The sequence below is a fragment of the Shewanella sediminis HAW-EB3 genome (assembly GCF_000018025.1).
Taxonomy (GTDB): Bacteria; Pseudomonadota; Gammaproteobacteria; order Enterobacterales; family Shewanellaceae; genus Shewanella; species Shewanella sediminis.
The window spans coordinates 4,210,016-4,267,686 of the sequence record NC_009831.1 but is presented as its reverse complement, the minus strand read 5'-3'; the positions used below and the strand labels follow the sequence as shown (position 1 = coordinate 4,267,686).

General features: G+C 45.3%; 44 protein-coding genes, 10 tRNA genes and 3 rRNA genes (2 of these 57 running past the window's edge). 30 read left to right on the top strand and 27 right to left on the bottom strand.

Features of this window, described 5'->3' with window-relative positions:
• On the top strand, positions 1-847 hold the 3' portion of the coding sequence (locus tag SSED_RS18340) for a sensor domain-containing diguanylate cyclase (RefSeq protein ID WP_012143835.1). The gene continues 734 nt to the left of window position 1, outside the view; 847 of the gene's 1,581 nt are visible here — the last part of the coding sequence; its start codon lies off the left edge, out of view; the stop codon is at positions 845-847.
• 87 nt (positions 848-934) lie between these two features.
• Here SSED_RS18340 and SSED_RS18335 read toward each other — a convergent pair.
• A tRNA-Phe gene (locus SSED_RS18335) sits at positions 935-1,010 on the bottom strand.
• A gap of 319 nt (positions 1,011-1,329) precedes the next feature.
• Positions 1,330-2,091: an outer membrane protein assembly factor BamD gene (locus SSED_RS18330; protein ID WP_083758981.1), complete on the bottom strand. Its 762-nt coding sequence runs from the start codon at positions 2,089-2,091 to the stop codon at positions 1,330-1,332.
• Positions 2,092-2,213: 122 nt separating this feature from the next.
• On the opposite strand from SSED_RS18330, the gene rluD reads away from it, so the two are divergent.
• The 3 genes from rluD to clpB all read left to right on the top strand — a co-directional run bounded on the left by rluD (position 2,214) and on the right by clpB (position 6,649).
• Complete coding sequence (gene rluD / locus SSED_RS18325; protein WP_012143833.1) at positions 2,214-3,185, top strand: 23S rRNA pseudouridine(1911/1915/1917) synthase RluD; 972 nt, start codon at positions 2,214-2,216, stop codon at positions 3,183-3,185.
• 3 nt (positions 3,186-3,188) lie between these two features.
• Positions 3,189-3,971, top strand: coding sequence for a peptidoglycan editing factor PgeF (pgeF, locus tag SSED_RS18320; RefSeq protein WP_012143832.1), 783 nt, complete (start codon positions 3,189-3,191; stop codon positions 3,969-3,971).
• Between the two features lie 104 nt (positions 3,972-4,075).
• A complete protein-coding gene (gene clpB / locus SSED_RS18315; RefSeq protein ID WP_012143831.1) occupies positions 4,076-6,649 on the top strand; it encodes an ATP-dependent chaperone ClpB in 2,574 nt (857 codons plus the stop codon).
• 190 nt (positions 6,650-6,839) lie between these two features.
• Here clpB and SSED_RS18310 read toward each other — a convergent pair whose 3' ends face one another.
• A complete protein-coding gene (locus tag SSED_RS18310) occupies positions 6,840-7,274 on the bottom strand; it encodes a DUF4124 domain-containing protein (protein ID WP_012143830.1) in 435 nt (144 codons plus the stop codon).
• A gap of 137 nt (positions 7,275-7,411) precedes the next feature.
• Between SSED_RS18310 and pssA the strand changes: the two genes are divergently transcribed.
• The 7 genes from pssA to rimI all read left to right on the top strand — a co-directional run bounded on the left by pssA (position 7,412) and on the right by rimI (position 16,647).
• On the top strand, positions 7,412-8,191 hold the full coding sequence (gene pssA / locus SSED_RS18305) for a CDP-diacylglycerol--serine O-phosphatidyltransferase (protein WP_012143829.1): 780 nt from the start codon (positions 7,412-7,414) through the stop codon (positions 8,189-8,191).
• Positions 8,192-9,191: 1,000 nt separating this feature from the next.
• Positions 9,192-10,736, top strand: a 16S ribosomal RNA gene (locus SSED_RS18300).
• Between the two features lie 347 nt (positions 10,737-11,083).
• A 23S ribosomal RNA gene (locus SSED_RS18295) occupies positions 11,084-13,979 on the top strand.
• Between the two features lie 138 nt (positions 13,980-14,117).
• A 5S ribosomal RNA gene (rrf, locus tag SSED_RS18290) occupies positions 14,118-14,233 on the top strand.
• Together the 16S, 23S and 5S rRNA genes form the textbook arrangement of a ribosomal RNA operon.
• 1,288 nt (positions 14,234-15,521) lie before the next feature.
• Positions 15,522-15,598 (top strand) — tRNA-Trp (locus SSED_RS18280).
• A 246-nt stretch (positions 15,599-15,844) separates the two neighbouring features.
• Entirely contained in the window at positions 15,845-16,189 is a 345-nt protein-coding gene (locus SSED_RS18275) for a hypothetical protein (protein ID WP_012143828.1), read from the top strand.
• Complete coding sequence (gene rimI / locus SSED_RS18270; RefSeq protein WP_012143827.1) at positions 16,186-16,647, top strand: ribosomal protein S18-alanine N-acetyltransferase; 462 nt, start codon at positions 16,186-16,188, stop codon at positions 16,645-16,647. The genes SSED_RS18275 and rimI overlap by 4 nt, the downstream gene beginning before the upstream one ends.
• Positions 16,648-16,705: 58 nt before the next feature.
• Here the strand turns inward: rimI and lipA are convergent, their stop codons facing one another.
• The 14 genes from lipA to leuS all read right to left on the bottom strand — a co-directional run bounded on the left by lipA (position 16,706) and on the right by leuS (position 31,332).
• A complete protein-coding gene (gene lipA, locus SSED_RS18265; RefSeq protein WP_012143826.1) occupies positions 16,706-17,671 on the bottom strand; it encodes a lipoyl synthase in 966 nt (321 codons plus the stop codon).
• A complete protein-coding gene (gene lipB / locus SSED_RS18260; RefSeq protein ID WP_012143825.1) occupies positions 17,664-18,323 on the bottom strand; it encodes a lipoyl(octanoyl) transferase LipB in 660 nt (219 codons plus the stop codon). Before lipB ends, lipA begins: the two co-directional genes overlap by 8 nt.
• A gap of 149 nt (positions 18,324-18,472) precedes the next feature.
• A complete protein-coding gene (ybeD, locus tag SSED_RS18255; protein ID WP_012143824.1) occupies positions 18,473-18,739 on the bottom strand; it encodes a DUF493 family protein YbeD in 267 nt (88 codons plus the stop codon).
• Positions 18,740-18,877: 138 nt separating this feature from the next.
• Positions 18,878-20,050: a serine hydrolase gene (locus SSED_RS18250; protein ID WP_041421790.1), complete on the bottom strand. Its 1,173-nt coding sequence runs from the start codon at positions 20,048-20,050 to the stop codon at positions 18,878-18,880.
• Between the two features lie 160 nt (positions 20,051-20,210).
• Entirely contained in the window at positions 20,211-21,008 is a 798-nt protein-coding gene (locus tag SSED_RS18245) for a septal ring lytic transglycosylase RlpA family protein (RefSeq protein ID WP_012143822.1), read from the bottom strand.
• Entirely contained in the window at positions 20,995-22,014 is a 1,020-nt protein-coding gene (mltB, locus tag SSED_RS18240) for a lytic murein transglycosylase B (protein WP_012143821.1), read from the bottom strand. The genes SSED_RS18245 and mltB overlap by 14 nt, the downstream gene beginning before the upstream one ends.
• A 191-nt stretch (positions 22,015-22,205) precedes the next feature.
• On the bottom strand, positions 22,206-23,312 hold the full coding sequence (gene rodA / locus SSED_RS18235; protein WP_012143820.1) for a rod shape-determining protein RodA: 1,107 nt from the start codon (positions 23,310-23,312) through the stop codon (positions 22,206-22,208).
• Positions 23,309-25,165 (bottom strand): penicillin-binding protein 2, encoded by a 1,857-nt coding sequence (gene mrdA, locus SSED_RS18230; protein ID WP_012143819.1) that lies wholly within the window; start codon positions 25,163-25,165, stop codon positions 23,309-23,311. The genes rodA and mrdA overlap by 4 nt, the downstream gene beginning before the upstream one ends.
• Positions 25,166-25,247: 82 nt before the next feature.
• A complete protein-coding gene (rlmH, locus tag SSED_RS18225) occupies positions 25,248-25,718 on the bottom strand; it encodes a 23S rRNA (pseudouridine(1915)-N(3))-methyltransferase RlmH (RefSeq protein ID WP_012143818.1) in 471 nt (156 codons plus the stop codon).
• Complete coding sequence (gene rsfS, locus SSED_RS18220; protein WP_012143817.1) at positions 25,718-26,047, bottom strand: ribosome silencing factor; 330 nt, start codon at positions 26,045-26,047, stop codon at positions 25,718-25,720. The genes rlmH and rsfS overlap by 1 nt, the downstream gene beginning before the upstream one ends.
• 116 nt (positions 26,048-26,163) lie before the next feature.
• The gene (gene nadD / locus SSED_RS18215) at positions 26,164-26,799 is read right to left on the bottom strand and encodes a nicotinate-nucleotide adenylyltransferase (RefSeq protein ID WP_012143816.1); all 636 of its coding nucleotides are present in this window, start codon (positions 26,797-26,799) and stop codon (positions 26,164-26,166) included.
• A 201-nt stretch (positions 26,800-27,000) separates the two neighbouring features.
• Positions 27,001-28,041, bottom strand: a complete 1,041-nt coding sequence (gene holA / locus SSED_RS18210) for a DNA polymerase III subunit delta (RefSeq protein ID WP_012143815.1) — start codon at positions 28,039-28,041, stop codon at positions 27,001-27,003.
• A 67-nt stretch (positions 28,042-28,108) separates the two neighbouring features.
• Positions 28,109-28,603, bottom strand: coding sequence for an LPS-assembly lipoprotein LptE (locus SSED_RS18205; RefSeq protein ID WP_012143814.1), 495 nt, complete (start codon positions 28,601-28,603; stop codon positions 28,109-28,111).
• 137 nt (positions 28,604-28,740) lie between these two features.
• Entirely contained in the window at positions 28,741-31,332 is a 2,592-nt protein-coding gene (gene leuS / locus SSED_RS18200) for a leucine--tRNA ligase (RefSeq protein ID WP_012143813.1), read from the bottom strand.
• 121 nt (positions 31,333-31,453) lie between these two features.
• Between leuS and SSED_RS18195 the strand changes: the two genes are divergently transcribed.
• Both SSED_RS18195 and SSED_RS18190 read left to right on the top strand, forming a co-directional pair.
• The gene (locus tag SSED_RS18195) at positions 31,454-31,954 is read left to right on the top strand and encodes a zinc ribbon-containing protein (RefSeq protein WP_012143812.1); all 501 of its coding nucleotides are present in this window, start codon (positions 31,454-31,456) and stop codon (positions 31,952-31,954) included.
• A 388-nt stretch (positions 31,955-32,342) separates the two neighbouring features.
• Positions 32,343-34,211 (top strand): methyl-accepting chemotaxis protein, encoded by a 1,869-nt coding sequence (locus SSED_RS18190; RefSeq protein WP_012143811.1) that lies wholly within the window; start codon positions 32,343-32,345, stop codon positions 34,209-34,211.
• 155 nt (positions 34,212-34,366) lie between these two features.
• Here SSED_RS18190 and SSED_RS18185 read toward each other — a convergent pair whose 3' ends face one another.
• From SSED_RS18185 to SSED_RS18155, 7 genes are all read right to left on the bottom strand, one after another.
• Positions 34,367-35,263: a GGDEF domain-containing protein gene (locus SSED_RS18185; RefSeq protein ID WP_012143810.1), complete on the bottom strand. Its 897-nt coding sequence runs from the start codon at positions 35,261-35,263 to the stop codon at positions 34,367-34,369.
• A 247-nt stretch (positions 35,264-35,510) separates the two neighbouring features.
• Positions 35,511-37,070, bottom strand: coding sequence for an apolipoprotein N-acyltransferase (lnt, locus tag SSED_RS18180; RefSeq protein ID WP_012143809.1), 1,560 nt, complete (start codon positions 37,068-37,070; stop codon positions 35,511-35,513).
• A gap of 40 nt (positions 37,071-37,110) precedes the next feature.
• Positions 37,111-37,986 (bottom strand): CNNM family magnesium/cobalt transport protein CorC, encoded by an 876-nt coding sequence (corC, locus tag SSED_RS18175; protein WP_012143808.1) that lies wholly within the window; start codon positions 37,984-37,986, stop codon positions 37,111-37,113.
• A gap of 26 nt (positions 37,987-38,012) precedes the next feature.
• Entirely contained in the window at positions 38,013-38,489 is a 477-nt protein-coding gene (ybeY, locus tag SSED_RS18170) for an rRNA maturation RNase YbeY (RefSeq protein WP_012143807.1), read from the bottom strand.
• Positions 38,479-39,522 (bottom strand): PhoH family protein, encoded by a 1,044-nt coding sequence (locus SSED_RS18165; RefSeq protein WP_012143806.1) that lies wholly within the window; start codon positions 39,520-39,522, stop codon positions 38,479-38,481. Before SSED_RS18165 ends, ybeY begins: the two co-directional genes overlap by 11 nt.
• Before the next feature lie 169 nt (positions 39,523-39,691).
• On the bottom strand, positions 39,692-41,116 hold the full coding sequence (miaB, locus tag SSED_RS18160) for a tRNA (N6-isopentenyl adenosine(37)-C2)-methylthiotransferase MiaB (RefSeq protein WP_012143805.1): 1,425 nt from the start codon (positions 41,114-41,116) through the stop codon (positions 39,692-39,694).
• A 95-nt stretch (positions 41,117-41,211) separates the two neighbouring features.
• A complete protein-coding gene (locus tag SSED_RS18155) occupies positions 41,212-41,529 on the bottom strand; it encodes a hypothetical protein (protein ID WP_012143804.1) in 318 nt (105 codons plus the stop codon).
• Between the two features lie 299 nt (positions 41,530-41,828).
• On the opposite strand from SSED_RS18155, the gene SSED_RS18150 reads away from it, so the two are divergent.
• The 14 genes from SSED_RS18150 to SSED_RS18085 all read left to right on the top strand — a co-directional run bounded on the left by SSED_RS18150 (position 41,829) and on the right by SSED_RS18085 (position 52,357).
• Complete coding sequence (locus SSED_RS18150) at positions 41,829-43,037, top strand: FAD-dependent oxidoreductase (RefSeq protein WP_012143803.1); 1,209 nt, start codon at positions 41,829-41,831, stop codon at positions 43,035-43,037.
• 304 nt (positions 43,038-43,341) lie between these two features.
• Entirely contained in the window at positions 43,342-43,926 is a 585-nt protein-coding gene (gene pth, locus SSED_RS18145; protein WP_012143802.1) for an aminoacyl-tRNA hydrolase, read from the top strand.
• A gap of 177 nt (positions 43,927-44,103) precedes the next feature.
• Positions 44,104-45,195, top strand: coding sequence for a redox-regulated ATPase YchF (gene ychF, locus SSED_RS18140; protein WP_012143801.1), 1,092 nt, complete (start codon positions 44,104-44,106; stop codon positions 45,193-45,195).
• Positions 45,196-45,909: 714 nt separating this feature from the next.
• Positions 45,910-45,986 (top strand) — tRNA-Met (locus tag SSED_RS18135).
• A 121-nt stretch (positions 45,987-46,107) separates the two neighbouring features.
• Positions 46,108-46,192, top strand: a tRNA-Leu gene (locus tag SSED_RS18130).
• Between the two features lie 50 nt (positions 46,193-46,242).
• Positions 46,243-46,317, top strand: a tRNA-Gln gene (locus SSED_RS18125).
• Positions 46,318-46,334: 17 nt separating this feature from the next.
• Positions 46,335-46,411: transfer RNA gene (locus SSED_RS18120), tRNA-Met, on the top strand.
• A gap of 93 nt (positions 46,412-46,504) precedes the next feature.
• A tRNA-Leu gene (locus tag SSED_RS18115) sits at positions 46,505-46,589 on the top strand.
• A gap of 50 nt (positions 46,590-46,639) precedes the next feature.
• Positions 46,640-46,714, top strand: a tRNA-Gln gene (locus SSED_RS18110).
• Positions 46,715-46,820: 106 nt separating this feature from the next.
• A tRNA-Leu gene (locus tag SSED_RS18105) sits at positions 46,821-46,905 on the top strand.
• 23 nt (positions 46,906-46,928) lie between these two features.
• A tRNA-Gln gene (locus SSED_RS18100) sits at positions 46,929-47,003 on the top strand.
• A gap of 1,035 nt (positions 47,004-48,038) precedes the next feature.
• A complete protein-coding gene (locus SSED_RS18095; RefSeq protein ID WP_150104361.1) occupies positions 48,039-50,399 on the top strand; it encodes a multiheme c-type cytochrome in 2,361 nt (786 codons plus the stop codon).
• Positions 50,400-50,597: 198 nt separating this feature from the next.
• A complete protein-coding gene (locus SSED_RS18090) occupies positions 50,598-51,911 on the top strand; it encodes a winged helix-turn-helix domain-containing protein (RefSeq protein ID WP_041421788.1) in 1,314 nt (437 codons plus the stop codon).
• Positions 51,912-52,024: 113 nt separating this feature from the next.
• Positions 52,025-52,357 carry a thioredoxin family protein gene (locus SSED_RS18085; RefSeq protein ID WP_012143798.1) on the top strand — a complete coding sequence of 111 codons (333 nt, stop codon included), beginning with the start codon at positions 52,025-52,027 and terminating at the stop codon, positions 52,355-52,357.
• Between the two features lie 104 nt (positions 52,358-52,461).
• On the opposite strand, the gene SSED_RS18080 is transcribed toward SSED_RS18085, so the two are convergent.
• The 3 genes from SSED_RS18080 to lolB all read right to left on the bottom strand — a co-directional run bounded on the left by SSED_RS18080 (position 52,462) and on the right by lolB (position 54,988).
• Positions 52,462-53,409 carry a ribose-phosphate pyrophosphokinase gene (locus SSED_RS18080; RefSeq protein WP_012143797.1) on the bottom strand — a complete coding sequence of 316 codons (948 nt, stop codon included), beginning with the start codon at positions 53,407-53,409 and terminating at the stop codon, positions 52,462-52,464.
• A gap of 78 nt (positions 53,410-53,487) precedes the next feature.
• Positions 53,488-54,342: a 4-(cytidine 5'-diphospho)-2-C-methyl-D-erythritol kinase gene (ispE, locus tag SSED_RS18075; RefSeq protein WP_012143796.1), complete on the bottom strand. Its 855-nt coding sequence runs from the start codon at positions 54,340-54,342 to the stop codon at positions 53,488-53,490.
• Entirely contained in the window at positions 54,332-54,988 is a 657-nt protein-coding gene (gene lolB / locus SSED_RS18070; RefSeq protein WP_012143795.1) for a lipoprotein insertase outer membrane protein LolB, read from the bottom strand. The genes ispE and lolB overlap by 11 nt, the downstream gene beginning before the upstream one ends.
• A 271-nt stretch (positions 54,989-55,259) precedes the next feature.
• On the opposite strand from lolB, the gene hemA reads away from it, so the two are divergent.
• The 3 genes in view from hemA to prmC are tightly spaced (at most 55 nt apart) and all read left to right on the top strand, a layout consistent with a single transcriptional unit that may run on beyond the window.
• Positions 55,260-56,510 carry a glutamyl-tRNA reductase gene (gene hemA / locus SSED_RS18065; RefSeq protein WP_041421787.1) on the top strand — a complete coding sequence of 417 codons (1,251 nt, stop codon included), beginning with the start codon at positions 55,260-55,262 and terminating at the stop codon, positions 56,508-56,510.
• Positions 56,511-56,523: 13 nt separating this feature from the next.
• Positions 56,524-57,609, top strand: coding sequence for a peptide chain release factor 1 (prfA, locus tag SSED_RS18060; RefSeq protein WP_012143793.1), 1,086 nt, complete (start codon positions 56,524-56,526; stop codon positions 57,607-57,609).
• A gap of 55 nt (positions 57,610-57,664) precedes the next feature.
• Positions 57,665-57,671: the 5' portion of a peptide chain release factor N(5)-glutamine methyltransferase gene (gene prmC, locus SSED_RS18055; RefSeq protein ID WP_012143792.1), read on the top strand. Its footprint extends 836 nt past the window's final position; the window shows 7 of its 843 coding nt (coding positions 1-7); it begins with the start codon at positions 57,665-57,667; its stop codon lies beyond the right edge, outside the window.

The following is a 57,671-nucleotide window of genomic DNA, read 5'->3' as shown; positions in this document are numbered from 1 at the left end:
GCCGACATTGAAGATATCGGTCGTCCATGATGAAAAAATCTCGCCCTCGATCCTTACACCTCAGTCTATCCTACTCTTTATTACCTTGATTATTGCGTCAGCATGTTCTGTTATTCCTGTGTCGGTCATGATTTTAAGGCCAATACGCAGTGCCAGCTTAGTCTTAGATAGAATGGCTGAGCGTGGAGTCTTGTACAAGATGAGGACCACATGGCACATCGATGAAATAGTCCGTTTAACCAGTTCCTTCAACCTGATGGTTGATAAATTAGAGCGGCATCAAAATTATCTCGAGTCTCTTTCCTATAAAGATCCCTTAACGGGGATCGCCAATCGGCGCAGCCTGGAGGTTTTCGCGCAACGAGCCTTCACGCAGTGGAAAGAGGGGAAAGGTGTTATCGGTTTCTTGATGATAGATATCGATCTGTTTAAGGAGTACAACGACACCTTAGGGCATCAGGCCGGAGACAAGGCTATTCTCTCTATCGCTCAAACTTTATTGCTTGAATGCAGGCGAAGGGGGGAGTTAGTCACACGTTATGGCGGGGAGGAGTTTTGTGTCGTCATTCAGGGGGATAACTTTGCTCAAATGGAGTTGTTATCGAAAAGGATGCTGGAAAAAGTGAGAGAGCTAAATATCTATCACCCTAAATCTTGTTTCGATGGCAGGGTCACCGTGAGCATAGGCGGAGTGTTCTATGAACGTTTTCATCCATCATTTTCTGATGTTAGCTGGGAAGGTATGATCGCCCAAGCTGATGAGCAACTTTATAAGGCAAAGTTATCGGGGCGTAATAAACTGATGCTTGAGTACAAGAGAGTGGAGCCGCTAAAGCTTGTGGAATAAATCACTGAAAACAGTTGATAAAAATTGATGAAATAATTGTAAGTTATCGAGGGGGGGAGTCAGGTTTACATCTAAAGAAGAGAAAATTGGTGCCCGAACCCGGAATCGAACCAGGGACACGAGGATTTTCAATCCTCTGCTCTACCGACTGAGCTATTCGGGCAACGGGCGCTATTAAAAGGCTTTTAGACTTTTGAGTCAATAACTTTTTTCAATTTAATCGCATTCCTCGTTTGTTTGGGTGACTTTTGTTCTAATTTGGCAGGTAGACTGTTTTATTGAATGAAAAATCAACTCAGTAGGAAGTTGAGGCAATTTGTTATTTCTTAGGGGCACAATTGAGGAATTGATATTTTATGGATGAATGGTCTTGGGTAAATTAGGTTATCGGTTAATGCTGAATGCTAGAGAGGAGCTATTTTTGTTCATAAAAAAGCTCCGTTACCGGAGCTTTTTTATAATTTCGCCAGACTAACAGTTGATTAGCGAGACAACATCTTATTATTTGGGAAGTTAATTTTCATTACCGACAAGACATTTTCTCTGAGTTTTTCTTGGCCTAATTCACCATAAGCCTCAGCCATAATCTCTAATGCTCGCTCTGTCGATGTTGTGCCCGGATACGTTTCCATGACCGATTGTGCTCTCGTTGAAGCCGCACTCCAAGCATTCATTTTTATATAGTATTCAGCTACGTTGATAGAGTATTTTGCTAAACGGTTTTTCAAGTAAAGCATGCGTTTAGCTGCATCTGGTGCGTATTTACTCTTTGGGTATGACTTGATTAGACGGTCGAAATCATTAAAGGCATCTTGTGCTACTTTGGGATCTCTGTCTGTTCTGTCGATATCTAACATATCGTGGAACATATAGTTATCAGATTGCATATTGACGAGTCCACGCATGTAGTAAACATAGTCAATATCTTTATGAGTTGGGTTCAGCCTGATAAAACGATCGATATTAGCGATACCCGATGCTGCGTCATCTAGTTTATAATAGGCAAAGATGAGGTCGAGTTGTACTTGAGTTTTATGCGGACCAAAAGGATAGCGAGAGTCTAATGCTTCTAATGAGCGTACCGCTTTACTGAAGTTTCCAAGCTCCATGGACGTTCTTGCTTGAGAGTAAAGTATATCTGGTGAGGATTTCTTTACCTTTAGATCTTCTTCTGGGCTACTACTACAGGCCGCTATGGCCAGTGAAAATAGGCCGACTACGGCACCTTTAGCGAATTTATGCATACTTAAGTTCGATTCTTTTAAAGTTATGGTTAAGAATTTTTCCATTTCAATATAAAATAGAAACAATTCGATTGTAACAGATAGCACACATTTTTGGACCCCGAAACGCGGGTACGGTTCCTATGACACAAGAGATTAATCTAAAAAGTGAGATAACAGCAACACAAACAGGTCAAAGATTGGATCAAACTTTGGCCGATCTGTTCCCTGATTACTCACGCACGCGCATCAAAGAGTGGATCCAAGCTGGTTGGGTTTACATTGATGGCACCGTTTCTATCAAGCCGAGAGAGAAGGTGCTTGAAGGGCAAGTAATACAAGTCGAAGCGACATTAGTCGAAGAGACAAAAGCAAAAGCACAAGCGATAGATTTAGATATCGTTTATGAAGATGATCACATTCTTGTGATCAATAAACAGGCTGGACTCGTTGTTCATCCCGGTGCAGGTAATAGTGATGGCACTTTGATGAATGCTTTGTTGCATCATTGTCCAAATATCGAACTTGTTCCGCGTGCGGGTATCGTGCACCGTCTGGATAAGGATACAACCGGACTTATGGTTGTTGCTAAAACCGTTGAGGCTCAAACTCATCTGGTTGCCGCTCTTCAAGCTCGAGAGATCACTCGTGAATATGAAGCCATAGTACAAGGCTCTCTCATCTCCGGTGGTACCGTCGATGAGCCCATCGATCGTCATCCAACCAAGCGTACGCATATGGCTGTGGTGCATAATGGTAAGCCTGCGATGACTCATTACCGTGTCGCTGAAAAATTTAGGGCTCACACTCGATTGAGGTTGCGCCTCGAGTCAGGCAGAACCCATCAAATCCGCGTGCATATGTCTCATATCGGGCATACCTTGGTCGGTGACCCTGTGTACGGTGGCCGTCCCAGACCACCAAAAGGCGTTTCGCCTGAGTTCTTTGAAATTTATATGGGCTTTAAGCGCCAGGCTTTACATGCAATCAGGCTCGAACTTGCACATCCTTATACGTGCGAGATTATGAGCTGGCAGGCACCCGTGCCTGAAGATATGGTGATATTGACTAAGGCGTTACGCCAAGACACGCTTGAAAATCCATCGATTGTTTAATCGATGGCACCATTCTTAATTAATAGAGATTGGCATATTCCTCAAGGAGTGAGGATTGCTTTTTCTACTCGCCGAGACGGCGTAAGTGAATTTCCGTATAAGAGTCTTAATTTGGGACTACATGTCGGGGATTGCGAAGAAAAAGTACTGAAAAACAGAGCGCTCATTTACGAGCGCTTTGATCTTCCCGATTTCCCTGCATGGTTAGAGCAAACTCATAGCACCAGAGTCATCGAAGCTGATAATAAAACGGTTCATAATGCCGATGGTAGCTATTCTGAACGGTCAAAACAGGTCTGTGTAGTGATGACCGCAGATTGTTTGCCTGTGTTACTCTGTGACCGGAATGGCTCTGAGGTTGCCGCTGTTCACGCAGGCTGGAAAGGACTAAGTGATGGAATTATTGAGGTGGCACTCGATAAGTTCAAGTCTGATAAAGCACAGCTTATCGCTTATCTTGGGCCGGCAATTAGTGCCGATGCCTTCGAAGTCGGCGAAGAGGTTAGGAGGATGTTTATCTCTCAGCATCCGACCAGCGACATTTTTTTCATAAAAAAAGAGCCCTTAGCTCTTATCTCTACCCCAGGAACTGAAAACTCCTTAGTTTCAACTGAGCAGAAATACTTTGCAGACCTTCAAGGGTTGGCAAAGTTTCGGCTGAATTTAGCTGGTGTCTCTGAGGTTTATCTGGCCGATACCTGTACTTTTAAAAACGCTGATGATTACTTCTCATACCGCAGAGATCAAATCACTGGTCGCATGGCTTCATTTATTTGGTTGGCATAGAGGTAACTCGCTTTTACAGATAAAGAGTTACCCACCTTGAAAAATCACCCTATGTCCCCATATTTTTATTATTGAATTTAGTTCTTTTCGTTTGTGGAGGCTGTATGCGACTCGATCGTATGACCAATAAATTTCAGACAGCAATATCCGATGCTCAGTCATTGGCATTAGGCCGTGATCATCAGTTTATTGAACCTATACATCTGATGATGGCCCTACTTAATCAAGATAATGGTTCAATTCATCCTCTGCTCACTCAAGCTGGCATACGAGTAAGTTCACTTCGTGCACTACTCAATCAGGAATTTGAACGATTATCTCAAGTGGAAGGGACCGGCGGTGATATTCAATTATCACAGGCATTGATTAGACTCTTAAATCTGTGTGACAAATTAGCCCAGAAACGAAAAGATAAATATATTTCCAGTGAGCTGTTTATCCTGGCGTCGCTTGAGGGAAATGACACTCTTGCACAGAATTTAAAGAAATCCGGTGCGACTAAAGAGCTGTTAGAAGAGACGATCAAGCAAATTCGGGCAGGAAAGAACGTTGACGACCCCAATGCTGAAGATCAACGTCAAGCCTTGAAAAAGTACACCGTAGATCTGACTGAGCGCGCAGAGCAGGGTAAGCTCGATCCTGTCATTGGTCGTGACGACGAGATCCGTCGAACTATTCAAGTACTGCAGCGTCGAAGTAAAAATAATCCAGTTTTAATTGGTGAGCCCGGTGTGGGTAAGACTGCCATTGTCGAGGGGCTGGCCCAACGAATTGTCAATGGTGAAGTCCCCGAAGGTATCAAGAACAAACGTGTTCTTTCATTAGATATGGGCTCATTAGTGGCGGGAGCCAAATACCGTGGAGAATTCGAAGAGCGACTGAAAGCCGTTCTTAATGAGCTTTATCAGGAAGAAGGTCAGGTCATTCTATTTATCGACGAACTGCATACTATGGTTGGTGCAGGGAAGGGCGATGGCGCGATGGATGCAGGAAACATGCTTAAGCCAGCGCTGGCCCGTGGTGATCTGCACTGTGTCGGTGCGACGACATTAGATGAGTACCGTCAGTATATTGAGAAAGATGCAGCATTAGAGAGACGTTTTCAAAAGGTGTTGGTCGAGGAACCTAATGTCGAAGATACGATAGCGATACTGCGTGGACTTAAAGAGCGTTATGAATTACATCACCATGTAGAGATCACCGATCCAGCAATCGTTGCCGCTGCCAGTATGTCAAATCGTTACGTCTCCGATCGCAAGTTACCCGACAAGGCCATCGACCTTATCGATGAAGCTGCGTCGAGCATACGTATACAGATAGACTCTAAGCCTGAACCTTTAGACAAACTAGAGCGACGCTCGATACAGTTAAAGTTGGAGGAGCAGGCATTATCTAAGGAGACCGATGAAGCGAGTCTGCGTCGCCTGTATTCTATACGCAAAGAGTTGAGAAGCGTCGATGCTAAGGCATCAGAACTGAATGAAATTTGGCATACTGAAAAGGCATCCTTGGCGGGAACTCAACATATAAAAGCGGATCTTGAGCAGGCAAGGTTAGATCTCGATGTAGCTCGTCGAGCCAGCGATCTGACTCGTATGTCTGAACTTCAATATGGTCGAATTCCTGAGCTGGAGAAGCAGTTAGATTTGGCATCTCAAGCAGAAATGCAAGATATGACCTTACTAAGAAATAAAGTAACAGATGTTGAGATAGCAGAAGTACTGTCAAAAGCGACGGGAATTCCTGTCTCTAAAATGCTGGAAGGTGAGAAAGAGAAGCTCCTTCATATGGAAGAAGCGCTTCACTCTCGGGTCATAGGGCAAAATGAAGCTGTCGATGCCGTTTCTAACGCTATTCGTCGGAGCCGTGCCGGGCTTTCAGATCCTGACCGCCCAATCGGTTCATTTCTATTCCTGGGCCCTACCGGGGTCGGCAAGACTGAGCTTTGCAAAGCTTTAGCGAAGTTTTTATTCGATACGGAATCAGCATTGGTTCGTATCGATATGTCGGAGTTTATGGAGAAGCATTCTGTCGCGCGTTTACTTGGCGCACCTCCTGGATATGTCGGCTATGAAGAGGGAGGTTATTTAACTGAAGCGGTAAGAAGAAAGCCGTATTCTGTCATTTTACTCGATGAGGTCGAGAAAGCGCATCCGGATGTTTTCAATGTTTTACTTCAGGTGCTGGATGATGGGCGTTTAACCGATGGGCAAGGTAGGACTGTAGATTTTAGAAATACCGTGGTAATTATGACCTCTAATCTTGGCTCAGATGTTATTCAAGATAGATTTACAGAACTCTCTTATGGCGAAATGAAGTCGGAGGTGATGAACGTGGTTGTTCATAGCTTCAGACCTGAGTTTCTTAACCGAATCGATGAGACTGTGGTATTCCATCCTCTCGATGAGAAGCATATTAAGCATATTGCGGGTATTCAGATCGAGTCATTAAGACAACGCCTTGCAGAGAAAGAGTTCGAGCTCATATTGAGTGACGAAGCTTTAGCGCTCATTGCACGAGCTGGCTTCGACCCTATCTATGGTGCCAGACCATTGAAAAGAGCCTTGCAACAAGAGGTCGAAAACCCGTTAGCTCAAAAAATATTGAGTGGTTCTCTTGTACCCGGGAAGCCGATTAAAATTGATTGTGCGGGTTCAGAGCTCGCCTTCGAGCAATAATGACTAATTAGGTCTTATTCTGAATGTAACGAATCTTATGTGGTGTGGGTTACAATCGTTACGAAGCATTTACTAGATTACTCGAGTGAGAAACAGACTCATATGAGTCTGTTTTTTTATGGGGAGCTGGTTTTATACCGATTGGTATTTAGTATGGTAAAGGCAACTTGTTGCATTATCAAACGGACTATTATTTACAGAATAACCTTATACGTTCTTCTTGGGCCGCAATTTTAGCCTGACGGTCTTCCTCTTTCATTGCCACCATTTCACCCGTTGTTTCATCTTTACTTATGAACCTGGAATGGCTCGTAAGGACTTTTAAGCTGTGTTTTGCATTCTCGCAAATGTCAGCTGCATGCTGTTTATTTTGTTCCTTTATCCTTGCCGCATTTTTCTCCTCTTCACTTGGTTCCGGTTCTGCGGGCCTTGGCTTCGGAGCGATAAAACCTATAGGTTGCTGTTCGATGTCTTCACTGTGGATTTTGTCTGTTGAGGCATTTTCCGGCACCTGCTGGCTGTAGTGAGTTACGCCGTCTTTATCTACCCACTTATAGATGACTGTTGCGGATGCAGATCCAATCGATATCAGTGTTAATACGAGTACTAATGTTTTTGTGAACATAATTCCTTCCAATATGAACTAAAACCTTAGCTATATCCGGTAAAGCTAGAGTCAATAAGTGTGTGGGTTAAAGGATAAAGCAATGGATACCCAAAGTATGGTATCTTTTTCATACAAGATACTAGTGTTTTAAAATTATGCAAAATTTTGATAAAGAATCAGTTAAGAGTAAAGGCATCTATCTGCTACCCAACCTGTTTACTACTGCTGGGTTATTTTCAGGATTTTACGCTGTAATTGCATCAATGAATGGACAATTTGAATCTGCAGCCATTGCAGTCTTCGTTGCCATGCTCTGTGATGGCCTGGATGGGCGCGTTGCCAGGATGACTAATACTCAGAGTGAGTTTGGTGCTGAATATGACAGCATGGCAGATATGGTCTCTTTTGGTGTTGCCCCCGCCTTGATCGCCTACAATTGGGGGCTAGCTGATTTAGGTAAGGTAGGTTGGCTTGCTGCTTTTATCTATTGTGCGGGAGCGGCTCTTAGGTTGGCTCGATTCAATACCCAAGTCGGAGTTGAAGATAAAAGGTATTTTCAAGGTCTGGCAAGTCCAGCCGCTGCTGCTCTTATCGCCGGCAGTATCTGGTTTGGTGGTCAAAGTGGGGTTGAAGGTTCTGATGTTAGCTGGTTGGTGGCTTTAGTTACGATAATTTCAGGTTTACTAATGGTAAGCAATTTTCGCTATCACTCATTTAAAGATTTCGACTGGCGCGGTAAAGTGAATTTTATTGTCATTTTAATCGTTGTCGGAATATTTGTTTTCATCTCGATAGAACCTGCGCTAATTTTATGCTCAATTTTCTATATCTACGCCTTATCCGGACCCATTATAACGATCTACCGTATTCGTAAGCTGAAGCATCCTGCTACAGTTAATGATGACTCTATGGTGAAAAAAGACGGTGAGGAGTGAGTATTCTCAAAATCAATATAAGCCCAATTCTATTTGGATAACTCATAACGTCAGCTATTAGTCGCTGACTTTATGAGTCGATAGCGTCAGGTATTTTAAATTGAGTTGTCGCAGGCTATAAACCTTAAGGTAAAGTTCATAACTTAAAGGTAGTCATTAAAGTTCACAATTGATGTTCACGAGTAAAGTCAGTTTTTTCGTTCCCGCCCTCTTTCTATGACCACTTTTGTCTTGGATAAATTCAGCTGTTAGCGGATTTATAACTGGGTGGGATAGAAGGCCAAATATTCTGGTAAAGATTTTTTGAAATTAACGTGCAGCAATTTCAAAATGTGCCAGACTTAATTTCCTGAGATATTCGTTTACACTGTCACCCGATGTACAAAGCAGGCTTTTTAGGATAGATGCAGGGAGAAAGTGTGATTCTAGATATCGCAGTGTAAGTAAATATAGAAATATGGTGAGCTTTATCATGGGGTGGCTGAAAAACGTTCGCTCGATGGGGTTTTATAAAAAAGCGCTTGCGCTCTTTCCGGGACTCCCTATAATGCGCATCCACTGACACGGCAAAGCATCCTTCCAAAGCGTAAAGCGGAGTGAGGCAGGTTCGAGTCAGGGCAACAAGTTAACCTAGTTTTACGATAGTTTTTTAACTCGTCTTAAACGATTAAAAATCTTTTTTAAAAAAGCACTTGACGCCAACCAAGGGAAGTGTAGAATACGCCTCCTCAAGCCAACGACCTAGCGTCTAACGGCAGCATCTGAAAGATTGATGCTAACGCTCTTTAACAAATTGAAACAAGAAATCTGTGTGGACACTCACAGGTGTTGAGTTATTCGAAACTACTTCTCACGAAGTAGTCAAAAATTTTACTCAATGTAAGATGAGTGTTCATAGCAATATGTACAAACGTTTTTAAGATTCTTCCGAGTCTTTTAAACGAAATCAGAATTCATTGAGCCGAAGTCATTTTCGAAAGAGAGTGCTTCAACAAAACTTTAATTGAAGAGTTTGATCATGGCTCAGATTGAACGCTGGCGGCAGGCCTAACACATGCAAGTCGAGCGGAAACGGAGAAAAGCTTGCTTTTCAGACGTCGAGCGGCGGACGGGTGAGTAATGCCTAGATATCTGCCTAGTCGTGGGGGATAACAGTTGGAAACGACTGCTAATACCGCATACGCCCTACGGGGGAAAGGAGGGGACCTTCGGGCCTTTCGCGATTAGATGAGTCTAGGTGGGATTAGCTAGTAGGTGAGGTAATGGCTCACCTAGGCGACGATCCCTAGCTGTTCTGAGAGGATGATCAGCCACACTGGGACTGAGACACGGCCCAGACTCCTACGGGAGGCAGCAGTGGGGAATATTGCACAATGGGCGAAAGCCTGATGCAGCCATGCCGCGTGTGTGAAGAAGGCCTTCGGGTTGTAAAGCACTTTCAGCGAGGAGGAAAGGTAGGTAGTTAATAACTGCTTGCTGTGACGTTACTCGCAGAAGAAGCACCGGCTAACTTCGTGCCAGCAGCCGCGGTAATACGAGGGGTGCAAGCGTTAATCGGAATTACTGGGCGTAAAGCGTACGCAGGCGGTTTGTTAAGCCAGATGTGAAAGCCCCGGGCTCAACCTGGGAATTGCATTTGGAACTGGCAAACTAGAGTCTTGTAGAGGGGGGTAGAATTTCAGGTGTAGCGGTGAAATGCGTAGAGATCTGAAGGAATACCGGTGGCGAAGGCGGCCCCCTGGACAAAGACTGACGCTCATGTACGAAAGCGTGGGGAGCAAACAGGATTAGATACCCTGGTAGTCCACGCCGTAAACGATGTCTACTCGGAGTTTGGTAACTTAGTTACTGGGCTCCCAAGCTAACGCATTAAGTAGACCGCCTGGGGAGTACGGCCGCAAGGTTAAAACTCAAATGAATTGACGGGGGCCCGCACAAGCGGTGGAGCATGTGGTTTAATTCGATGCAACGCGAAGAACCTTACCTACTCTTGACATCCAGAGAATTCGCTAGAGATAGCTTAGTGCCTTCGGGAACTCTGAGACAGGTGCTGCATGGCTGTCGTCAGCTCGTGTTGTGAAATGTTGGGTTAAGTCCCGCAACGAGCGCAACCCTTATCCTTATTTGCCAGCACGTAATGGTGGGAACTTTAGGGAGACTGCCGGTGATAAACCGGAGGAAGGTGGGGACGACGTCAAGTCATCATGGCCCTTACGAGTAGGGCTACACACGTGCTACAATGGTCGGTACAGAGGGTCGCAAAGCCGCGAGGTGGAGCTAATCCCACAAAGCCGGTCGTAGTCCGGATCGGAGTCTGCAACTCGACTCCGTGAAGTCGGAATCGCTAGTAATCGTAGATCAGAATGCTACGGTGAATACGTTCCCGGGCCTTGTACACACCGCCCGTCACACCATGGGAGTGGGCTGCACCAGAAGTAGATAGCTTAACCTTTCGGGGAGGGCGTTTACCACGGTGTGGTTCATGACTGGGGTGAAGTCGTAACAAGGTAGCCCTAGGGGAACCTGGGGCTGGATCACCTCCTTACCTATACGGCTAACTTAATGTTTGTTGAGTGTTCACACAGATAACTTGTTCTTGTTAGAGCGAGTGGCATACCTAGACGGTAATGCTTGTTCTTTAAAAATTTGGAAAGCTGATAGTGTTAATGTGAAAGGGACTATTGTGGAAGATATCTCGTAAGGGATAACAACTGCTTTAGTTAATAGCATTAATGCGAAAATAAATAATTGAGTTCTCAAAACACTTAAAATCAAGTGCCCGACTCATTCATTAGAGATTTATCTTTAACGATTGGGTCATGAGTATTCTTTTGGCGAAAGTAAACACCATTAGTTGCAATGCAACACAGATGAAACTCATTTGGGTTGTATGGTTAAGTGACTAAGCGTATACGGTGGATGCCTTGGCAGTCAGAGGCGATGAAGGACGTAGTAACTTGCGAAAAGCGTTGGCGAGCTAGTAACAAGCATTTGAGCTAACGATGTCCGAATGGGGAAACCCACTCACATAAGTGAGTATCACATACTGAATACATAGGTATGTGAGGCAAACCCGGGGAACTGAAACATCTAAGTACCCGGAGGAAAAGAAATCAACCGAGATTCCCCTAGTAGCGGCGAGCGAACGGGGATTAGCCCTTAAGCGTAGAGGGTGTTAGTGGAATGTGTTGGAAAGCACAGCGGCACAGGGTGATAGCCCCGTACATGAAAACTAACTTTACGTGAAAACGAGTAGGACGGGACACGTGACATCTTGTCTGAACATGGGGGGACCATCCTCCAAGGCTAAATACTCCTGACTGACCGATAGTGAACCAGTACCGTGAGGGAAAGGCGAAAAGAACCCCTGTGAGGGGAGTGAAATAGAACCTGAAACCGTATACGTACAAGCAGTGGGAGCGGTTCTTGAGACCGTGACTGCGTACCTTTTGTATAATGGGTCAGCGACTTACATTTTGTAGCGAGGTTAAGCGAATAGCGGAGCCGTAGGGAAACCGAGTGTTAACTGCGCGTTTAGTTGCAAGGTGTAGACCCGAAACCCGGTGATCTATCCATGGGCAGGTTGAAGGTTGAGTAACATCAACTGGAGGACCGAACCGACTTATGTTGAAAAATGAGCGGATGACTTGTGGATGGGGGTGAAAGGCCAATCAAACCGGGAGATATCTGGTTCTCCTCGAAAGCTATTTAGGTAGCGCCTCGTACGAATACCATTGGGGGTAGAGCACTGTTAAGGCTAGGGGGTCATCCCGACTTACCAACCCTTTGCAAACTCCGAATACCAATGAGTACTATACGGGAGACACACGGCGGGTGCTAACGTCCGTCGTGAAAAGGGAAACAACCCAGACCATCAGCTAAGGTCCCAAAGTTATTGCTAAGTGGGAAACGATGTGGGAAGGCTTAGACAGCTAGGATGTTGGCTTAGAAGCAGCCATCATTTAAAGAAAGCGTAATAGCTCACTAGTCGAGTCGGCCTGCGCGGAAGATTTAACGGGGCTAAGCAATACACCGAAGCTATGGGTTTGCTAGTTTACTAGCAAGCGGTAGAGGAGCGTTCTGTAAGCCGTTGAAGGTGAAGGGGTAACCCACACTGGAGGTATCAGAAGTGCGAATGCTGACATGAGTAACGATAAAGGGAGTGAAAAACTCCCTCGCCGAAAGACCAAGGGTTCCTGTCCAATGTTAATCAGGGCAGGGTGAGTCGACCCCTAAGGCGAGGCCGAAAGGCGTAGTCGATGGGAAACGGGTTAATATTCCCGTACTTCTGCTAACTGCGATGGAGAGACGGAGAAGGCTAGGCTAGCGCGGCGTTGGTTGTCCGCGTTTAAGACTGTAGGCTGTTCACTTAGGCAAATCCGGGTGAACATTAAGGCTGAGAGTTGATGACGAGGTCCTAAGGGACTGAAGTAGTTGATGCCATGCTTCCAGGAAAATCTTCTAAGCTTCAGGTTAGCAGGAATCGTACCCCAAACCGACACAGGTGGTTGGGTAGAGAATACCAAGGCGCTTGAGAGAACTCGGCTGAAGGAACTAGGCAAAATGGTACCGTAACTTCGGGAGAAGGTACGCTCCCGACGGTGATGAGACTTGCTCTCTAAGCTGTTGGGAGTCGCAGATACCAGGTGGCTGCAACTGTTTATCAAAAACACAGTACTGTGCAAACTCGCAAGAGGAAGTATACGGTATGACGCCTGCCCGGTGCCGGAAGGTTAATTGATTGGGTTATCTTCGGAGAAGCTCATGATCGAAGCCCCGGTAAACGGCGGCCGTAACTATAACGGTCCTAAGGTAGCGAAATTCCTTGTCGGGTAAGTTCCGACCTGCACGAATGGCGTAATGATGGCCACGCTGTCTCCAGCCGAGACTCAGTGAAGTTGAAATTGCGGTGAAGATGCCGTATACCCGCGGCTAGACGGAAAGACCCCGTGCACCTTTACTATAGCTTGGCACTGAACATTGAACCTACATGTGTAGGATAGGTGGGAGACTTTGAAGATGGGACGCTAGTTCTGTTGGAGTCAACCTTGAAATACCACCCTTGTAGCTTTGATGTTCTAACTCAGGTCCCTGAATCGGGATTGAGGACAGTGCCTGGTGGGTAGTTTGACTGGGGCGGTCTCCTCCCAAAGAGTAACGGAGGAGCACGAAGGTTGGCTAAGTACGGTCGGACATCGTACGGTTAGTGCAATGGCATAAGCCAGCTTAACTGCGAGACATACACGTCGAGCAGGTACGAAAGTAGGTCATAGTGATCCGGTGGTTCTGAATGGAAGGGCCATCGCTCAACGGATAAAAGGTACGCCGGGGATAACAGGCTGATACCGCCCAAGAGTTCATATCGACGGCGGTGTTTGGCACCTCGATGTCGGCTCATCACATCCTGGGGCTGAAGTCGGTCCCAAGGGTATGGCTGTTCGCCATTTAAAGTGGTACGCGAGCTGGGTTCAGAACGTCGTGAGACAGTTCGGTCCCTATCTGCCGTGGGCGTTGGATGATTGAAGGAAGCTGCTCCTAGTACGAGAGGACCGGAGTGGACGAACCGCTGGTGTTCGGGTTGTTATGCCAATAGCATTGCCCGGTAGCTACGTTCGGAATCGATAACCGCTGAAAGCATCTAAGCGGGAAGCGAGTCCTAAGATGAGTCATCCCTAGGAATTTAATTCCTCTAAAGAGCCGTTCGAGACTAGGACGTTGATAGGCAGGGTGTGTAAGCGTTGTGAGGCGTTGAGCTAACCTGTACTAATGACTCGTGAGGCTTAACCATACAACCCGTATGGGTTTTGTATGAAGCTAGTGTGATTACTTCAAAAGAATACAGTACTTGATTTTAGTGTGACTCAACTTATTTAAGAGCTATTTAGAAGATTCTAGATAGACAGCTTTCTAAATTTTACCAAATTAGTCTGGAAACCATAGCATTGTGGCCCCACCTGATCCCATCCCGAACTCAGAAGTGAAACGCAATCGCGCCGATGGTAGTGTGGGGTCTCCCCATGTGAGAGTAGGTCATTTCCAGGCGCCTAATAAACGATAAATCCCCAGCACTTCGTGTTGGGGGTTTTTTCGTTTAACGGCTTTTTGAAATGACCACTCGAACATGGGGAAGTAAATAGCGCATGCGAAGCATGCATCTTATCCATGTGATAGTAGGGGGAAGCCCCTGTGCTTATCAAACGAAGTTTGATGCTGGAGCTGAACGCGGAGAGCTTTGCTCGAAGCTGGGCATTGAAGGCGCCTTTGTTGCAGGTTACAAAAGCACTTCCCACGATTCAATTCCGCCGCTGAGCGGGGTCCCCAGCTTCGAAGACAAGCTTCTCCGCGCTACGAGGTAGCAATGTACTTCGCACATTAAGCGCAACCTCTTCGCCCCATGTGAGAGTTACTATTGAAAATGACCACTCGAGAATGGGGAGATAAATAGTGCATGCGAAGCATGCTATATATCCTTGTGGAGGTCGATAATTACATCCTGCATAATCGACACTTCCCTACATCCATGTGGGTCATAGGGTGAAGCCCTTGCGCTTATCAAGCGTAGCTTGATGACGCGGAGAGCTCAGCTCGAAGCTGACCATGACAGGCGCCTTGCTTGGTTTTGCAGCGGACTTCTCCACTTATGCAGGCATGAATGCCACATTGGTTTATAAAGAGCCGACGTCGCGCCGATAACAGCTCCTTTAATATCCACACTTCCACCATCTGATGTTTAGGATTTCCAAATGCCTCGATGCAAGGTTGCCATGAGCATGAAAGCTTCGCGGCTAAAGCACGCTCCTACATAGAGGATGGGCATTTTTCGATTCTATAGGACCGCCTTTAGCCGGGAATAACTTATTTCGTTATATAAGCTTCGCGGCAGAAGCACGCTCCTACATGGGGGATGGGCATTGTTCGATTGTGTAGGACCGGCTTTAGCCGGGAATGGCTCATTTGTAATACAAGCTTCGCGGCTGAAGCACGCTCCTACATGGGGGATATGCATTGTTCGATTGTGTAGGACCGGCTGGCTCGTTTCATATTCGGACAATAGAGCCGGCAAGGCGGAAACTTAATTTGAATTTTTAAATATATCTGCATAGTAAAGGACAAAAATGCATCAGCGACTTTCATTTTTATTGGTTAACTATGGCCAGTGCTTATTGCGGTATAAATGTCCTTTAGTATTAACTAATGTTAATTTTTTAAAGTTTCGTTTAAAAATAAATCATTAAAGTCGTTTGTGCCTGAAAAAGCCGCAGTTAAGCGGTTTTATCACAAATAGTACTTTACCTTTTGGGGGAGTTTAAGCATAATGCGTCTCGTCAACAGGGGTATAGTTCCAATTGGTAGAACAGCGGTCTCCAAAACCGATGGTTGCGAGTTCGAGTCTTGCTACCCCTGCCACATTAAGAGAAAGCCGAGCATTAGCTCGGCTTTTTCGCATCTGGCGTTTGGTCAGTCATCTCTCATGCTTTATGTATCTATACCAGCTCTTAGCCTATGGCTTCTGTTCTATCAGCTAACTAATGCCTCGGTTGAAACTTGCTCTCTATCGTGGGTTCAAATATTCATGCTTATATGTGCTGAAAACAATATTAAGAAACTGGTATCCTAGTAGGCATCATATTCAAATATTTAAGTGACATTAGCGTGGAAAAGTCGGCATATCTGGATGCAATGGGAATTTCGAGGTGGAGCCAGGGGACTGAGGTTAAACAAGCTTATGTTATCTTGGTCGATAAGGTCTCCCAAGAGTTAGAGGCTCATCCAATCATCTCTACTGTGCTGTCATTAATCGAGTGTCCCTATACTCATTGCAAATTTACAACCTCATTACCCAAAGGCTCAGAGGTTATTTGGGATATGCGTAGGGTAAAACTTCCCAGATCAAATGCCATGCTGACTTCGGCTCCCTTGAGTGAACTCGAGAAGGTCGCACAAAGTAAACGGGAACTCTGGAATATGATTGTTGCTCAACAGGAGATGAGTAAGTGAGGAACGAGTTAACTCCACAGTTTTCCATCCTGGATATCACAGTATGTCCTGTGATGGCTCATATCGCCTCCCTTGCACATTCTTACCCTATGAGTCTCTCCACTATTGAAACTTGCTTTGGACCTTTATATCGCTCAATAGGCGTTTATTTAGATGGTGAGTTACAAGGGTTTGCTATTCTTCATCAAATTTTTGAAGATGCGACACTCATGGATATCTGCATACACCCAAAATCTCAAGGTCAAGGTCTTGGTCACCTGTTATTACAGCATGTTATAGCATCTGCGCGTGACGGGGGGGCAGAGACACTCTTCCTCGAGGTCAGAGAGTCTGGTGTAGCGGCAAGAGCCTTATACATTAGAGATGGGTTTAAAGAGGCCGGACGCCGTAAAGGTTACTATAAAAATGAAGAGGGGAGTGAAGACGCAATCTTGATGGAGCTTAAGCTCAGTAGATAAAAAAATAGCGTCAGTTGATTTCTCAACGACGCTATTTAATCTGTTTGAAGTAAATGCTTTATTTCACTTCTTTGCCTTGAGCTTGAAGATCGGCATGGTAGCTTGACCGAACCATAGGGCCACAAGCTGCATGAGTAAAGCCGATGCTCTCGGCAAACTCTCTAAGCTCATCAAATTCTGCTGGCGGGACATAGCGCTCAACACGAAGATGGAACTTTGAAGGTTGCAGGTACTGGCCCAATGTAAGCATCTCAACGTTATGAGCGCGTAGGTCTTTTAATACCTCGGCTATCTGATCGTTGGTCTCGCCTAAGCCCATCATCAAACCTGATTTAGTCGGTATATCAGGATGACGCTCTTTGAACTTCTTGAGCAGATCCAACGACCATTGATAATTCGCACCTGGTCTCGCTTTGCGGTAATGCATCGGCGCTGTTTCAAGGTTGTGATTGAATACATCCGGTGGCTCAGTCGCTAAAATGTCCAGAGCAGCATCGATACGGCCTCGGAAATCTGGAACTAAGATCTCAATTTTTATGCTCGGATTAAGTAAGCGAATTTCCCGGATACAATCGGCAAAATGCTGTGCTCCACCATCGCGAAGATCGTCTCGATCGACAGATGTGATCACTACATATTTAAGCTTCATATCTTTGATAGTTTGAGCCATCTTCTTAGGCTCATTAGCATCCGGCTTCAATGGGCGTCCATGGGCAACGTCACAAAACGGGCAACGTCGGGTACAGATCGCGCCCAATATCATGAATGTTGCCGTTCCGTGGTTAAAACACTCGGCAAGGTTCGGACATGATGCCTCTTCACACACTGAGTGAAGCTCATTTTTACGTAACGCTTTTTTTATGTCATCGATACGTTGGCTGGATGCCGGTAATTTTACTCTGAGCCAATCAGGCTTACGCAGCATTGTTTCGCGTTCAGAGGGAACCACTTTTACAGGGATACGAGCGACTTTATCTGCATCCCTAAGCTTGACACCTGGTTGTAATCTTTCTGGCCTACTCATATGACTCTGATAATCCTTGATGGTGAATTAGATTCTGATAACCTAAATTGTGGCTAAAAGTTTTAACTAGCCGTTCGCCAGCTTCTTCAACTGTTTGAGGGCCACCTAACTGTTTGCACTGCACCATCTCCAAGCCTGCGTAACCACATGGGTTGATACGCTGAAATGGGCTCATATCCATATCGACATTAAGGGCTAGTCCGTGAAAGGAGCAACCTTTACGTATTCGAAGTCCTAATGATGCAACTTTACGCTCATCAACATACACGCCTGGCGCGTCGGCTTTTGCATAAGCTTTGACCTGATAGCCTTCTAGCATCTGCACAATGCTGTTTTCAATATCGGTGACCAACTGTCTGACACCAATTTTTAGCCTTTTGATATTGATTAGCGGGTAAGCAACCAGCTGACCGGGACCGTGATAAGTCACTTGTCCGCCACGATCAACCTGAATGACTGGGATATCACCCGGATTTAAAATGTGTTCACTTTTTCCTGCTTGTCCTTGGGTGAAAACAGGTGGGTGTTCAACGATCCAAAGTTGATCCGGACTAGAGGCGTCTCGATTATCGGTATAGTCTTGCATCGCATGCCATACCGATTCGTAGTCTTGTTTACCAAGATATCTGACGTGTAAAGTGCTTTCTGACAAGGGCAACCTCTCCCCTAAACAATAATGGCGGACATTATACGCTTCTATTCAATAAATGTAAGCTAGATCACATTTAGTCTGATTTGCATTCTCTCACAGGAGTATGAGATTCAGTTAAACGCACAGGCGTCTACAGATGATGGCTAATGTTAAAGAACGCGTTTAACACCTTCAATGGCAGCAAGTTCGGTATAAAGGGTCTCAACCTGTTCCTTGCTTTGCACCGTAACTCTAATAGTGATTGAGTTGTACGTTCCTTTACTCGAGGTTTTGGATGTCGGCGCATAGTCGCCAGGAACATGTCGTTGAACGACTTCCACAACTCTATCAGCAAGCGTGCTACTGGCGTCACCTACAACTTTATATGGAAATGCACATGGAAACTCCATGAGTTCATCAAATTTTGTATCTAACATAACTGTATTCTCTTGCCGATTAGTATTGAGCTATTTGCTTCTATATATGGTGTCAATTATACCTATTTCAAGGTGAATAGGGATAAAATGCAAAAAGCCACCCTGAGGTGGCTTGAGCTATCACTTCAATCTCAACTCTTAGCTGAACCAGCCTGAGAACATCTGCTTGAAGTAATCCATTAACTTGCTAAACCAACTTCCCTCATTAACTTCCTGCAGTGTTACAAGCGGGAATTGAGCAATATCTTTACCGTTAAGCTGGAAGAAGATCCGTCCGACAGTTTCGCCCTTGGCTAATGGAGCCGTAAGCTCTTTAGTTAACTCGAAGTTTGCCTGTAGGTTTTTAGCCTGACCGCGGCTGATCGTGATTGGTGTGTCTGTGAGTACACCTAAGTCTACAGACTCTTTATCACCGTACCAGATCTGTTGAGTAACGAAGCTTTCGCCTGCTTTATAAGGAGTAATAGTTTCGAAGAAGCGGAATCCATAGTTTAGAATTTTTTTGCTTTCAGCTTTACGAGCTGACTCACTTTTTGTGCCCATTACAACTGCAACTAAACGCATGCCATCCTTAGTTGCAGAAGTGACTAAGTTGTAACCAGCACCAGACGTATGACCGGTCTTAATGCCGTCGACATTCATACTCTTATCCCACAGCAGTCCATTACGGTTATACTGTTTGATACTGTTGTAAGTGAAAGATTTCTTTTTATATAATACATATTCTTCAGGTACATCACGGATAAGTGCTGCACCTAAAAGCGCCATATCGTAGGCTGTAGTTTTGTGGTTCTCAGAATCCAGACCATGAGAGTTTTCAAAATAGCTGTCTTCCATGCCAAGTTGCTTTGACCATGAGTTCATCAGATCGACGAAGCCATCTTCTGTACCAGCAATATGCTCTGCCATGGCAACACATGCATCGTTACCTGATTGGATGATGATGCCATGATTGAGATCATCGACAGTAACTTGCTTACCCACTTCGATAAACATTTTCGAAGAGTCTGGGAAGTTTTTCGACCAGGCTTTCTTACTGATAGTGACTTTATCGTCAGGTGAGATATTTCCGACCTTAATTTCATGACCAATAACATAACTGGTCATCATCTTGGTCAAACTTGCTGGGTTTAAGCTTTCATAGGCATTTTCTTCTGCTATGACTTGTCCAGTATTGTAATCCATTAAGATGAAGGCTTTTGCGGCAACTGTTGGTGCGTTGGGGGTAACGACCGGGGCGGCATAAGCGAAAGAACAAGCGACCGTGGTCGCAAGGATAAGTGTTTTTAAAGGGCGATTAAAAAAATTCATATCAATAAGGCGCATCTTATTTGGTTATATTCGGGAAATCAAAACTCGTGAGAGTATATCATTAGTCGACAAACTAATTCAGTGAAGGTTCATTAATCTTTATAAATTGGCGCCATAGCGATATCAAAGCCAATGGCACAGTATAAATATTTCAATGAACCTACTCAGAGATCAGGTAGCTTTGGGGATACCCATCGTTCTTTAGTTTATCATTCAGTTTGGTCGCGATTTGGCGTTGTCCTATTGGCCCCAACTGAAGTCGGTACAGATTATTGGCCGACACGAGTCTGGTTTTGATCAGGTATTTCGTTTCAAGGTTTTTAGCAAGTGCATCGATCTTCTTTTTATTCGAAGAGGCTAATATCTGAATGTAGTGTGACTTCGTCTCTTTCAGTTCGGCAAGTGCGATAGATTCTGGGTTTTCGATATAAATGACCTCTATCTCTACCTTTGCCGTCCCCGTTTTTAGTACGTCCAGCCTGTGCGCTGCCGCGTATGAGAGATCTATGATCCGCCCCTCATGAAAGGGGCCCCTGTCGTTCACTCTCACGATAACTTGTTTACTGTTATCCAGATTCGTCACTTTGACATAGCTGGGTAAAGGAAGTGTTTTGTGGGCTGCAGACATAGAGTACATGTCGTACGTTTCGCCATTAGAGGTCAAATGTCCATGAAATTTGGAGCCGTACCATGAGGCAATGCCCGTTGCTTGATACCCTTTGCCCGAGTCCATCACCTGGTACCCTTTTCCAAGCACTGTGTAGTTCTTCTTATTCCCTCCACGGCTATAGGGTTCGTATTTAGGATGGGCATCTTCGACTCTGGTTACATCCGGTGCGCTGCTCGGTGCCTTATCATTCGCCATATCATAACGCCCACCGTTAGAGCTCGAACATGCAGAGAGTGTGAGTGCGAAAAATAGGGATATTACCCATCTGGTGTTTTTATTGAGTATCATGAGCTTTCTTTAGTTTCTGACTGAATTGATAAACTGCCATTGCATACAATGGGCTGCGGTTATAGCGAGTGATCACATAAAAGTTATTTAAACCCAGCCAATAATCGCTGCCTAAATCCTGTTCTAGATCTATAACCAAGGCGGGCTGGGAAATATCCAGGTCAATGGACTCAGCTAAGGAAACAGATGGAGATAGAATATCCGACACCTGGTAATGTAAACGCTCACCTGCCCATACTTTTAAATCTGAGGGCAATTCGGCAGACATGGTTAGCGGTATCGCTACCGGGGCCTTTTCGACCCAGCCATGTTGATGAAAGTAGTTTGCGACACTGCCGATTGCATCGACCGGGTTGTTCAACAGATCTCTTTGTCCGTCATTGTCAAAATCGACTGCGTAATGGCGATAGCTGGACGGAATAAATTGCCCGAAACCCATGGCGCCGGCATAGGAGCCATTTAGGTTATTGATATCAAGCCTTTCTTCTTTCGTCAGAGTTTGTAAGTTACTCAGCTCTTTTCTGAAAAATGTTGCCCTTGGGGGGTAATAAAAGCCTAATGTATACAGGGCATCGACGACAGGGTAGTTGCCCATATAGCCACCGTAGAAGGTTTCAATACCGATAATCGCGATAATAATTTCCGGGTCTACACCAAACTCTTTGGCCGCTCGACTCACCGTGACTTCATGTTTCTGCCAAAAATCGAGTCCGGCATTCAAGCGTTTTTCTGTGAGAAAAATGGGGTAGTACTGATGCCAAGGTTTAGCTTCCCAAGGCTTAGTCATCGCATCAATAACTGCTTGATCAAATTTGGCCGTAGCAAGAAAAGTTTCTACCTCTTTTTCGGAAAAGCCTAAGGCTAATTGAGTCTGTAAAAACTCAGATTTTAATGTCGCTGCACTCGCCTCATCCGGAGCTAACCTGGAACCGCTGGCATTTGCAGAAGTGCCGAAAGATAGTGTGGCCAAGAGCAGTGGTGCCAGTAGTTTAGAAGATATTTTCACTTAAAGAATCCCTATTCATTTAAAATGCTTAGAGTCGGGTATCGAGCATTCCCTCTGATACCCAGAAAAGGGACTCTAAGCTGTTATGTTTCTATACTAACTAACGATACTAACTGACCTGCCTTAATTGTCGATGAAGCATTTTGTTGCTCATCAAAAAAACGGTAGATATCGACAGGTACTCATCGCTCTTATCTGTCGATAAAACGCCTGTGTGTATGTATGCTCATTAAGATACCAAATCCAGTCATCAAAGTTAGCATAGACGTGCCCCCATAACTAATTAAGGGCAGGGGAACACCGACTACAGGTAGCAGACCCGAAACCATGCCGATATTAACAAAAATATAAACGAAGAAGGTTAAGGTTATACTGCCAGCCAACAGTCGAGCGAAACTGGTTTGTGCTCGGGATGCAATAACAAGGCCTCTGCCGATGACATAGAGGTATATGGCAAGTAACAGTAAGCTACCGATTAAACCAAATTCCTCACCGATAACGGCGAAAATAAAGTCTGTATGACGTTCCGGGAGAAACTCGAGTTGCGACTGTGTACCGTCAAGCCAACCTTTACCCCACATCCCGCCCGAGCCGATTGCGATCTTCGATTGAATAATATGATAGCCAGCGCCCAAAGGATCTTTTTCAGGGTCGAGTAGAGTAAGTACCCGGGTTCGTTGATAGTCATGCATCAGAAAAAACCACAAGACAGGTAGCATGGCGAGGACACCACCGATGAAGGTACCAACAATTGCCCAGCTCATCCCCGATAAAAACAACACGAAGATCCCCGAAGCCGCGACGAGAATAGAGGTTCCAAGGTCCGGTTGTTTGGCAATCAAGAGTGTCGGAATAAGTAAGATAACGCCTGCACCGGCTAAGTATCTTTTCTTAGGCGGAAGTGGGAATTTACTTATGTACCAAGCCATAGTGATAGGAAAGGCGAGTTTGATAAGCTCCGACGGCTGAAACTCCATGAAGCCAAGGTTTAGCCACCTTTGTGCCCCCTTGTTTATCTCACCAAAAAAGTGCACTCCCAGCAGCAAGACAATCCCGGCCAGATAGATGGGAAAGGCCCAGCGTCTGAGTACTTCCGGGTTAATCTGAGCAACCACAAACATGATCACCAATGATAAGCCCATTCGAACCAGTTGCCGTTCCATCAGGGCCAAGTCTTCACCGCCTGCAGAATAGATGACGAACAGGCCGAATCCCATCAAGGTAAGAATGCCGAATAAGAGTGGGAGATCGATATGGAGACGCTGCCAAATATTTGGTCTATGGTTCTGCGTACTCATTGAATCGACTCCCAGCTATCTCGTAACATATATTCATCCAGCAGAGCTCTGGCAACTGGCCCCGCATTAGCGCCACCCCAGCCCGCATTTTCAAGTACCACGGCCAATACAACCTTGGGATTTTCAAAGGGGGCATAGGCAATGACTAATGCGTTATCTCGCAAGTGTTCATCGATATTATCTGCATCATATTTTGCATCTGCGGCCACATTGATAACTTGAGCCGTACCGGTTTTCATCGCGGCAGTATAGGTCGCATCTTTGAATCGTTTCTTATGAGCCGTATCTCTCATCGCATTATTGATGATCTCCCAGTTTTTAGGGTCTTTAAGCTCAATCGGTGCCATCTCATCGACGGGAGAGTTAATTTTTGCCGTGCTGTCTTTTATTGATTTCAACAGATGTGGCACAAAGCGTTTGCCTTTGTTCGCCATAATCGCTGCAGCGTTGGCGAGTTGTAATGGTGTTGTGGTCCAGTAGCCCTGACCGATACCTACAGAGATGGTATCTCCGATATACCAAGGTTGGTTGTACCTCATGCGCTTCCAATCTTTCGATGGCATGATGCCCGCCGACTCTTCAAAAATGTCGACGCCGGTTCGCTCACCAAAACCAAAGGGTTGCATGAAGTTAGCAATCTTATCTACACCTGTTTTATAGGCAAGCTCATAAAAGTAGGTATCGCAAGAGCCGACTAAGGCGCTATTTACATCTACCCAACCATGTCCCCAGCGTTTCCAGTCTCTGTACTTTCTCTCGACGCCGGGGATCTGCCAGAAGCCGGGGTCCCAGACTCGGGTCTTTTCTGTGATTGTTTTATCTTCCAACCCGAGTAATGCGATATGGGGCTTAACTGTCGAAGCTGGTGCATACTGTCCTTGGGTCGCTCGGTTAATCAGAGGGCGGGAGCGAGAGTTGAGTAGCTCATTGTATGCCTTGGTACTGATCCCGTGTACAAAAAGATTCGGGTCATAGGTAGGACTCGACACCATAGCCAATATTCCGCCATCACGAGGGTCGATAGCGACGACAGAGCCCCTGCGTCCATTTAACAATTCAACGGCTTTTTCTTGTAGCTGTAAGTCTAGAGTCAGGTAGATATCCTGACCCGGTACCGGCGGAACTGATTTTAGAGTTCGAATTGTGCGGCCTCGATTATTGACCTCTTCCTCTAAATGACCTGGCTGACCATGAAGCAGATTTTCATAGAACTTCTCGATACCTTGCTTACCTATGTATTTGGTTGCTGCGTAATTTTTCCATAGGTCATTACGTTGTAATGCTGCTCGATCTCGGTCGTTAATTCTTCCTACATAACCTAATGCATGGGTCATCATTCCGTTGTAAGGGTAGTGACGTTTTAGTCCGGCAACCACAGATATACCTGGAAATCGATGACGATTGACGCTGAACAGTGCGACTTCACTTTCGCTCAGGCGGTTCTTTAGCGTTAACGGCTTAAAACGTCTGTGATATTTCAGTGACTTTTGGAAATCTTCCTGCTCATCGGCAGACAGTGGGATAAGCGTACTTAATTCAGCCAGTACTGCGGGGACATCTTTTACTTTCTCAGGGATGAGTTCTAAGGAAAAGAAAGGCTGATTTTCAGCTAAGAGCTTGCCATGGCGGTCGAATATCAGGCCTCGACTCGGCGCGACAGGTACAACTCTGATACGGTTATCATTAGAACGAGTTTCGTAGTCGGTATAAGAGAGTATTTGCAGGTGATAGAGGTTTGTCAGTAATATTCCCAACAAAATGACGACGCAAGCGAATGTAAACAATGCTCTTCGTTTGAAAAGCGATGCCTCCGCTGCGTGGTCATGCATAGTTATCCGCTTCTTTGGCGCCACTTACACTTTCTCCAGCTTAGATATAAGCGATTGACACATAGCCTTGTCCTTAGCTAACTAGCTTAGGTCCCAACAGGAACACCTACTCTCTATGGTAAGGGTGATTATTGTTGACGCTCCAAGCTCGATAAAGGCTTTCGGCGACAACAACTCTGACTAATGGATGGGGTAGAGTCAAAGCGGATAGGCACCAGCTTTGAGATGCTGCTTGTTTACAAGCAGGGGCAAGACCTTCGGGTCCACCAATGAGCAGGCTCACATCTCGCCCATCTAACTGCCACTTACCAAGTTGAGTGGCAAGATCTGGTGTCGTCCAGGTTTTGCCCGGAAGATCTAAGCTTACGATATGATTACTTTTGGGAATAGCAGCCAACATCTGCTCGCCTTCTTTATGAAGAATTCGAGCAATATCGGCATTCTTGCCTCTTTTCCCCGCAGGGATCTCAACCAGTTCGAGTGCCATATCTCTGGGAAAACGACGTTGGTATTCCTGGAAACCTGTGGTGACCCAATCTGGCATACGAGTGCCAACTGCGATTAACTGTAACTTCATTAAGCTGGTTTTTCTGACCAAAGTTTCTCAAGTTCGTAAAAATCACGAGTCTTGTCTTGCATGACATGAAGAATTACATCACCTAAGTCAACTAATACCCACTCGCTGCTCTCACGGCCTTCAACACCATAAATGTGTAGCTTGGCACGCTTAGATTCAACCACTACATTTTCAGCGATTGCTTTAACGTGAGTTTTAGATGTTCCAGAACAAACCACCATGTAATCGGTGATGTTTGACTGGTTAGATACTTCTAATGTAACAATATCTTTGGCTTTTAAATCTTCGATTTTATCGATTACAAATTGCTTTAGCTCGGCGCTATCCACGCGGAATACCTCATTAAATTTTTAACAGCGCAGTAGTATAACAGGTTATGGCAAATCTCATAAGCGATTGGTGATAGAGAATGGTAATTTCCCCTGCAGGAGTTGTGAAGAGGGAATTAAGCCGGCGCTTGATAAAGGCTATTATGTTGAATAAATTTAATAATCTTACTTGGGAGCGCATTCTCGGGAATGATGCCATTAAACAGTTGATGACGAATTTCTGTAGAGGAATAGGGTTGCGGGGCTATCTCTATCGGGATAATGAGTCCGGTACTTTGGGAGGGGATTTGATTGGTCGAGGTTAACCTATGCTCGTATTCTTCGTAGATAGCGCTATCCGGGTTTAAGCACCAGCCATGGCGCTCTGAAACGACGATATGACACAATGTAAATATTGATCTCCATTCGTACCAGGTCGGCAGTGATACGAGCGAGTCCATCCCCATGATAAAGTAGAATTCATCATTCGGATGTTCATCTCTGAGCTGCTTAAGTGTTGTCACTAAATAAGATGGAGTGTCGCGTTTGGCTTCAATATCACAAAGATCAAATTCATCATATTGGTCACAGACAAGTTGAACCATCTCGAGTCGCTGCTCTGTACTCACACATGTTGACGCCTTATGAGGCGGGATATGGTTCGGCATCAACCATACCCTATCCAAATTCAGCTTGTCTCTCACCTCGAGGGCCGGGCGAATGTGACCAAAATGAATAGGGTCGAAGGTGCCGCCCAGTATACCGATACGCATGATTAACTTAGCTCCATTCGTTGAGTTCTTCAATATGGACCAAGCTAGCATGTGCTTTCGTGAGGTCGAAGGTGCCGTCAGGTATATCGATACGCATGATTAACTTAGCTCCATTCGTTGAGTTCTTCAATATGGACCAAGCTAGCATGTGCTTTCGTGAGGTCGAAGGTGCCGTCAGGTATACCGATACGCATGATTAACTTAGCTCCATTCGTTGAGTTCAATATGGGATAAGCGAGCATGTGCTTTAGGGTCAAACAGCAGGCATAGATGGCTCATACCTGTCCAGTCTTCCATTCCCTGTTGTTTGAGCTTTAATTCGATGGCAGATGCCCCGCAGAGCAAAGACTCAATTTGAGTGAGCGTCAGCCTGTTAAGTGCAGCTTGGTATAAAGGTTTACGCTTATCCCAGATCCTGAGCTTGCTCCAAAGAGTTTGAAGCGATTGTTGACTCTCAAGCGCACTCTTTAGCTGCAGTAAAATCGCTAGCTCCTTAAATATTCCCCACATAATTATCGGCATGGCAACTCCCTCAGCCTTTAGCTGTGAAAGGATATGTTGGGCTTTGTCCTGATGATTATATAACATGGCATCGGTGAGCTGAAACACACTGAATCGCGATTGATCTTCGAAATAAGACTCGAGTTGTTGACTGTTTATCTCAGTGTTGGGACTTAGCAGCTGGAGCAGTTGTAATGATTGGTCGGCTGCGAGTAAATTTCCTTCGTAAAGGCTGAATAACATCTCTCTGGCATCGCGAGTCAATAGCAACTTAAAGTGACTGATGCGGCCATCGAGCCAGCGCTGAAATTGCTGACCTTCGGGAGTTGCGCAGGGGATGTAGACGCCTTTAGCGTCCAGAGTCTTAAACCATTTACTCTTTGTCTGCTCTGCTGCGAGTTTGGGACCCGTTATTATCAACAGAACATCTGGATTTTCCATCTGCATTAAGTGTTGAAAAATAGTGCCACCTTCGCTGCCGGGTTTGGCTTGCGGAAGTGTGAGCTCGATGACTCGTCTGCTCGAAAACAAGCTCATCGCCTGCCATTCGTCAACTAACTCATTCCAGTTAAAATTGTTCTCTTGTGTTAACTGAACTTTCTCTTCAAAACCATCACGTTTAGCCTGAGCATAGATCTGGGTTCGACTTGTTTCACATAGCCAAGGATCATCGCCAAATATGAGGTAGCACTGTTGCAGCGGTTTGAGATGACGGGCTAGCTGATCCGGGTAGACCCTCATCAATAAACCTCAATATAAAAAAATGAGCGCAGGTAGTGGAACTGTAAACCTGATGCTGAAAAGGCCATCAATTTATCTCTATCGATGCGAGTGTCTGTATCATCTGATCTGCTGCCTGGATACGCATCTCTTTTAAGAGTAGCTCCATCTCTCGGCTTTTTGCTAACGCAGTGCGTGGATCATCGAGGTAATCCCGCTGAATATCGACTTCGAATGTCTGTGCCTCACCTTCCGGTAAGCTTACTGCGAATGTTACGTGATAGGTCAATTCATATTCAGCCACATTACCCGTTGGGTAAAGGGAGAGGGTCGATCTGTCCAGTGAGTCCCGCAAAATATTCAAGGTAGGCGTTTCGTCAGATTCATCCACAAGTGAAATACTGTGAAGACGTAAGCGCTCACGTACCAGACGAGTGAGCTCGCTATACTCATCTTGACTACTCAGGTGCAGGGTTCTTAGCTGCTCTGGGATAGAGTAGCTTCCCTGAAGTTTAAAGCCGCAACCGGCGCTGAGCAAAATGCTCAATGCCATTATTGCGAAACATATGCGTCTAATTAGCATAAGCTAGGCGTTTATTCCTTGTAAGTGAAGTCACTTATTAGTAATAACACTGAGCAAAACGCTCAGTGTCATTATAATTGCGAAACATATGCGCTAAATTCGTATATGTTAGGCACTTTTCCATGTAAGTGAAGTGACTAGTTAGCCACGATGTTGAGCAATTTGCCCGGTACATAGATAACTTTGCGAACGGTTTTACCTTCGGTATGTTTAATCACACCCTCTTCTGCAAAACCTTGTTCCTCAACAACCTCTTTAGTCGCATCGGCTGGAACGGTGATCTTGGCACGCAGTTTACCGTTGACTTGAACGATAATTAGCTTGCTATCTTCAACGAGTGCAGACTGATCGGCTTCAGGCCAACGCACATCTTCGATGTTCTCTTCATTCCCAAGATCATTCCACAGGCTAAAGCTAGTGTGTGGAATGATAGGGTAAAGCAGACGGACAACTGCAGAAAGTGCTTCTTGCATCAGAGCACGGTCTTGCTGAGTTTCAGTTGGTGCTTTCTGAAGACGATTCATCAGCTCCATCACGGAGGCGATGGCTGTATTGAACATTTGGCGACGTTCAATATCATCACCGACCTTAACTATGGTCTTGTGCAGTTCACGACGTAGCTCTTTCTGTTTAGTATCGAGAGTTTTAACGTCTAACGGAGCAGTGGCGCCTTTAGCAACATGGTCATGGGCGACTTTCCACAAACGCTTAATAAAGCGATGTGCACCCTCAACACTCGACTCTTGCCATTCAAGCGTCAGCTCAGGTGGCGCGGCAAACATCATAAACAGACGCACGGTGTCGGCGCCGTACTTATCTACCATCACTTGAGGATCAATGCCGTTGTTTTTAGACTTAGACATCTTGCTCATACCGGTATAGACAAGCTCATGACCTTCGCTGTCAACGGCTTTTTGGATGCGGCCTTTCTCGTCAGTTTCCTGAACGGTCACATCTGACGGAGCAACCCAAACCCGCGCGCCTTTCTCGTTGTTATAGTAGAAAGCATCGGCCAATACCATACCTTGAGTCAATAGACGCTTCGCTGGCTCATCAGAGTTAACTAAACCAATATCACGCAGTAATTTATGGAAGAAACGGAAGTAAAGCAGATGCATACACGCATGCTCAATACCACCGATATACTGATCTACCGGCAGCCAGTAGTTAGCCTTAGCCGGGTCTAACATCTCATCGGCATGTGGACTACAGTAACGCGCATAATACCAAGATGACTCCATAAAAGTGTCGAAGGTATCTGTCTCTCTGAACGCTTCCTGGCCATTAATCTGAGTTTTAGCCCACTCTTTGTCAGCCTTGATTGGGCTTTGGATTCCATCCATGACCACATCTTCAGGCAAAATGACAGGCAGTTGATCTTCCGGTGTAGGAACGACTGTACCGTCAGCAAGCGTGACCATAGGGATAGGTGCCCCCCAATAACGCTGACGGGAGACACCCCAGTCGCGTAAACGGAAGTTTACCTGACGCTTACCCTTGCCTTCACTCGATAGCTTGGCATCGATGGCATCAAAAGCGTCTTGGAAGTCCAGGCCATCCAGCTCGGGAAAAGAGTCGCCTGAGTTAAACAATACGCCCTTTTCTGTGTAAGCTTCTTCGCTGATGTCTAAGTCGCTATCGCTTGGCTTAATAACGCCTTCGATAGCTAAGCCGTATTTAGTCGCAAACTCATAATCACGTTGATCGTGAGCTGGGACTGACATTACAGCGCCTGTACCGTAGTTCATCAATACGAAGTTAGCGGCCCAGATAGGTACTTGCTTACCGGTTAGTGGATGAGTGGCATACAGACCAGTAGCAACACCTTTCTTTTCCATCGCAGCCATAGCGGCTTCGGTAGTATCGGCGTTTTTACACTCTTCGATAAAGTCGGAAAGCTCTGAGTTGTTTGCTGCTGCTTTTTCTGCAAGCGGGTGACCTGCTGCAATGGCAACATAAGTTACACCCATTACAGTATCCGGACGCGTGGTGTAGATATCGAATGTCTCTTCGCTATCGACAACGCCGAAAGTCATCTCGATGCCTTCGCTGCGTCCAATCCAGTTACGTTGCATGGTCTTAACTTGCTCAGGCCATTCGTCTAACTGATCGATATCTTTAAGGAGTTCGTCTGCATACTCAGTGATCTTGATAAACCACTGTGGGATCTCTTTTTGCTCTACCGTTGTATCACAACGCCAGCAGCAACCATCGATAACCTGTTCGTTAGCCAAAACGGTTTCATCGTTCGGACACCAGTTGACCGAAGCCGTTTTCTTATAGACTAAGCCTTTTTCAAAAAGCTTAGTGAAAAACCACTGCTCCCAACGATAATACTCAGGGGTACAGGTTGCGATCTCACGGCTCCAGTCATAACCGAAACCCAGCATTTTCAGCTGGTTTTTCATGTAATCGATGTTTTCGTATGTCCAAGGCGCCGGGGCTGTGTTGTTTTTAATCGCAGCGTTTTCAGCAGGAAGACCAAATGAGTCCCAACCTATAGGCTGTAATACATTTTTTCCCTGAAGTCGCTGGTAACGAGCGACAACGTCACCTATGGTGTAGTTACGAACATGACCCATGTGTAGCCGGCCAGAAGGGTAAGGAAACATAGAGAGACAGTAGAATTTCTCTTTGTTTTCGTCTTCGGTGACTTCAAATGTTTTTTTGTCTTGCCAGTGCTGCTGCACTTTAGCTTCAATTTCTGAAGGTTTATATTGCTCTTGCATCAATATTTCCCGGCCATGCCGCCCATTTATTTGATCTTGCGCACTTACCGCGCGAGTTAGATCTGCATAGAATAAACTAGAAGTGAGTCATTAAAAAGGTTCAGTTGAAGGAGTATTGAGTATGAGTAAAAAAAGTACTGAGTTACTAGCGCTTTATGAAGCCTTAATTACACAAGTAAAATCTGATTATTCTGACGATAATACTATGACTGTAAAGAAGTTATTTAACATCGTCACTAGCAGTAAGGAGTACCTTTCTTTAAAAGATCGAGCAAAAGCTAATGAGTTAGCTTTAGTCGAACAATTTTTAAAACGTGATATAGCGGCTTACCTTCAAGAAAAAAATGATACCGACCTCAGTCATAGTCCGACCATGATCACCGTAGAAAGTACCCTTTGGCATTGGTTGAGTGGAATTACCGATAGGAGTCAGATTGAATGGCATGAAGTTATTCAAGACTTTAAGCATCAGGGTCATTACATGAGTGGCGAGATTGTGGGGCAGGGCATCATGGTATGTACCAACTGTGGACATGAGATGAGAATCGAGTTCCCGGGTGTGATCCCTGACTGCCCTCAATGTGATAAGGGGGAGTTTACCCGTGAAGCATTAGCGCCATAGAGATATTAGCTCCGTTACTTATCTGAACTAAGTAAGCATGTGTTATTTAACACATGCTTGAAGGGACATCATGGCTTATGAGTTCTCTATAAACGAATATGATCTAAAGTCATTATTAGCTGCTTACCTGCCAAATTCCTGCGTCATAGACCCAAATTACTAGTCGTTTTCTTCTGCTATCGGTCCCAATACCGCTCTTTTTACTCAATTTTATCTATTTAATTGAATTCATTTGATATGAATAACCATGATGTGATTAATCTTTACTATATTTGTACTGTAGTTTGTTAACTTTACTGTGGTTATTCTGTGTGGGTCTGTTATTTTTTAGTTAAAAGGCGGCGCGTTGTCATTTGCAAAGCCATTCGTATCTCTTGGGGGAGTTAGAATGAAGTTTGTACATAAGATTGTGATGGCTGTGAGTTTAATTTTGATGTTGTCCTTGGGTTGTCTGTCAGGATATCAATATATTCAAATAAAACAGCAGATTAATGATCAGGTGAACAGTAGTGTTTCTGAGCTTGCCAGTTCGATGAACAGTAACATTCAAGCTGTCATGGCTGAAAAGGCGGATCTAACAGCCTATGCGGTTTCACTGTTACAGGAAGATCTATCAGATGAGCATTTCGTTGAAATATTAGGGCAAGCGGTAATAAAGAAACACTTTCTTTTGGCGGGTATGGGCCTGGAGAGTGGTCACTTTGTAGGAAACGATCCTAACTGGGATCCCGGCGCGAGTTATGACCCTCGTCAACGGATGTGGTACAAGGAAGCTAAAAGTAATAATAAACAATTGTTTACAGCACCTTATGCCGATGCTTCCAGCGGTGAGATAATGATATCTACCGCAGCCCCTTTATACGAAAATGGTCAATTTAAAGGTGCACTTTTTACCGATGTCAGCCTTAAGAGTCTGGCAGAGATCAGTAATGAGGCGCACCTATTTGGTGCCGGTTATGCGTTTATAGTGGGTAACGATGGTGAGTTTATCGCGCATCCTGAGGCTGCACAGAATGGACGTGCGATGGACCAATTTTTTGGTGAGCGCTTGGATACTAGCAAGGAGTTTGGTGAAGTAGAGATTGATGGACAGATGCATGCAGTGATCTTCAGTCCTCTATCGGGTCTGGGCTGGACTCTGGGCATTGTTTTGGATGAAAGCATTATTTATGCTGCCGCCGATGAACTTAGAAATGCAGCGATTCTGTATTCAGTGTTGTCACTTATCATAGCGATAATAGTCATGAGCGGAATTATCAGTCGTTTGATGAGACCTCTGGAAGTGTTAAATGAAGCTATGGCCGATGTCGCAACGGGAGAGGGAGATCTTACCCGTCGTTTGAGTACAGATTCTGATGTCGAATTTGCCACCCTGGCCGGCAACTTCAACAATTTTGCTATCAAGCTGCAGGAACTAATCCAGCAAGTTAAGTTGATCGGAGGGGAGGTCAGCCTAGGTACCGAAACCACGGCGAGAGGGGCCAGTGAAGTGACGCACTCGATGAGTTTGCAAACCCAAGAGGTTGAACAGTTAGCCACTGCGATGCATGAGATGGCGACAACGGCTTCAGATGTGGCCAATAATGCTCAAGGTGCGGCTTATGCGGTTCAACAAGCCGATAATGCCGTGAGCGATGGTGCCTCGGCCGTGCTGCAGACAACTGAGTCTATCGAGCATCTCTCTCAGCAGATTGAAGAGGCTGTGGTGGTCGTTAAAGAGCTGGAAACGGATACAGTGAGTATCGAGTCAATACTCGGCGTCATTAATGAGATCGCGGGTCAAACTAATTTGCTGGCACTTAACGCGGCAATCGAAGCCGCAAGGGCCGGTGAGTCGGGAAGAGGCTTTGCCGTCGTTGCCGATGAGGTTCGTAGCCTAGCCGCACGTACTACGGAGTCGACTTCAGAAATTAAAGAGAAAATTGAGAAGTTGCAGTCTGGTGTGGCCGCCGTTGTAAATGTAATGGATGAAAGCCGTACAACAACGGTCACAACCGTTGAAAAAGCCAAAGCTGCGAATGAAACCCTCAGCGAGATCCGTAAGAGTATCGAAGAGATAACCGATATGAACTTGCAGATTGCCAGTGCCGCAGAGGAGCAGAGCCAAGTAGCCGAGGAGATGAATAAGAACACCTCCAATATCAGAGATCTGTCGATGCAGGTTTCAGATAGTACCGAGCAGACAAATCAGGCGATGAGTGCGCAGTTGGATCATGTTAAGCAACAAGAGGAACTATTGAATCAGTTTATCGTGTAATTAGCGTGACACTAATAATGCCGGCACTTTTTTGGAATGGTGTCGGCATTTTTTTTGTTTGCGATTAATACATGGGTAAAGAAAATCCAACGGCAACGGATCCCAGGAAGGTATAATAGCAATCGGTATAAGAAAGTATTTGGACTGGACTCTGGCTATCGTGGCTCAGGGGCTCCAATCAGGCCCCCATTCATCTTTGTGTCTGTTTTGCCACTCTTACTCGTTATCACCTGGTTTCGGCCATTTCGTTTTGCCTGATAGAGTGCTCTGTCTGCATTTTCAATAAGACATTGGCAGTCTTTACACTGAGCATTCAGCCCGGCGACACCAATACTCACAGTGACTGATATCGATAGTGAGTCTTTATCAGACTCTTCTGGTAGCGTTAGCTGAAAGTCTTCCACGACATGCCTGAGTCGTTCAGCGAGAGTATAGGATGTCGAATCCTTGGTCCGAGGGAGAATGACGACAAACTCTTCACCACCAAAACGGGCAAGCACATCAGACTCTCTGAGCGAATGCTTGATCAGTTGGGCAATATTTTTCAACACCAGGTCACCAACCTGATGCCCATAGTTATCATTGACCTGCTTGAAATGATCGATGTCGATTAGAAAGATGGAGAGCGGTTGAGAGTAATTTAATGCCCTTTCTGTCTCATCTTTGAGTCGGCGATCCAGGTAGCGACGGTTAAAGATCCCCATCAGTGAGTCGGTGATATTTTCCTGTTTGAGGGCGTAGTTCTGCATGATATCTCTGGTGGTTCTGAGGGAGAGGCTACAGACAACAAAAACAAAAATAGCACCGCCAAAGAAGATGATAGGCACGACCAGATCGAAGAGTTGAGAAAATTGAACCGGACTGAACTTTGCGTATATAACATAGCCTGCAATGAAAATCAGGATCAGCAGGATAAGAAACCCCCAGCTGTACCGTAATCCGCCAGTTGGTAACTGCCGAACTATTTTCCATACCGGTGCGATAGCCATTGCCAGCAAAAGGGCGCCGGAAATAACGAGACCACTTCCTAAAACAGGTAAAATATCGTACAAATTGAGTCCTTATTAAGGCGTCACTTCAACTTGAAAAACGCTTGAACCTTGAGTTGTTTTCAATATCGTTGTGAATATCTTCCTTGGCTCCACAGACAAATATCCGGGGGTACGATTTTAGAGTAGCAGATGGATTAAACAGAAAAGTGACGGGACTCAAAACTTGATCATTTTACTTACAAATGTGGCTGGTTATGTTAACCAGCCACAACTACGAGTGAACGTTGTCAGTAATTCGGTAGGCTATTCAGATATTTTTACTGCGTGAAGAGAGGGGGAACCTGCTTCGGCCGATCCCAACTAGCAATAATAAGCCCGATAATATCAGTACCGGCCACTGGCCCCATAGCGCAAACAGGGTTTGACCTTTTACCAGTGGAATATCAGCTACGAGCACCCCCGATTCAAACTGAGGTAGCTGGTGGGTAATGTTACCCATCTCGTTGACGACAGCTGTTAAACCGTTATTGGTGGCGCGAACCAAGGGCCTGCCCAACTCTATGGAGCGCATCTGCGCGATCTCCATATGCTGCAAGGGACCATTAGAGGTGCCAAACCAGGCATCGTTTGATACGGTCAGTAAAAGCTCTGTATCCTGATTAACATTGGCCCTTAACTGTTCGGGAAATGCGATCTCGTAACAGATAGCGGGGGCAATCTGGTGTCCCAAGGCATTGAGGTTTGGTTGTTGGTACTGGCCACGGGCGAAGGAGGACATAGGTAAGTTGAAAAGAGGCGCTATGGGCCTTAACAGCGTCTCGAATGGCACAAACTCCCCGATTGGAAGCAGGTGATGTTTCTTAAACTCATTTGTGCCATCGCCTAGATAGTTCGCCTGAATTTGCACTTTTTCATTGTGGTTACCGAGTACAATTAAAGAGTTATAGAAACTATCCTGCTGGTGGCTGATGATGCCTGTGATAATTGCACTCTGGTTAAGGTTAGCGACCTTATTTGCATTATCAAGAAACTCGGAGACCATATATTCCGGGGCCGGAATAGCGGCCTCGGGCCAGATGATAATATCTGCATTGAGTTCAGGCCTGGTCAGGTCCATGTACTTACTCATCGTCGGCCAAAGTGCATCGGGGTCCCATTTCATACTCTGGGGAATGTTGCCCTGCACTAATACAACTCTTACAGACTCATCTTTTGGCTCGATTGTTGAAAGCTTAGGAGCGAGATAAGTGGCAATGATTAACAGGGGGATAAGGATGACTGCGCTTCTAAATTGTTTCTGCAGACACAGTGCTAATGCTCCGGCCAGCATAGCGATAAGGTAGCTTAGGCCTAATGCGCCTACGGCGGTGGCAAGTTCCTTTATTGGTCCCTCTGTTTGTGAATAACCGGCCCACAGCCAGGGGAAACCGGTTAACATCCAGCCTCTCACCCATTCAGTTAGGGTCCATAAAGCAGGAAAAAGAATAATGTTCCTCATTAAAGCTGCGTTTGGAGCAAGCTTTTGCATGAGGTAACCAGCAATGGCAGGGTAAATGGCAAGATAGAGAGCTAACAGGGCCATTAAGCCTATCGAGGCAATAAGTGGCAATCCACCAAACTTGTCCATACTCACATGGACCCAGCTAATGCCGACAGAGAAACACCCGAAGCCGAAACTTAACCAATAAGAAAATCCAGCTTTTGCTGATAGGCAGCGGCTTTGGTGCAACGCAAAGATCATGGCTAACAGGTATATCGGCCATATCGCATAGGGGGCAAAAGCAAGAGCCGTACTGGCACCGGCAAAGTATGCCAGCACCAGACGAATTTTAGAATGATGGGCGAATGCCCGAAGTTTATTCAGCATTCCAGCCTCATCAAAAATAGTTACCGTGTAAGAGAGTGCGTTATGCCGTTTTCTCTTCGGTATTTGGATCGGGGAGTTTAACTCTGAGTTGCAGTAATCGGCGTGTATCGGCGCTAATCACGGTAAATTCAATCCCATCAATGCTCACCTTCTCATTTCGCTCGGGAAGATGGCCAAATGCATGTGAGACCAAGCCACCGACAGTATCAAACTCTTCATCGCTGAATTTGGTTTGAAACTCTTCATTGAAATCTTCGATAGGCGTTAGCGCTTTGATCATATAGACCTGTTTACTCACCTTACGGATCTCGGTTTCTTCTGCAGAGTCGTGGACAAACTCATCTTCGATTTCACCGACAATTTCTTCGAGGATATCTTCGATGGTAACCAGACCCGATACCCCGCCATATTCATCGACCACAATGGCCATATGATATCGTTGAGAGCGGAATTCTTTAAGCAACACATCGACTCGCTTGCTTTCTGGGACAACAACAGCCGGACGAATCACTTGTCCTAATGAGAAAGGCTCTTCGTTGTTTTTAAACCCATATTGAAGCAGATCTTTGGCCAGTAAAATGCCTTCTATATGATCTTTATCTTCATTAACGACGGGAAAGCGGGAGTGTGCCGAACTAATAACTGTAGAGAGGAGCTCTGCCACCGTGTTATCAATTTGAAGTGCAACAATTTGCGCTCTCGGAATCATGATGTCTCTGACTCGTAGATCAGATACCTCTAATACACCTTTGATCATTTCGCGAGTATCTTCAGAGATAACTTCACGTTGCTCCGCATCGTGTATTACATCAACAAGATCATCACGGCTTTGAGGTTCGCCCTGAAACAACTGGCTTACTTTTTCTAACCAGCCCTTTTTTTGGGCGCTGGTACTGGGGGGGATATCGTCACTCATAGTTTTTCCTGACCAGTTATGGCCAATTATTGCTCCTTGTAAGGATTGTTAAAACCTAAACTTTCAACTAGTTGAGTCTCTAAAGACTCCATCTCTTCGGCTTCGGCATCGTTAATATGATCATACCCTAGCAGATGCAGACAACCATGTACAACCATGTGAGCCCAGTGGGCTTGTAGGGGTTTATTTTGCTGCAATGCTTCGAGTTCGACAACGGGTGCACAGATTATTAAATCGCCTAATAGTGGGATTTCAATCTCCGGTGGCGCCTCAAAAGGAAAAGATAGCACATTTGTTGGTTTATCTTTTCCTCTGTATGTCGAGTTTAACTCCTGACTCTCAGCTTCATCGACGATTCTAATCGTTAATTCGGCTTCAGCCATAGTCTTTGGGAGTGCTGTACGCACCCAAAGTTCAAAATTTTGTTTGCTCGGTAACTGACTATTTTCTATAGCGAGCTGTAGATCGAGATCTAATTCAATTTCTGCTTGGCTAGTGTTCATTTTCCGGGGTTCCCTGAAGCTTATATTGGCTATCTTTCTTAGCTTTAGCCACTTGAATTCGTTGCTCGTGTTCTTCATAGGCTTCAACAATTCTGGCTACAATGGGATGACGAACGACATCTTTAGCCTGGAAGAAGTTGAAACTCACCTCATCAACTTCACTTAACACTTCAATAGCGTGCCGCAGACCCGACTTTTGACTCTTAGGAAGATCGATCTGAGTGATATCGCCAGTGATCACGGCTCTGGAGTTAAAGCCAATACGAGTGAGGAACATTTTCATCTGTTCAACCGTTGTATTTTGGCTTTCATCTAAGATGATAAATGCGTCATTGAGTGTGCGACCACGCATGTAGGCAAGAGGGGCCACTTCAATGATATTACGCTCAATTAAGCGCTCTACTTTTTCAAATCCTAACATCTCGAACAGGGCATCATAAAGTGGGCGAAGGTAAGGGTCGACCTTCTGACTGAGATCGCCCGGAAGAAAACCCAATTTTTCGCCGGCTTCAACCGCAGGTCTGGTCAGTAATATACGACGAACCTCTTGATGTTCCAGGGCGTCGACAGCGGCAGCCACGGCAAGAAAAGTTTTTCCTGTACCGGCAGGCCCAACCCCAAAGGTAATATCGTGACGAACTATGTTAGCGACGTAATCACTTTGATTTGGATTTCGAGGCTTGATGACACCGCGCTTAGTCTTAATATAGAGCTCTTTTTCGTCTCTTGGCGCTTCGGCTTCTAATGCAACGGCTTCCTGGATTGCTAAATGAACGGCATCAGGTTCAAGATCCGGAGTACTGCCTTTGATTGCTTGAGTCTCTATATAAAGTGTTTTCAATAGATTATTGACGATGAGGCAATTTCTGGCTTGTCCGACGATTTGAAAATGATTATCCCGGTAGCTTACCTCGACACCGATACGGCGTTCAAGTTGCTTGATATTGTCATCGAATGGTCCACAAAGGGAGATTAATCTACGTGTATCTGCTGGCTCTAAATAGAGGTTCAGCGTCGTTAACTTGTTAGACAAAATAACTCCAATTAGCAATTGTCATCTGCTTTCTATATTCACAGTTTACGAGTCAACACTAAGAAATGCTAACTGAATTTTTCTTAAAGGTGACTAAACTGATTGAAGCTAAGATGAAAGCAAAAAAAGGCGGCATTATAGTGCCGCCTTCTTAATCAATATCTCAATATTATGGGATGTATTGAGTGACACCTAAATCATCGTCTTTCTTATGTTTAGCAAGAATGTCAGATGGTGTGAGTGAGCGGCGCAGATCCATCTCATCTTCCCCGCGGACAAAGGTGCCACGCAATGAGTTGGTGTAAACATCAACAATTTCGACATCGACGAAGCTACCTATATGTTTTGGATCGGCTTCGAAGTTCACTACTCGGCTGGTTTCTGTGCGGCCTCTAAGCTCCATCGGATTCTTCACCGATGGCCCTTCGACTAAAATTCGTTGAACTGTTCCTAGCATTTGACGGCTATAACGCATGGCTTGCTGAGTAATCCGGTCTTGCAAGATAGCCAAACGTTCTTTCTTTTCAGCTAAGGTCACATCATCCGGGAGGTCGGCTGCGGGCGTGCCTGGACGGGCACTGTAGATGAAGCTGAAGCTGTGATCGAACTGCACATCCTCAATGAGCTTCATAGTATCGGCGAAGTCCTGTTTAGACTCACCCGGAAAACCAATGATAAAGTCAGAGCTTATCTGGATATCCGGACGTGCTTTTCTGAGGCGTCGAATAATTGATTTATATTCGATAGCCATATGGCCACGTTTCATCTGAGTCAGAATGCGATCTGATCCAGATTGTACCGGCAGGTGAAGGAAGCTGACCAGTTCAGGTGTATCCTCGTAAACGTCGATAATATCTTGAGTGAATTCGATAGGGTGACTCGTGGTAAACCTGAGTCTATCGATTCCATCGATGGCAGCAACGTAACGAAGTAGCTCTGCAAAGGTGCAGATCTCATCATCATGAGTCGCACCACGATAAGCGTTAACGTTTTGCCCTAACAGGTTAACTTCGCGAACGCCTTGGTCAGCGAGTTGAGCTATCTCCAGGATAATATCATCGAGAGGGCGACTGACCTCTTCGCCACGCGTATAAGGCACAACACAGAAAGAGCAATATTTACTGCAACCTTCCATAATTGAAACAAACGCACTTGGACCATCGGCGCGAGGTTCGGGGAGTTTGTCGAACTTTTCAATTTCAGGGAAACTGATATCGATCACTGCCTTTCCGCCATCTCTGATCTGGTCGATCATCTCTGGAAGACGATGCAATGTTTGTGGACCAAAGATCAGATCGACGCACTGAGCACGCTCCTTGATAACTTTGCCCTCTTGGGACGCAACACATCCACCAACCCCGATGATTAAATCGGGATTTTTTTCTTTCAGTTTTTTCCAGCGTCCAAGTTGATGGAACACTTTTTCTTGGGCTTTTTCACGAATCGAACAAGTATTCAGCAGCAGTACATCTGCTTCACTCGCCTCTTCTGTCAAGGTATAGCCTTCGTACTCGTCCATCAGGTCAGCCATCTTAGATGAGTCATACTCATTCATCTGACAGCCCCAGGTTTTAATATGGAGTTTTTTACTCATCTGTTTGCGTCACTCTTGGAACCACGGGAAAAATAGCGCGACATTTTACCTCTTGAGCACCCCAGTGGCTAGCTTTTGCACTTTTTTATTGGAAATCATTCTGATCTAACCCACTTATCAGCGACCTCTTTTGTCGTGTAGGGTGTGTTCCATGCAGTTATAGGTTGTTGAGATTCAGCCATTTTAAGTGAGCTGGCACGCGCTTGAGTATAAATGTCGGCTTGGATTTGAATTCTGAATTGGCTCAATAATTCCGTGGTATATTGATGTAAGGCATAATCAAAAGGTGTCCTATAGATTACAGTAATCACTTCCATAGTTTCACTCTCGGCGGTTTTGTCGGCCGGTGCAGCTTGAATCGATAATGGTAATAGGCTGATTGCTAGTAAGGTAAGAGATGTTGTTAGTTTCATAATATTCTCACTCATTCCATTGGCTTTGGTTTGAAGACTGAGTGTAAAGTAAGAAGCTGTATTTAAATTCTACTGTTTGTAAGCAGGTGTGAGTTAAAGTGGATATAGCAACATTTGCATACTTAATTAAATAATATTGACACGCTTATTGCTCGCAGTAGGGGATTTAGCGGGTAAAACACAGTTCGATATCGGCGATTCAACCTCAGTGGCTAAGTCAGCGCTCCGAGAATTTAGTAATAAATGTGGATTTTTGGATCATTTGAATCAGATAATTATAAACAAAGACATAAAATAGTATGGATGAAACCCTGGTGAGTCAGTCTCAAATGAAAGCTGTAAAAAAAGATGTTGTCATCGTTGGTGGAGGGATGGTCGGCGCCGCTGCGGCCATAGGGCTGGCACAACAGGGACTCAATGTTGCTGTGGTTGAAGCCTATGCACCTAAGCCATATAGCAGTGAACAGCCTATAGATATCAGGGTGTCTGCTGTGAGTCTGGCATCGGAGCAGTTACTCGAACGCCTTGGGGCGCTTAAGAGTCTTAGCGTGATGCGTCGAGCCGCTTATCTTGGATTAGAGACTTGGGAGTTAGATGGTTTCATCACTCGCTTTCATGCGGACCAGGTCGGTGTTCCATATCTGGGTCATATTATTGAGAATAGACTGATACAGCTTGCGCTTTGGGAGCAGTTTGACTCATTTGATAATATTGAACTCTTTTGTCCGGCCAAGGTTGAGCAATTTATTCGCCTGGAAGAGGGAGTGACAGTAACATTAGATAATGGTGTCTCACTCGATACTAAATTACTTGTCGGCGCCGATGGGGCAAACTCTCAGGTAAGAACCTGGGCTGGAATAGGTTTGACGGGCTGGGATTACGCACAATCTGCTATGTTAATTAACATCAAGACAGATTGCGCTCAACAGGATGTGACCTGGCAGCAATTTACCCCTCAAGGACCTCGCTCTCTTCTGCCTTTGCCGGGAAATAATGCCTCTTTGGTGTGGTATGACGATGCGAGTCGCATTGCGCAGCTAGCGCAATTAAGTAATACGGCTCTCGCACAACAGATAAAACAGCACTTTCCAGCGCGTCTGGACAGACAGTTTGAAGTTTTGCAAAAAGGCAGTTTTAAGCTGACGAGGCGTCATGCGCAATCTTATTTCACCGACAATCTGGTTATCCTGGGCGATGCGGCGCATACGATTAATCCACTAGCCGGGCAGGGGGTTAACATTGGCTTTAAAGATGTCGATGCGTTGATCTCAACTGTTTCAGAAAAAATAAGCCAAGGCGAACCTTGGTGGGAAGAACCGGCATTACGTTCATATCAAGAAAGCCGTTATAAAGATAACCAGTTGATGATGTCGGCAATGGATCTCTTCTATGCTGGATTTAGTAATGAGCTTTTGCCATTAAAGGTGCTGCGTAATGCGGCATTAAAAGTGGCAAATATAGACTCTCCTGTGAAAAAGTATGTGCTTAAGTATGCCTTGGGTTTGTAAACGGGGTTTCGACTGTTAGTAAAATGAAACTTAAGTTATAGGTCTTGAAACTCAACAGAGCCTTGGCTGACTGATAGTGAACTCGCTATCAGTGGCCGCTCTTCGCTCTACTCTCATATAGTTAGTCGCAAAATTGTAGCCGTAAGATAGTCGATAGCAAGTGATCCTCTGCTCTGTAACTCCCTACTTTTTACCTATCCGATAGAAGATTTTTGCTCATTATTTGTTGAGTCGGGCATTGAGTGTTAAAATGCCGCGTTTTTCTTTGTGACAAGTTCACTCGCGGAATGAAAGAATAGGCTAAATGAGTAACATTAAACTGATAGTTGGGCTCGCAAATCCTGGCGATAAATACGCTCAGACCAGGCACAATGCGGGGGCTTGGTACGTACAAGAGTTGGCGAGAGTGTGCGGTGCCACGCTCGTAGCAGATAGCAAATATTATGGGTTAACAGCAAGAGTGACATTGCACGGGAAAGATGTTCGTTTACTCATCCCGTCAACTTTTATGAACCTAAGTGGGAAATCGGTCGGTGCTTTAGCCAACTTTTTTCGCATAGAGCCTGAAGAGATCCTGGTTGCTCATGATGAGCTTGATATGCAACCCGGCGTAGCTAAGTTTAAACTTGGTGGCGGTCACGGCGGGCATAATGGCCTGAAAGATATTATTGCTAAGCTTGCCAACAATAAAGGTTTCTATCGACTCAGGATCGGTATTGGTCACCCTGGTGATAAAAATCAAGTGAGCAATTATGTATTAGGCAAAGCGCCGGCATCAGAACAAACCTTGATAGAAACGGTGATTGATGAAGCCGTGAGGTCGACTGAGTTGCTATTTAATGAAGATATGGCGAAAGCAATGCATAGATTGCACTCTTTCAAAGGCTAGCTCCGGGGCATTTTTTCTCCGGTGTAGCTTGTTCAGGCATTAGTTTTTTATCTGCAAAAATGAATAAAAACTAAGCTAAAAAGTTTAAGAAATTGATGGAGCTGCTTAGCGTGGCTCTTATAAGAACTTAATCGGCAGTGACACTGCTGGTTTACTATTGATATTAAAGGTAAAAATATGGGTTTTAAATGTGGCATCGTGGGCCTGCCAAACGTAGGTAAATCAACGTTATTTAATGCATTAACTAAGGCTGGCATCGAAGCGTCAAACTTCCCGTTCTGTACTATTGAACCTAACACCGGTGTGGTTCCTGTACCTGATGCGCGTTTAGATGCTCTGGCTGAGATTGTAAACCCAGAACGTATTTTACCTACCACAATGGAATTTGTGGATATTGCCGGCTTGGTTGCTGGAGCATCAAAAGGTGAAGGCTTAGGAAACAAATTTCTGGCGAATATCCGTGAAACTGATGCAATCGGTCATGTTGTACGTTGTTTCGAAGATGACAACATTGTTCACGTGGCTAACAAGGTTTCGCCAGTTGCCGATATTGAAGTGATTAACACTGAACTTGCTTTAGCGGATCTTGATTCTTGTGAACGCGCCATTATGCGCCAAGCTAAGCGTGCCAAAGGTGGCGATCAAGATGCTAAATTTGAAGTGTCTGTGTTAGAAAAAATGCGTCCGGTACTGGATGAAGGTCATATGTTGCGCTCAATGGATCTCTCAAAAGAGGAACTGTTAGCGGTAGATTATTTGAACTTCCTGACACTTAAGCCAACGATGTATATTGCTAACGTCTCTGAAGATGGCTTCGAAGACAATCCGCACCTCGATGCCGTTCGTGAAATCGCATCGCAAGAGAATGCCGTTGTTGTTGCTGTTTGTGCAGCCATTGAATCTGAACTGGCAGAGATGGACGCAGAAGATCGTGAAGAGTTTATGGCAGATCTTGGTCTTGAAGAGCCTGGGTTAGATCGTGTGATCCGTGCAGGTTACGACCTATTGACTCTACAAACCTATTTTACCGCTGGTGTAAAAGAAGTACGCGCATGGACTGTGCCTATTGGCGCATCGGCTCCTCAAGCCGCTGGTGTCATTCATACTGACTTCGAGCGTGGATTTATCCGTGCACAAGTTATGGCCTATGAAGACTTCATTACCTATAAAGGTGAGTCAGGTGCAAAAGAAGCGGGTAAGTTACGTGTAGAAGGTAAGACATATGTAGTTAAAGATGGCGATGTGATGCATTTCCTATTTAACGTATAAGCTATCTCTATAGGTTTGCTATCAATATATAGCAGGTTATAGCGTGAGTTAATTGAATGGCCCAATTGCAAAATTGGGCCATTTTTGTTTTCAAGCAATGGAAAACCCATTTCAACGCTGGTAGCAATAGCTGCTATATAAGAGGAGGGAGCACGAGAACATCAATAGAAGTGCCGGTATCATTTTCGGTAGGTCACCAATTTCAGAGCTCCCCGTTAGCCAGAGGTTCATTCAATCACAGTGAAATTGATGTTCGGGGATATTTCCCCATCCAGAACCTCGCTCAACCTATGCTTTATCTTCACATCTGCCATTCGGGTATCTCTAAACCAGCAGCAAAATCTCTATTTTTCCAAATTTCAGCTTTTCTATTAAGAGGGGGGTATCACAGGCTGGCTACTTAGCCAGCAGTAGAAGGTGTAAATGACGAGGCTATTTATCAAAAGGCGGTTATTTAGCCGTATCTTGATACGTAATATTGGGCGTTTTTCTGGTTATTCTGCTTTTTATCTGAGAGAATTTTGCTCCTGAAGACGGTGTTTAACTGCATCAATCGAGAAGAATAGGCTATATTTGTGCATCTGGCGCTCACTTTGGTGAAGTTATAGCCGAACAGGAGGATTAGTTTAAAATAGAGAAAAAAAGCGGTTGACCTAAATACTCTGAATAAGCATAATACGCCCCGTTCCTCACCAAGAGGGACACAGAAACGATGGCAATGTAGCTCAGCTGGTTAGAGCACAGCATTCATAATGCTGGGGTCGCAGGTTCAAGTCCCGCCATTGCTACCATCTTTCAAGATGTAAAACATGAAGTGTAGCAAGTTGGAACTTAGTCCCGGCAATATGGCTACCATCTTCTCAGATGTAAAACGAGAAACATCTTCTATCAGGATGTAAAATCAGATGCAGTGCGGGAGTGGTGGAATTGGTAGACACGCCAGATTTAGGTTCTGGTGCCGTAAGGTGTGAGAGTTCAAGTCTCTCTTCCCGTACCATTTATTTTAAAGTAGTGAGCTTAGGCTTGTTATTAGCAAGAAAGATTAATTGGGATATCGCCAAGCGGTAAGGCACCGGGTTTTGATCTCGGCATTCCCAGGTTCGAATCCTGGTATCCCAGCCATTAATTTGGAAAACGTTGGCAATGTAGCTCAGCTGGTTAGAGCACAGCATTCATAATGCTGGGGTCGCAGGTTCAAGTCCCGCCATTGCTACCATCTTCTCTAGATGTAAAACTGAGGCGTAGCAGTCGGAACTTAGTCCCGGCGATATGGCTACCATCTTAATCTAGATGTAAAACCAGATGCAGTGCGGGAGTGGTGGAATTGGTAGACACGCCAGATTTAGGTTCTGGTGCCGTAAGGTGTGAGAGTTCAAGTCTCTCTTCCCGTACCATTTATTTTAAAGTAATGAGCTTAGGCTTATTATTAGCAAGACTGTTTAATTGGGATATCGCCAAGCGGTAAGGCACCGGGTTTTGATCTCGGCATTCCCAGGTTCAAATCCTGGTATCCCAGCCATTTTTAAAAGGTTAATTTATTGACCTTGTCTTAATAGTGACGTGACAATCTGATTGTTGTACATTATAAAGATGAATAGACAAGGTAACTTGTCAGGAAGTTCGATGCGGGAGTGGTGGAATTGGTAGACACGCCAGATTTAGGTTCTGGTGCCGTAAGGTGTGAGAGTTCAAGTCTCTCTTCCCGTACCATCGAATTTTTCAAAAAGTATTATTGGGATATCGCCAAGCGGTAAGGCACCGGGTTTTGATCTCGGCATTCCCAGGTTCAAATCCTGGTATCCCAGCCATACACAGAAAGCCCGTCTTATGACGGGCTTTTTTGTGTCTGGAACATTTATGCGAATTTCCCATGGATGGAATGAAATTGGCTTTGTATCTGAAATAAACTTCTGCGCCCAATCGTTTAAGCTAATCACGCTAAATGATAAGCCCTTCATACCAGCTTATCCCCTTATTTTGTCCTTATTCTAATCGGTAACGAGCTAGCTCTGAGAGTGATGTGTAGGACTATTATTAGGTCGAACCTGTAGATATACATGGTATAACAGCTAGATGCGCTACTTTCGACCATTGTTCCTTGTCCCATCTCTGGGCTTGTACCTCCTGAATCCTTTCTGTCTTGCTTCGCTCAACCTCCTGTATCTGCTCTCCATGGTCTTAAGCGTTCCATACGCTTTAAAGACATTTCCCATATCCCTATGGGTCTGTGGAGGAAATGTCTGATTTTGTATGGAACAAAATAGACCATGATAGTCGTGCATTATTCTACCTTCGTCCCGTACTACCTATATCCATAGCCATGCAATATAGGTATTCACACCCCCTATTTGCAACGAGTGAAGGCCATAGTAGTGCTGGATTTAAGCTCGTTAATCCAGTATCAAATGCATAACCTTGAGCAAGTAACACCTAAAATTGGCTTAAGTAATGTTTTCTAAAAATGCAGATAATCGAGCTGAACCGTTTCAATATGAGCCCGTCAGCACAATATGTAGAGGCATAAGCTATCGGGCATTCACTGCACAATGGAGATAATTCCTACGCTTTGGTAATAATTCAGCGTTTTGTTAGCTTTTGTGAGCGCTTTATGTGCTAACAATCACACTTCAAAAAGCAAAAGAAACCCATCTGTAACAAGTGCGGATCATTTAATCTTTACTTTCCCATCAAATTGTTATCGTTTTGTCTTGTTTTTGTGCTCTGTTTCTCGTTGATTACTTTCGAGTTAATTGCAACCGTGCTAGTCACACTTTATTTCCAGTCACTTAGGTACATTTCTTCTGCCCCAAATTAGAGGGCATCAATAAAAGTGAGTGAGGGATATGATGAAACGATTCGATATGAAGGTTGCTACATTAGCAACATTAATCGGTCTGGCACTTTCCGGCTGTAGTGGCGATGATGGTAAAGATGGAGTAGATGGCAATGACGGCACGCCAGGTACTCCGGCCATTATTGTTGCAACCAGTGCGCAAAGTTTGAATGTGACAGTCGAAAAGGTGGCCATCGCCAGTGACTCTGCTGTCACTTTTATGGTGACCAATGAGAAAGACTTACCTGTCGTTGGCTTGAGCCATTTCGGCTTTATGCTCTCCGGCCTTGAGGAAGGCGAAAATGGTGATGCCAATAACTGGAAACTACTGAGCTCAGAATCGTGTCCGGACAGCAAATATGCCAAGTGTGGCACGCTGACCGATAATGGTGACGGTACTTATAATTACCACTTCCTTAAAGATGTGACTGCTGAGCCAGCATTTACTATCAACGATGACAAGACACTGCGTCTGATGGTCAATACCGGTGGTGAAAAAGTAGGGGCTTCAGAGCTGCCTTACGCCAATATGAACTATGATTTCCGTGCTCAGGGCGAAACCCCTCTGTACACCAAGAATGTGGTCAACAACCAGAACTGTGAAAGTTGTCATGATGATTTTACCATTCATGGCGGACATTACACTGAAGTGGAGACTTGTGTATCTTGTCATACAGACAACAAGGTCAGCAGCAGTGAAAAAGTGTTCCCAATGCTGGCTCATAAGGCTCACATAGGTGTTATCTCAGCACCAGTCGGTGGTTGTGATAACTGTCACTCTGAAAATGAGCAGGCGACAGATTACGCCAACTGGAAGAGCGTACCTACCCAAGAAACATGTATTACTTGTCATACAGACGTCAACTTCAAGGAAGGCGTTGGCCACTGGCCGTATCAGGACAATGCACAATGTGCCAATTGTCACACGCCTGATACCCTCGAGATGGTGCATTTGTCTACCTATAAGGGACAAAACGAGCGCCGTAACAATCTTCACCTGACCGTGACCGAAGCCAAGATGGTTGATGCTCCGGAAGCAAAAGCCAACATCGACGCCAACCTGGATACCGATAAGACTGGCTATGTACAGCTGACAGTCGACATTCTGGACAAAGATGGCATCACGCGTAATGAGCAGTTAGATTTGGTTAAGTACATGTACTACGCCGAGTTCTATATCAACTGGGGTGGCCAGGATATGGGCATGGAGCGTGGTAAGGTACTGCGTGTTCATACCAACAAAGAAAACTTCCCGGGTTATGTTGATGAGCCAATCGTGCTTAACTATGAAAATGGTAAGACAACGTTTGAAATTGGTCCATTCGATCTTGAGGATGACTTCGATGGTGACTTGAACGATAGTTACGGCATGGTGACGCCGCGTATCTGGTTCTGTATCGACAAAGATGGTGAAACAATCCAGGACTGTGATGGCAAAACTGATTGGAGTAACGGTGCGGCTGGTTATAACTGGCAACACTTCTTCAATAAGGAAGGCATGCTGGAAGAGCGTCCACGTCGTCAGATCGTGACCAATGAGCTGTGTGGTGATTGTCATGGTACGACTACCTCAGAAGATGGCTTCGTACAGATGACTCTTAACTGTCGTAGCTGTCACTCTGTGGTCAAGAACGATAGTACCTACTTCGGTACCACTTGTGCTTCGGGCTCGGTCGATTCCGATGGCGATGGTGCTTTGGATCCAATGATTATGATGAAGAATCTGATGCCACGCGGCGAGCGTGACTGGACTACTGCATCGAATGCCGGTGAAGAATGTCTGGCCTGTCATAACGCCAACAATATGCCTACTCAGGTCATACGTAATTCGCAAACCAAGCAAGGTGATGAGGATTACGTTGAGCAGCTGACTATGAGTCATCCTGATCAGAAGGTATGGATCCATGCTATGCATGCTAACAACCGTGCTAACCAAAGTGGTGAAGGTTGGAAGCGTAATGTTGAGTACTCGGCAGATCTGGCAAACTGTGCCAAGTGTCATATCGCAGACAGCTTCGATGCCAAGTACCTGGTGGGTCGTAAGCCGCTAGCGCTGGATCTTGACTACATGGATACCTATGACGGTCTGGACCCTGCAAATGGTAAAGACACCAGCGGTAACAAGCGTTATGCCGTCGATGCGGTTGCAGATGCTTTTGTATCGCCTACCGCCGCCGTATGTTTGAGCTGTCATGGCAAGCGCGCTGCGACAGAGGGTGAAGATCGCCGTCAAGTCCGGAAAGATGTGGTCAGTCATATGAAGCAAAATGGGGCTCAGTTCGGTGTCGAACTTGGCCAGTACACAGGCGAAGAGTCTTGTGCAGTCTGTCACGACCTGACCAATTTGAAAGAGGTTCATGGTCTGAAGTAAAAAAGCTCCACCCTGCAATCCCATCTTGGCCCTGGTCTTTTGACCAGGGTCTTTTTTGCTGAGTGCAGGTAGGTTCACATTTTTTCTTGATTTCATTGCCGAATGCGGAGGGGCATCAAGCTTAAATGAAATTCATTCCAATATAATATAATGCTTAATAATCGCTTAAGTATCACTAAAGAGAGTAATGAGCCGAGGATGGATATGGTGAAGTTATCTAAATATCTTTCGATTGATCTGGAGTCAAGAGAGTTGCTCGATGAGAGTAATCACTCCCGCAGTCCATTGTCTCTGGCCGAACTGGAGATCATCAAGTTGTTGGCCCAGCGCATTGGTGACGTTGTCAGTAAGGAAGAGCTTAATGAAGCCGGCTGGCCCGGACGTTTGGTCGCGCCCTCATCGCTGACACAGTGCATCAGTACCTTGCGACGTAAATTAGAGTCCCAAAATGATATAGAGCTTAAAAACATTCCCAGATATGGCTATAGCCTGTGCGTGATTGAAAGTGATGAATTGGTCTTGCCAAAGTCCGTACCACAATCTGAGGGGGGCAATGCTTCGCCTGCAGTTAACCACTTGAGCCGTTATTGGCGTTGGCTCGCAGTCGTGCTGTTTTTTGTGTTCCTCGCTGGTCTACATTTCTCCGGTAAGTTAAAACAAACGGTAAATTATCTGGCTCTGCTCGCTCAACCCGGGGTGGCGTCAATCTTGAATGCAGAGACAGAGCTTGCCGGGCAAAAAGTAAAACTGAGTCAACTCAGGTTAGAGGATCAGCCTGATGAACATCGCAGTGCGTCTCACTTTATCGGCAGCTGGTCCAACACTGATAAAGTGTTTGGCAATGAATTGCTAACGCGAATTTTTGCCAACGACAACAATCGTTATGAGTCGGTCGCGCTCTGTAATCAGTACGAAGGGGAGTGTAAAGATACCCAGCCCCTGAACCTGGTCAGAGATAGAAATACCTATTCCCCATTAGATCTGCAGTGGCTCAGTGACACTAAGCTGCGTATGGAGCAGGTGACCTATAACAAAATTTTGCTGGATAAGTTTGAGAACCCGTCTCAGGGGTTGGTAGAAGATATATATCGGGCCGATGTCTATTATTATGGTGCCAGTAAGAATGTGGTTCGAGCAGATGTTCGTCTGTCTTTGGTGTACCAATCTCCGGCCCGTGGGACTTTGGTAATGGCGGCCTGTATCACAGACGATCTGCTGCGACATGTGTCTATGCGCTATCAGTTCAGCGGTGAGTTTAAGATGCAGCAAAAGACAGTCGATGGTCAGCTGGTGAAGTCATTTCTGCTCGATACTGAGAATGTCAGTTTTACAAGCCCGGATGCAATATCCGAAGAGTCGGCGACCATCTACCGTGAGATACGTAAATCGGTGCTAAGCAATGAAACTCAGATCCTGAGGCAGATTTATCAGGATGCCAATAGCGGGGTATGGATGCTGCCGCTTTGGGGCGATACTATGGTATGGGCCCATAGGGTAGAAGTGACGCTATAGGATAGTCATTTAGCCTGTCGGTCGAGTTGTGTAGAGGGCTTTCCCTAAGTGATTTGGATAGCGCTTCGTTTAGTTATATAAGAGCCCGGCATTAGTCGGTTTAGGATGATTTTTTGACTCAGTTTCCAAGTGCGATTATTCACCTCGAAGACGCCGACGCTTTGGCGACGCTCAAGTTAAACCATGCTTATATATTGCTATGTTTTTCAGCCGATTGGTGTGCCCCCTGCAGAGCCATGGAGGGAACACTTATCAACACGGCATTTGAGCTGGAAGGTAAGGCAGCGGTCGTTAAGGCTGAACCTAAACTCTGTCAAACACTTGCAGCCGAGTTAGGTATTCGCACCGTACCTGCCTATGTGGCAATCAACTGTGATGTGATATCCAAGCCTGTTTATGGGATACAGACCATTACAAACTTGCTGGATATGATAGAGGCTTATTAATGAGTCGCGACACTCTCTCTTTCCGTACCCTGATTTAAAACTTAAACAGCTGGCAAAAAAAAATGCACTCATCTGAGTGCATTTTTCTAGATATATATCAGCGATTAATGCTTGAACATCGCAGAGATAGACTCTTCATTGCTAACGCGACGAATCGCTTCAGCCATTACAGACGACATAGTCAATTGAGAAACCTTATCGAGTGCTGCAATTTCAGGGCTCAATGGAATCGTATCGGTGACAATCACTTCATCGATAACAGATTCAGCGATGTTCTTAGCTGCATTGCCTGAGAATACTGGGTGAGTCGCATAAGCAAATACGCGGTTTGCACCATGTTCTTTCAATGCTTCAGCTGCTTTACAAAGCGTACCGCCGGTATCGATCATATCGTCAACGATGATGCAGTCACGTCCCTGAACATCACCGATGATGTGCATGACCTGAGCCACGTTCGCTTGTGGGCGACGCTTATCGATAATGGCCAGATCTGAATCGTCGAGTAGTTTAGCTACGGCACGTGCACGAACAACGCCGCCGATATCAGGAGAAACCACAACCGGGTTTTCAAGATTCTTAGCTAACATATCTTCCAGTAACACAGGGCTACCAAATACGTTATCTACAGGTACATCGAAGAACCCCTGGATCTGCTCGGCGTGTAGGTCACAAGTCAATACACGGTCAACACCTACGCTAGACAAAAAGTCGGCAACGACTTTAGCGGTAATAGGTACACGAGCACTGCGAACACGACGATCTTGGCGAGCATAGCCAAAGTAAGGGATAACTGCAGTGATACGTCCTGCAGAGGCACGACGTAACGCATCAACCATAACGATAAGTTCCATTAGGTTGTCGTTAGTTGGTGCACAAGTAGATTGAATGATAAAGACATCCGCACCACGTACATTCTCGTTTATCTGGACACTGATTTCGCCGTCACTGAAAACGCCAACGGCTGCGTCTCCAAGTTTACAAAATAGACGATCGGCTATCTTCTTAGCGAGACTAGGTGTAGCGTTACCAGCAAAAAGTTTAATGTCAGGCACTGTGTCAACCTCAGGCGTATGCTTTATTTTTAGTGGCTGGAGTTAATGAATACAAGCTATAACCCCAGGATATTGTGTTTAAAGCTGAGCTAATCTCAGCTCTAAAGATGATGTATTTGCCCCTTTCGCCACAAGCCCTGTCATATCGCTCGGCAATTTCGCCAAAACATCTAAGGCCTGCTGCTGCTGTTCGAACTCCCCGAAAACACATGCTCCTGTTCCGGTCATTCTGGACGGCGCATATTCTAGCAGCCAGAGCAGTGTTTTGGCAACTTGAGGGTGGCGCTTTGCTACCAATGACTGGCAGTCATTTTGCCAGCTACCATTCATTAATGAGGCGATATCAAGCTTAGGTGTATCACGAGGTAACTCAGGATCCTGGAATATTTCTGCGGTAGAAACATGTACATTTGGGATCAGCACTAAGTACCAATACTCTGTGGGGAAAACCGCTTGTAGCTCTTCACCGACACCTTCGGCAAAGGCAGCTAAACCATTAATAAAAACAGGGACATCGGCACCGAGTTGTAATCCTATCGCCATCAGTTTATCTTTACTTAATTGGGTATTCCAAAGGTGATTCAGTGCGACTAATGTTGTCGCGGCATCGGATGAACCACCACCAATACCTCCCCCCATGGGGAGTCGTTTATCAAGCCAGATCTCAGCGCCTTTGGCACAGCCGGATACCTGTTGCAGTAATTTTGCGGCACGCAGAATTAAGTTATCGCTATCGGCGACAGCAGCGCCCATATTAGAGTGCAATTTGAGGCTCGATGTGTCGGTGACCTTGAAGTCGAGGTAATCACAGTAGTCGATAAATTGAAAAAGGGTTTGCAGCTCATGATAGCCATCCGCCCTGCGACCATTGATGTGTAAAAAAAGATTGAGTTTGGCCGGAGCGGGCCAGCCTTGTGATAATTTATTGCTCATTTAAGCGCTCTTCTGGTTGATTCGAAGGCAATAAGTGGGCCGCTGACAAGGCTTGCCAGTGGCTGATCTGTATTTTTAGGCGCAGGTCCTCTCTTTTTAGTTGTAGTAATCGGGGTAATTCAGCACCACTTTGTTGTTGCCAGCTTATAAACTCAACTTCCCAAGGTGGTGGATTTTGTGTTGCTAGTTTCATCGGTCTTTGTTGCTCATCTTGAACGAGCAGTTCATCGTCATCACTGAGTCGCCCCGTTATCCATAGCGGAAGCGCATCGACCGGAATCGACCAGCCCGTCACTCTGGTGAGGAGCCGTTGAGCATCTTTATCTTGATAGACCTTGCCATCAACCTCTAAGCGAGCTTCGCCTTCTAATGTCGTTAAAGAAAGTACTGTTGTGCCTAACATAGTGGTGAGCGTTAATTCATTTTTCTTATCGGTATGAAACCAGTAGAGATTCGTACTGAATTTGTCTTTGCTGGTTCTTACTGCAAGTTTTCCCTGCATCTCCCATGCCTGAGCATTTGAGACGTCATCGACCTGTACCGGAATGAAGTTCTCCGGTGGCGCTACGGAGCAGGCTGAAAGCAAAGTTACGCTTAACAGCACCCAGATGAGTGGTATTTTTGTGAGGTAGCTCAAATTATTCATCTATTACTGATATTAACGACTTCATATGATACGAGGGCTTGATAAGAATACCAATGGTAATCGTAAAATATACTGTAAGGCGCAGCCAATCAAGCTTGTGACCTTCTCCTGTCAGCGTCTTTAGAGGCGTAAATTCGATGACCTTAATTGTGAAAATGGATAAGAACTGAGATTATTATTCGGTTTTGTTAAGCATATTCTGTTTTTAGTTCACTCAATTCAGTAGAATGGCTGACAATAAATGAGATGCCTAGAGACCAGAACGAGTCAGATGAGCCTTGTAGCAATCGGTATTAATCATAAAACAGCCACGGTCGACCTACGTGAGAAGGTAGCGTTTTCACCAGACAAAATTCATGATGCTATGAAAAGTCTGGCGAGTCGTACCAAGACCGGAGAAGCTGTTATCATATCAACCTGTAACCGAACTGAGCTTTACACCAACACTGGTGATGAGGCCGAGGTTATTCGTTGGTTAGAAGAGTATCACCAACTCTCCCACGAAGACGTCGAGCCTTGCTTATATAAGTTTGAAGGCCAAGCCGTTGCACAGCATTTAATGCGTGTATCTTCAGGTCTCGACTCTCTAATTCTTGGTGAGCCTCAGATCTTAGGCCAGGTAAAGCAATCTTTCGTTAAGGCGAAGGAGGCGGGTAGCGTCGCGATTACCATGGACAGGCTTTTCCAAAATACATTTTCAGTAGCAAAAAAGATTAGAACTGAAACAGAGATCGGCGCTGCCGCCGTTTCTGTCGCTTTTGCTGCCGTGAGTATGGCCAAGCATATCTTTTCATCCTTGAGTACCACAAAAGTGTTGCTTGTCGGTGCCGGTGAGACCATAGAACTGGTTGCACGGCATTTGAAAGATAATGGTGTCGACTCTATGGTGGTTGCAAACCGTACCCTTTCACGTGCAGAAGGCATGTGTGAAGAGTTCGGTGCGACGGCAATTACGCTGGAACAGATACCTGATTATCTCCCGCAGGCCGATATCGTGATATCATCTACCGCAAGCCCGCTACCTATCTTAGGTAAAGGCATGGTAGAAAAAGCGCTTAAGCAGCGTCGTCATCAACCTATGTTGTTGGTTGATATAGCTGTTCCTCGTGATATTGAAGCCGAGGTAGCAGAGCTGGACGATGCCTTCCTCTATACAGTGGATGACCTGCAAAGCATTATTGAACAGAATATGGCCTCGCGAAGAGAGGCTGCCGAGCAAGCGGAAGTAATTGCTGAAGAACAATCGCATCTTTTCATGGAATGGGTCCGCTCCTTAGAGTCGGTCGACAGCATTCGTGAATACCGTACAGCGAGTATGGCTATAAAAGATGAGCTGGTTGAGCGTGCAATCAATAAGTTAGCCCAGGGCGGAGACAGTGAGAAATTACTACTCGAACTGGCCAATAAGCTAACTAATAAGTTGATCCACGCACCGACTCAAGCATTGACTGTTGCAAGCCGCCAAGGTGATTTGAATAGCATTGGCCAGCTTAGAACCGCGCTCGGATTAGATAAAAACTAAGGTTAGCGTTTTAATGAAGGACAGTGTCATTCGCAAGCTAGAAGGCTTGCTTGAGCGTAACGAAGAAGTGTTAGCTCTACTCAGTGATCCGGGTGTTATTTCCGATCAGGAGCGTTTTCGTGCACTCTCAAAAGAGTATTCTCAACTCGAAGATGTCGTCACAAGCTTTAAATCTTTCCAGCAAGCTACAGAAGATCTTGAAGCGGCGAAAGAGATGGCTAGTGATGATGATCCTGAGCTCAAAGAGATGGCTCAGGAAGAGATGAAAGAAGCTAAGTCACTGTTAGAAAAGCTTGAAGATGAGCTGCAGATCCTGCTGCTTCCAAAAGATCCTAATGATGATAACAACTGCTTTATTGAAATTCGTGCAGGTGCGGGTGGCGATGAAGCGGCTATTTTTGCCGGCGATCTGTTCCGCATGTACAGCAAATACGTTGAAAGTAAGCGCTGGCAGTTAGAAGTGATGAACACCAACGAAGGTGAACATGGTGGCTTTAAAGAGGTCATTGCTAAAGTCAGCGGTGAAGGCGTATACGGACAATTGAAGTTTGAGTCTGGCGGACATCGAGTTCAACGTGTGCCAGAAACAGAGTCTCAAGGCCGCGTACACACCTCTGCATGTACCGTTGTTGTTTTGCCTGAAATTCCTGAATCAGAAGCCATTGAAATTAATAAGGGCGATTTGAAAGTCGATACTTTCAGAGCATCGGGCGCCGGTGGACAGCACGTCAACAAAACAGATTCGGCTATCCGCCTTACTCACATCCCGTCAGGTATTGTCGTTGAGTGTCAAGACCAGCGCTCACAGCATAAGAACCGTGCTCAAGCGATGAGTGTGCTTACAGCCCGTATTCAAGCTGTAGAAGATGAAAAGCGTCGTAGCGCCGAAGAGAGCACTCGCCGAAATCTTGTAGGTAGTGGTGATCGTTCAGAGCGAATTCGTACCTATAACTTCCCACAAGGTCGTGTGAGTGAGCATCGAATTAACCTGACACTTTATCGTTTAAATGAAGTGATGGAAGGTGAACTCGACGCAATCCTCGAGCCCTTAATGCTAGAAAACCAAGCAGATATGCTAGCCGCATTATCAGAAGAGTAATGATTTAATTACTCTTTCTGGCTGTTTTAACAAGGTTTCAAATTAAGGAACGCTTTTGTACC

Excerpts from the sequence above, each read along its gene's own strand:
- SSED_RS18330 (WP_083758981.1), bottom strand. The coding sequence starts at position 2,091 with ATGCATAAATTCGCTAAAGGTGCCGTAGTCGGCCTATTTTCACTGGCC.
- rluD (WP_012143833.1), top strand. The coding sequence starts at position 2,214 with ATGACACAAGAGATTAATCTAAAAAGTGAGATAACAGCAACACAAACA.
- pgeF (WP_012143832.1), top strand. The coding sequence starts at position 3,189 with ATGGCACCATTCTTAATTAATAGAGATTGGCATATTCCTCAAGGAGTG.
- clpB (WP_012143831.1), top strand. The coding sequence starts at position 4,076 with ATGCGACTCGATCGTATGACCAATAAATTTCAGACAGCAATATCCGAT.
- SSED_RS18310 (WP_012143830.1), bottom strand. The coding sequence starts at position 7,274 with ATGTTCACAAAAACATTAGTACTCGTATTAACACTGATATCGATTGGA.
- pssA (WP_012143829.1), top strand. The coding sequence starts at position 7,412 with ATGCAAAATTTTGATAAAGAATCAGTTAAGAGTAAAGGCATCTATCTG.
- lipA (WP_012143826.1), bottom strand. The coding sequence starts at position 17,671 with ATGAGTAGGCCAGAAAGATTACAACCAGGTGTCAAGCTTAGGGATGCA.
- ybeD (WP_012143824.1), bottom strand. The coding sequence starts at position 18,739 with ATGTTAGATACAAAATTTGATGAACTCATGGAGTTTCCATGTGCATTT.
- SSED_RS18250 (WP_041421790.1), bottom strand. The coding sequence starts at position 20,050 with ATGAATTTTTTTAATCGCCCTTTAAAAACACTTATCCTTGCGACCACG.
- SSED_RS18245 (WP_012143822.1), bottom strand. The coding sequence starts at position 21,008 with ATGATACTCAATAAAAACACCAGATGGGTAATATCCCTATTTTTCGCA.
- rodA (WP_012143820.1), bottom strand. The coding sequence starts at position 23,312 with ATGAGTACGCAGAACCATAGACCAAATATTTGGCAGCGTCTCCATATC.
- rlmH (WP_012143818.1), bottom strand. The coding sequence starts at position 25,718 with ATGAAGTTACAGTTAATCGCAGTTGGCACTCGTATGCCAGATTGGGTC.
- nadD (WP_012143816.1), bottom strand. The coding sequence starts at position 26,799 with ATGCGTATCGGTATACTGGGCGGCACCTTCGACCCTATTCATTTTGGT.
- holA (WP_012143815.1), bottom strand. The coding sequence starts at position 28,041 with ATGAGGGTCTACCCGGATCAGCTAGCCCGTCATCTCAAACCGCTGCAA.
- SSED_RS18205 (WP_012143814.1), bottom strand. The coding sequence starts at position 28,603 with ATGCTAATTAGACGCATATGTTTCGCAATAATGGCATTGAGCATTTTG.
- leuS (WP_012143813.1), bottom strand. The coding sequence starts at position 31,332 with ATGCAAGAGCAATATAAACCTTCAGAAATTGAAGCTAAAGTGCAGCAG.
- SSED_RS18195 (WP_012143812.1), top strand. The coding sequence starts at position 31,454 with ATGAGTAAAAAAAGTACTGAGTTACTAGCGCTTTATGAAGCCTTAATT.
- SSED_RS18190 (WP_012143811.1), top strand. The coding sequence starts at position 32,343 with ATGAAGTTTGTACATAAGATTGTGATGGCTGTGAGTTTAATTTTGATG.
- lnt (WP_012143809.1), bottom strand. The coding sequence starts at position 37,070 with ATGCTGAATAAACTTCGGGCATTCGCCCATCATTCTAAAATTCGTCTG.
- corC (WP_012143808.1), bottom strand. The coding sequence starts at position 37,986 with ATGAGTGACGATATCCCCCCCAGTACCAGCGCCCAAAAAAAGGGCTGG.
- ybeY (WP_012143807.1), bottom strand. The coding sequence starts at position 38,489 with ATGAACACTAGCCAAGCAGAAATTGAATTAGATCTCGATCTACAGCTC.
- miaB (WP_012143805.1), bottom strand. The coding sequence starts at position 41,116 with ATGAGTAAAAAACTCCATATTAAAACCTGGGGCTGTCAGATGAATGAG.
- SSED_RS18155 (WP_012143804.1), bottom strand. The coding sequence starts at position 41,529 with ATGAAACTAACAACATCTCTTACCTTACTAGCAATCAGCCTATTACCA.
- SSED_RS18150 (WP_012143803.1), top strand. The coding sequence starts at position 41,829 with ATGGATGAAACCCTGGTGAGTCAGTCTCAAATGAAAGCTGTAAAAAAA.
- pth (WP_012143802.1), top strand. The coding sequence starts at position 43,342 with ATGAGTAACATTAAACTGATAGTTGGGCTCGCAAATCCTGGCGATAAA.
- ychF (WP_012143801.1), top strand. The coding sequence starts at position 44,104 with ATGGGTTTTAAATGTGGCATCGTGGGCCTGCCAAACGTAGGTAAATCA.
- SSED_RS18095 (WP_150104361.1), top strand. The coding sequence starts at position 48,039 with ATGATGAAACGATTCGATATGAAGGTTGCTACATTAGCAACATTAATC.
- SSED_RS18090 (WP_041421788.1), top strand. The coding sequence starts at position 50,598 with ATGGATATGGTGAAGTTATCTAAATATCTTTCGATTGATCTGGAGTCA.
- ispE (WP_012143796.1), bottom strand. The coding sequence starts at position 54,342 with ATGAGCAATAAATTATCACAAGGCTGGCCCGCTCCGGCCAAACTCAAT.
- lolB (WP_012143795.1), bottom strand. The coding sequence starts at position 54,988 with ATGAATAATTTGAGCTACCTCACAAAAATACCACTCATCTGGGTGCTG.
- hemA (WP_041421787.1), top strand. The coding sequence starts at position 55,260 with ATGAGCCTTGTAGCAATCGGTATTAATCATAAAACAGCCACGGTCGAC.
- prfA (WP_012143793.1), top strand. The coding sequence starts at position 56,524 with ATGAAGGACAGTGTCATTCGCAAGCTAGAAGGCTTGCTTGAGCGTAAC.